At 66.7% G+C, this 52747-nt stretch carries 55 protein-coding genes, 1 tRNA gene and 1 pseudogene (1 of these 57 only partly in view); 33 read left to right on the forward strand and 24 right to left on the reverse strand.

The genetic code is table 11. The annotated features are described in order from the left end of the window. The 4 genes from MKK49_RS15885 to MKK49_RS15900 form a co-directional block, all read left to right on the forward strand. A protein-coding gene (locus MKK49_RS15885; protein WP_244030088.1) for a thermonuclease family protein crosses the window boundary here: on the forward strand, positions 1-97 show its end. 725 nt of this gene lie to the left of the window's left edge; the window shows 97 of its 822 coding nt (coding positions 726-822); the start codon falls outside the window, past its left edge; its stop codon occupies positions 95-97. Positions 98-192: 95 nt separating this feature from the next. Next, complete coding sequence (locus tag MKK49_RS15890) at positions 193-1629, forward strand: M48 family metalloprotease (RefSeq protein ID WP_244030090.1); 1437 nt, start codon at positions 193-195, stop codon at positions 1627-1629. 175 nt (positions 1630-1804) lie between these two features. Further along, positions 1805-3085, forward strand: a complete 1281-nt coding sequence (locus MKK49_RS15895; protein WP_244030093.1) for a sensor histidine kinase — start codon at positions 1805-1807, stop codon at positions 3083-3085. Positions 3086-3103: 18 nt separating this feature from the next. Next, positions 3104-3478 (forward strand): response regulator, encoded by a 375-nt coding sequence (locus MKK49_RS15900; protein WP_244030095.1) that lies wholly within the window; start codon positions 3104-3106, stop codon positions 3476-3478. Positions 3479-3612: 134 nt separating this feature from the next. On the opposite strand, the gene MKK49_RS15905 is transcribed toward MKK49_RS15900, so the two are convergent. The 3 genes from MKK49_RS15905 to MKK49_RS24670 all read right to left on the reverse strand — a co-directional run bounded on the left by MKK49_RS15905 (position 3613) and on the right by MKK49_RS24670 (position 7381). Further along, complete coding sequence (locus MKK49_RS15905) at positions 3613-5376, reverse strand: ABC transporter ATP-binding protein (RefSeq protein WP_244030097.1); 1764 nt, start codon at positions 5374-5376, stop codon at positions 3613-3615. Positions 5377-5594: 218 nt separating this feature from the next. After that, on the reverse strand, positions 5595-6932 hold the full coding sequence (locus MKK49_RS15910) for an MFS transporter (RefSeq protein WP_244030099.1): 1338 nt from the start codon (positions 6930-6932) through the stop codon (positions 5595-5597). Beyond that, positions 6929-7381 carry a PRC-barrel domain-containing protein gene (locus MKK49_RS24670; RefSeq protein ID WP_313899172.1) on the reverse strand — a complete coding sequence of 151 codons (453 nt, stop codon included), beginning with the start codon at positions 7379-7381 and terminating at the stop codon, positions 6929-6931. Before MKK49_RS24670 ends, MKK49_RS15910 begins: the two co-directional genes overlap by 4 nt. A gap of 82 nt (positions 7382-7463) precedes the next feature. Here MKK49_RS24670 and MKK49_RS24675 point away from each other — a divergent pair, with 82 nt between their 5' ends. Further along, positions 7464-7796 carry a hypothetical protein gene (locus MKK49_RS24675; RefSeq protein ID WP_313899173.1) on the forward strand — a complete coding sequence of 111 codons (333 nt, stop codon included), beginning with the start codon at positions 7464-7466 and terminating at the stop codon, positions 7794-7796. A gap of 263 nt (positions 7797-8059) precedes the next feature. Next, positions 8060-8437: a hypothetical protein gene (locus MKK49_RS15920; RefSeq protein ID WP_244030101.1), complete on the forward strand. Its 378-nt coding sequence runs from the start codon at positions 8060-8062 to the stop codon at positions 8435-8437. 65 nt (positions 8438-8502) lie between these two features. Here MKK49_RS15920 and MKK49_RS15925 read toward each other — a convergent pair whose 3' ends face one another. Next, on the reverse strand, positions 8503-8940 hold the full coding sequence (locus MKK49_RS15925) for a PRC-barrel domain-containing protein (protein ID WP_244030103.1): 438 nt from the start codon (positions 8938-8940) through the stop codon (positions 8503-8505). Between the two features lie 87 nt (positions 8941-9027). Beyond that, the gene (locus MKK49_RS24535) at positions 9028-9153 is read right to left on the reverse strand and encodes a hypothetical protein (protein WP_279595546.1); all 126 of its coding nucleotides are present in this window, start codon (positions 9151-9153) and stop codon (positions 9028-9030) included. Positions 9154-9697: 544 nt separating this feature from the next. Between MKK49_RS24535 and MKK49_RS15930 the strand changes: the two genes are divergently transcribed. The 6 genes from MKK49_RS15930 to MKK49_RS15955 all read left to right on the forward strand — a co-directional run bounded on the left by MKK49_RS15930 (position 9698) and on the right by MKK49_RS15955 (position 17029). Beyond that, entirely contained in the window at positions 9698-10072 is a 375-nt protein-coding gene (locus MKK49_RS15930) for an SWIB/MDM2 domain-containing protein (RefSeq protein ID WP_244030105.1), read from the forward strand. A gap of 4 nt (positions 10073-10076) precedes the next feature. Next, positions 10077-10904: a DJ-1/PfpI family protein gene (locus tag MKK49_RS15935; RefSeq protein WP_244030107.1), complete on the forward strand. Its 828-nt coding sequence runs from the start codon at positions 10077-10079 to the stop codon at positions 10902-10904. A gap of 122 nt (positions 10905-11026) precedes the next feature. Next, entirely contained in the window at positions 11027-12499 is a 1473-nt protein-coding gene (locus tag MKK49_RS15940; protein WP_244030110.1) for an amino acid permease, read from the forward strand. 74 nt (positions 12500-12573) lie between these two features. Further along, positions 12574-13353 (forward strand): class I SAM-dependent methyltransferase, encoded by a 780-nt coding sequence (locus MKK49_RS15945; protein ID WP_244030113.1) that lies wholly within the window; start codon positions 12574-12576, stop codon positions 13351-13353. Between the two features lie 155 nt (positions 13354-13508). After that, positions 13509-13865: a hypothetical protein gene (locus MKK49_RS15950; RefSeq protein ID WP_244030115.1), complete on the forward strand. Its 357-nt coding sequence runs from the start codon at positions 13509-13511 to the stop codon at positions 13863-13865. Between the two features lie 623 nt (positions 13866-14488). Then, complete coding sequence (locus MKK49_RS15955; RefSeq protein WP_244030117.1) at positions 14489-17029, forward strand: TonB-dependent receptor; 2541 nt, start codon at positions 14489-14491, stop codon at positions 17027-17029. 245 nt (positions 17030-17274) lie between these two features. Here the strand turns inward: MKK49_RS15955 and MKK49_RS15960 are convergent, their stop codons facing one another. Next, positions 17275-18093, reverse strand: a complete 819-nt coding sequence (locus MKK49_RS15960; protein WP_244030119.1) for a transporter — start codon at positions 18091-18093, stop codon at positions 17275-17277. 534 nt (positions 18094-18627) lie between these two features. Here MKK49_RS15960 and MKK49_RS15965 point away from each other — a divergent pair. The 5 genes from MKK49_RS15965 to rmf all read left to right on the forward strand — a co-directional run bounded on the left by MKK49_RS15965 (position 18628) and on the right by rmf (position 22951). After that, the gene (locus MKK49_RS15965) at positions 18628-18879 is read left to right on the forward strand and encodes a hypothetical protein (RefSeq protein WP_244030121.1); all 252 of its coding nucleotides are present in this window, start codon (positions 18628-18630) and stop codon (positions 18877-18879) included. 530 nt (positions 18880-19409) lie between these two features. Then, positions 19410-21050: a methyl-accepting chemotaxis protein gene (locus tag MKK49_RS15970; RefSeq protein ID WP_244030123.1), complete on the forward strand. Its 1641-nt coding sequence runs from the start codon at positions 19410-19412 to the stop codon at positions 21048-21050. Between the two features lie 850 nt (positions 21051-21900). Continuing rightward, positions 21901-22353, forward strand: a complete 453-nt coding sequence (locus MKK49_RS15975) for a Tellurite resistance protein TerB (protein ID WP_244030125.1) — start codon at positions 21901-21903, stop codon at positions 22351-22353. 38 nt (positions 22354-22391) lie between these two features. Beyond that, the gene (locus MKK49_RS15980; protein WP_244030127.1) at positions 22392-22685 is read left to right on the forward strand and encodes a hypothetical protein; all 294 of its coding nucleotides are present in this window, start codon (positions 22392-22394) and stop codon (positions 22683-22685) included. Positions 22686-22774: 89 nt separating this feature from the next. Next, positions 22775-22951 carry a ribosome modulation factor gene (gene rmf / locus MKK49_RS24680; RefSeq protein ID WP_313899174.1) on the forward strand — a complete coding sequence of 59 codons (177 nt, stop codon included), beginning with the start codon at positions 22775-22777 and terminating at the stop codon, positions 22949-22951. A gap of 57 nt (positions 22952-23008) precedes the next feature. Here rmf and MKK49_RS15985 read toward each other — a convergent pair whose 3' ends face one another. Next, on the reverse strand, positions 23009-23296 hold the full coding sequence (locus tag MKK49_RS15985; RefSeq protein ID WP_244030129.1) for a hypothetical protein: 288 nt from the start codon (positions 23294-23296) through the stop codon (positions 23009-23011). Between the two features lie 629 nt (positions 23297-23925). Here MKK49_RS15985 and MKK49_RS15990 point away from each other — a divergent pair. Further along, a complete protein-coding gene (locus MKK49_RS15990) occupies positions 23926-24066 on the forward strand; it encodes a hypothetical protein (protein ID WP_244030130.1) in 141 nt (46 codons plus the stop codon). Between the two features lie 1411 nt (positions 24067-25477). Then, positions 25478-25693, forward strand: a complete 216-nt coding sequence (locus tag MKK49_RS15995; protein WP_244030132.1) for a hypothetical protein — start codon at positions 25478-25480, stop codon at positions 25691-25693. Positions 25694-25914: 221 nt separating this feature from the next. Here the strand turns inward: MKK49_RS15995 and MKK49_RS16000 are convergent, their stop codons facing one another. Further along, positions 25915-26343 (reverse strand): hypothetical protein, encoded by a 429-nt coding sequence (locus tag MKK49_RS16000; RefSeq protein ID WP_244030134.1) that lies wholly within the window; start codon positions 26341-26343, stop codon positions 25915-25917. Between the two features lie 579 nt (positions 26344-26922). On the opposite strand from MKK49_RS16000, the gene MKK49_RS16005 reads away from it, so the two are divergent. Together MKK49_RS16005 and MKK49_RS16010 are read left to right on the forward strand one after the other, a co-directional pair. Continuing rightward, entirely contained in the window at positions 26923-27228 is a 306-nt protein-coding gene (locus MKK49_RS16005; RefSeq protein WP_244030135.1) for a hypothetical protein, read from the forward strand. 296 nt (positions 27229-27524) lie between these two features. Next, positions 27525-27860: a hypothetical protein gene (locus tag MKK49_RS16010; RefSeq protein WP_244030137.1), complete on the forward strand. Its 336-nt coding sequence runs from the start codon at positions 27525-27527 to the stop codon at positions 27858-27860. Here the strand turns inward: MKK49_RS16010 and MKK49_RS16015 are convergent. The 6 genes from MKK49_RS16015 to MKK49_RS16040 all read right to left on the reverse strand — a co-directional run bounded on the left by MKK49_RS16015 (position 27857) and on the right by MKK49_RS16040 (position 33384). After that, positions 27857-30622, reverse strand: coding sequence for a hypothetical protein (locus MKK49_RS16015; protein ID WP_244030138.1), 2766 nt, complete (start codon positions 30620-30622; stop codon positions 27857-27859). The two genes, MKK49_RS16010 and MKK49_RS16015, sit on opposite strands and share 4 nt — an antisense overlap. Before the next feature lie 53 nt (positions 30623-30675). Then, positions 30676-30885: a hypothetical protein gene (locus MKK49_RS16020; RefSeq protein ID WP_244030139.1), complete on the reverse strand. Its 210-nt coding sequence runs from the start codon at positions 30883-30885 to the stop codon at positions 30676-30678. A gap of 235 nt (positions 30886-31120) precedes the next feature. Further along, complete coding sequence (locus MKK49_RS16025) at positions 31121-31432, reverse strand: hypothetical protein (RefSeq protein WP_244030141.1); 312 nt, start codon at positions 31430-31432, stop codon at positions 31121-31123. Between the two features lie 14 nt (positions 31433-31446). After that, positions 31447-32214, reverse strand: a complete 768-nt coding sequence (locus MKK49_RS16030) for a hypothetical protein (protein ID WP_244030143.1) — start codon at positions 32212-32214, stop codon at positions 31447-31449. A 104-nt stretch (positions 32215-32318) separates the two neighbouring features. Continuing rightward, positions 32319-32633: a hypothetical protein gene (locus tag MKK49_RS16035; RefSeq protein ID WP_244030145.1), complete on the reverse strand. Its 315-nt coding sequence runs from the start codon at positions 32631-32633 to the stop codon at positions 32319-32321. Positions 32634-32847: 214 nt separating this feature from the next. Next, positions 32848-33384: a terminase small subunit gene (locus MKK49_RS16040; RefSeq protein WP_244030147.1), complete on the reverse strand. Its 537-nt coding sequence runs from the start codon at positions 33382-33384 to the stop codon at positions 32848-32850. Positions 33385-33639: 255 nt separating this feature from the next. On the opposite strand from MKK49_RS16040, the gene MKK49_RS16045 reads away from it, so the two are divergent. Next, positions 33640-33846, forward strand: coding sequence for a hypothetical protein (locus MKK49_RS16045; protein WP_244030148.1), 207 nt, complete (start codon positions 33640-33642; stop codon positions 33844-33846). Positions 33847-33963: 117 nt separating this feature from the next. Next, positions 33964-34185, forward strand: coding sequence for a hypothetical protein (locus MKK49_RS16050; protein ID WP_244030150.1), 222 nt, complete (start codon positions 33964-33966; stop codon positions 34183-34185). A gap of 211 nt (positions 34186-34396) precedes the next feature. Here MKK49_RS16050 and MKK49_RS16055 read toward each other — a convergent pair whose 3' ends face one another. The 4 genes from MKK49_RS16055 to MKK49_RS16070 form a co-directional block, all read right to left on the reverse strand. After that, positions 34397-35683, reverse strand: coding sequence for an AAA family ATPase (locus tag MKK49_RS16055; protein WP_244030152.1), 1287 nt, complete (start codon positions 35681-35683; stop codon positions 34397-34399). Beyond that, positions 35680-35928, reverse strand: coding sequence for a hypothetical protein (locus MKK49_RS16060; protein ID WP_244030154.1), 249 nt, complete (start codon positions 35926-35928; stop codon positions 35680-35682). Before MKK49_RS16060 ends, MKK49_RS16055 begins: the two co-directional genes overlap by 4 nt. After that, the gene (locus tag MKK49_RS16065; protein ID WP_244030156.1) at positions 35925-36137 is read right to left on the reverse strand and encodes a hypothetical protein; all 213 of its coding nucleotides are present in this window, start codon (positions 36135-36137) and stop codon (positions 35925-35927) included. The genes MKK49_RS16060 and MKK49_RS16065 overlap by 4 nt, the downstream gene beginning before the upstream one ends. 200 nt (positions 36138-36337) lie before the next feature. After that, positions 36338-36550 (reverse strand): helix-turn-helix domain-containing protein, encoded by a 213-nt coding sequence (locus tag MKK49_RS16070; protein WP_244030158.1) that lies wholly within the window; start codon positions 36548-36550, stop codon positions 36338-36340. Between the two features lie 123 nt (positions 36551-36673). Between MKK49_RS16070 and MKK49_RS16075 the strand changes: the two genes are divergently transcribed. The 4 genes from MKK49_RS16075 to MKK49_RS24820 all read left to right on the forward strand — a co-directional run bounded on the left by MKK49_RS16075 (position 36674) and on the right by MKK49_RS24820 (position 38868). Continuing rightward, positions 36674-37216 (forward strand): hypothetical protein, encoded by a 543-nt coding sequence (locus MKK49_RS16075; protein ID WP_244030159.1) that lies wholly within the window; start codon positions 36674-36676, stop codon positions 37214-37216. Next, positions 37213-38370 (forward strand): tyrosine-type recombinase/integrase, encoded by a 1158-nt coding sequence (locus tag MKK49_RS16080; RefSeq protein WP_244030161.1) that lies wholly within the window; start codon positions 37213-37215, stop codon positions 38368-38370. The genes MKK49_RS16075 and MKK49_RS16080 overlap by 4 nt, the downstream gene beginning before the upstream one ends. A gap of 78 nt (positions 38371-38448) precedes the next feature. Next, positions 38449-38538 (forward strand) — tRNA-Ser (locus tag MKK49_RS16085). A 99-nt stretch (positions 38539-38637) separates the two neighbouring features. Further along, on the forward strand, positions 38638-38868 hold the full coding sequence (locus MKK49_RS24820) for a DUF6538 domain-containing protein (protein ID WP_409565089.1): 231 nt from the start codon (positions 38638-38640) through the stop codon (positions 38866-38868). 42 nt (positions 38869-38910) lie between these two features. Here the strand turns inward: MKK49_RS24820 and MKK49_RS16090 are convergent. Then, positions 38911-39551: pseudogene (locus MKK49_RS16090) on the reverse strand (IS630 family transposase); the annotation flags it as partial. Between the two features lie 163 nt (positions 39552-39714). On the opposite strand from MKK49_RS16090, the gene MKK49_RS16095 reads away from it, so the two are divergent. Beyond that, the gene (locus MKK49_RS16095; RefSeq protein ID WP_244030163.1) at positions 39715-40752 is read left to right on the forward strand and encodes a glycosyltransferase family 61 protein; all 1038 of its coding nucleotides are present in this window, start codon (positions 39715-39717) and stop codon (positions 40750-40752) included. 455 nt (positions 40753-41207) lie between these two features. Here MKK49_RS16095 and MKK49_RS16100 read toward each other — a convergent pair whose 3' ends face one another. The 4 genes from MKK49_RS16100 to MKK49_RS16115 form a co-directional block, all read right to left on the reverse strand. Then, complete coding sequence (locus MKK49_RS16100) at positions 41208-42338, reverse strand: hypothetical protein (protein ID WP_244030165.1); 1131 nt, start codon at positions 42336-42338, stop codon at positions 41208-41210. A gap of 168 nt (positions 42339-42506) precedes the next feature. Then, on the reverse strand, positions 42507-43235 hold the full coding sequence (locus MKK49_RS16105; RefSeq protein WP_056097442.1) for an amino acid ABC transporter ATP-binding protein: 729 nt from the start codon (positions 43233-43235) through the stop codon (positions 42507-42509). Positions 43236-43325: 90 nt separating this feature from the next. Then, on the reverse strand, positions 43326-44018 hold the full coding sequence (locus MKK49_RS16110; protein ID WP_244030167.1) for an amino acid ABC transporter permease: 693 nt from the start codon (positions 44016-44018) through the stop codon (positions 43326-43328). Between the two features lie 41 nt (positions 44019-44059). Then, a complete protein-coding gene (locus MKK49_RS16115) occupies positions 44060-44782 on the reverse strand; it encodes an amino acid ABC transporter permease (protein ID WP_244030169.1) in 723 nt (240 codons plus the stop codon). 708 nt (positions 44783-45490) lie between these two features. On the opposite strand from MKK49_RS16115, the gene MKK49_RS16120 reads away from it, so the two are divergent. Beyond that, the gene (locus MKK49_RS16120) at positions 45491-45859 is read left to right on the forward strand and encodes a hypothetical protein (RefSeq protein WP_244030171.1); all 369 of its coding nucleotides are present in this window, start codon (positions 45491-45493) and stop codon (positions 45857-45859) included. A 43-nt stretch (positions 45860-45902) separates the two neighbouring features. Here MKK49_RS16120 and chlG read toward each other — a convergent pair whose 3' ends face one another. Further along, positions 45903-46799 carry a chlorophyll synthase ChlG gene (gene chlG, locus MKK49_RS16125; RefSeq protein ID WP_244030173.1) on the reverse strand — a complete coding sequence of 299 codons (897 nt, stop codon included), beginning with the start codon at positions 46797-46799 and terminating at the stop codon, positions 45903-45905. A 294-nt stretch (positions 46800-47093) separates the two neighbouring features. On the opposite strand from chlG, the gene MKK49_RS16130 reads away from it, so the two are divergent. The 4 genes from MKK49_RS16130 (at position 47094) to MKK49_RS16145 (ending at position 51596) form a co-directional block, all read left to right on the forward strand. Then, positions 47094-48488, forward strand: coding sequence for an FAD/NAD(P)-binding protein (locus MKK49_RS16130; RefSeq protein ID WP_244030175.1), 1395 nt, complete (start codon positions 47094-47096; stop codon positions 48486-48488). A gap of 60 nt (positions 48489-48548) precedes the next feature. Next, positions 48549-48731 (forward strand): hypothetical protein, encoded by a 183-nt coding sequence (locus MKK49_RS16135; RefSeq protein WP_244030177.1) that lies wholly within the window; start codon positions 48549-48551, stop codon positions 48729-48731. Positions 48732-49151: 420 nt separating this feature from the next. Continuing rightward, complete coding sequence (locus MKK49_RS16140; RefSeq protein WP_244030179.1) at positions 49152-49532, forward strand: response regulator; 381 nt, start codon at positions 49152-49154, stop codon at positions 49530-49532. A gap of 93 nt (positions 49533-49625) precedes the next feature. After that, positions 49626-51596: an AI-2E family transporter gene (locus tag MKK49_RS16145; protein WP_244030182.1), complete on the forward strand. Its 1971-nt coding sequence runs from the start codon at positions 49626-49628 to the stop codon at positions 51594-51596. Positions 51597-52747: the final 1151 nt, after the last annotated feature.

Below are 52747 nucleotides of genomic sequence, written 5' to 3' on the forward strand. Positions count from 1 at the left end.
CCGGGTCCGGGGCGTCGTCGAGGTCTGGCGCGGTCCGACCCTTGATGTCGCGAGCGCGGACATGATCGAAATCCTGGACGCGGCGCAGGGGCGCTGATCGGTATGTTGGGGGCCATGACGCGGGGGTCGAGCACACGGAGCGGATCGGCGGCGAATCCCGGGGGTCGCGTCCGCACGGGTGATCGCGTCCGCATGGGCGCGGGCGTCCTGCTCCTGTCGGTCCTTGTCTCGGGCTGCATCGGCGATCTGACCGGGGCGACCCTCCAGCCGGCCGTCGTCAGGGCGCCGCCGGAGGCGCCGCGCGTCACCGGCCGCGAACGCAACGCGACCGACGCCGACCACGCCAAGCTGGTGGCCTCCTTCGGCGGCGAGTACCGCGCCCCCGCGGCCTTGAAGCTCCTCACCGAGGTCACCGATCGCCTCGTGCGCGCCACGGACCGGCCGGAGGAAACCTACGCCGTCACCCTGCTCGATTCGCCGGTGATCAACGCCTTCGCGCTGCCGAGCGGTCGCCTCTACGTGACCCGGGGCCTGCTGGCGCTCGCGAGCGACACTTCCGAGATCGCCGCCGTCCTGTCCCACGAGATCGCCCACGTCACCCTGCGCCATGCCACGGCCCGCACGGAACTGGCGCTCCGCTCGCAGCTCGTGAGCAAGGTGGTGGCCGACGTCCTCAACGATCCGGTGACGGGCGCGCAGCTCCAGAGCCAGTCGAAGTTCGCCCTGGCGCGGTTCTCCCGCGATCAGGAGCTCGAGGCCGACGGCGCCGGGGTGAAGACCCTGGCGCGGGCCGGCTACGACCCGTTCGGCGCCGGGCGCTTCCTGCGCTCCCTGAGCCGCACCACCGGCATGAAGACCGGGACGGGCCAGGCCGGCGAGCCCGACATGCTCGCGACCCATCCGGGCACGCAGGAGCGCATCACCCTCGTTACTCGGGCCGCGCGCCTCATCGGCGCGCCGGGCCTCGGGGTCGATGAGCGGGCGCGCTACCTCGCGGCGGTGGACGGCATCGCCTACGGCGACAATCCCGGCGACGGCCTCGTACGCGGCCGCCGCTTCCTCCATCCCGGCCTCGGCATCGCCTTCGAGGTACCCGACGGGTTCACCATCGAGAACACCCGCAACGCGGTCCTGGGCACCACGCCCGAGGGCAGCCGCCGCCTGCTGTTCGATCAGGTGGAGAACCCGGCCGGACAGGGCCTCGAAGAGGTCCTGAAGGCGACCTGGAACGACGCCGTCGAGCCGGGATCGACGGAGAACCGGACCATCGGCGGCAACCCGGCCGTCACCGCACTGTCGCGCGGCAAGGACTGGACCTTCCGTCTCGCCGCCATCCGCATGGGCGACACCACCTTCCGGATGATCATGGCCGCCAAGGGGGCGACGGACCCCGACGCCGCCTTCCGGCGCTGGACCGAGAGCCTCGCGGCCGTGGGCGCGGCCGAGACCCAATCCCTGCGCCCCCTGCGTCTGCAGGTGGTGACGGCCACCGCCGCCGACACGGTGGAGGGGCTCGCCCAGCGCATGCTCGTCCCCGACCGGGCCGCCGACCGCTTCCTCGTCCTCAACGGCCTCGACCGCGGTGCGGCCCTGCGGGCGGGCCAGGGGTACAAGGTCGTGGTCGAATAGAGGTCGGGGTCGCGTAGAGCTCGGGGTCGCCTGGACCCCCACCCCGCTCCGAGCCGCACGAAACCGCGGATCGAATGTCGATCCGGTTTCGCCGGCAACGAAAACGCGCCATCGTGCGCGCTTGATTCCTTTGATGTGCGCCGCGCTCCGTCCCGCCCGATCCTGAGACCGTGCCATGTTCGATGCCCTCGGGAGTTTCCTCGACCGAAGCAACCTCTCGCCCCACGGCATCTGCCTGCTGTGGCGGCCGGAGCTGATCTGGACGCACGTCGTCTCCGACTTCGTCATCGGGCTGGCCTACTTCACCATTCCGGTGGCGCTGGGGGTGTTCGTCACCAAGCGCAAGGACGTCGCCTTCGGCTGGATGGCCTGGGCTTTCGCGGGCTTCATCCTCGCCTGCGGCACCACGCATTTTCTCGCGATCTGGACCCTGTGGGTGCCGGACTACGCCGCCGAGGCCCTGGTCAAGGCGTTCACGGCGGTGATCTCCCTGGTCACCGGCATCCTGCTGTGGGTGCTGCTGCCGCGCGCCCTAGCCCTGCCCTCCCCCGAGACCTTGCGGCGCGCCAACGCCGAACTCGTCGCCCGCGTCAGGGAGCGCGATGCCGCCCTCGATGCCCTGCAGACGGCGATCGCCGAACGCGAGCGCGTCGAGGCGATGCTGCGCCAGACCCAGAAGATGGAGGCTATCGGCGCCCTGACGGGCGGGGTCGCCCACGACTTCAACAATCTGCTCGGGGTCGTCATCGCCAACCTCGACCGCCTCGGGCGCACGCCCCTCGAGGGCGCCGCCGAGCGGGCGCGCGGCAACGCCCTCAAGGGCGCGGAGCGGGCGGCGAGCCTCGTGCAGAAGATGCTCGCCTTCGCCCGGCGCCAGCCCCTGCAGCCGACCCGGTTCGACGTCAACGGCCTCATCGGCGACCTGTCCGAACTCCTGCGCGGCGCCCTGAACGCCGTCGAGCCGCCGGAGATGGACCTGGCCCCCGACCTCTGGCCCGTGCGCGTCGATGCCAACCAGCTCGAGAACGTCCTCCTCAACCTCGCGGTCAACGCCCGCGACGCCATGCCGGAGGGCGGACGGGCGACGATCCGCACCCGCAACGTCCCGGCGGCCGAAGCCGCGCACCATCCCGGACTGCCGGCCGTCGACCACGTCCGGATCAGCGTCGCGGACGGGGGCTGCGGCATGAGCCCGGAGGTCGCCGCGCGCGCCTTCGAGCCGTTCTTCACCACCAAGGCCGTGGGCGAGGGCACGGGCCTGGGGCTCAGCCAGGCCTTCGGCTTCGCCAAGCAGTCGGGCGGCCACATCGTTCTCGACAGCCGCCCCGGTGACGGGACCACCGTGACGGTCTACCTCCCGAGGGACCGCGACGCGGCGGTGGCCCAACCGGTCGCCCACACGGCCGAGGGCCGCCCGCGCCTGCCGTCGATCCTGACGCCCCCCCGCTTCGCCTGACCGGAGACGCGATACGCGATGACCGATACCGTCCCCCCCCGCGTCCTGATGGTCGAGGACGAGACCATGCTCCTCGAGGTGGTCGCGGCCGAACTCGAGGATGCGGGCTTCGACGTCGCCCAGGCGACGACGGCCGAGATCGCCCTCGATCTCATCAAGAGCGGTGCGGCGATCGACATCCTATTCACCGATATCCGCCTGCCCGGCGAGATGGATGGATGGCAGCTCGCCGAGGCCGCGCGCCGCCTGCGCCCGGGCCTGCCGATCATCTACGCCACTGGCTTCACCCAGACGCCGCCACGCCTGGCGGCGGGCAGCGTGTTCTTCACCAAACCCTACCGCGCCAACGCGATCATCAAGGCACTCCGAACCCTGGGCGGCACCGAGCCGTAGACCGTTAGCCGGCCCAGGCCACCGCCCTCGCACCGAATCCGGGTGATCCCTTCAGGACAGCGGATCTGTGCTTCGCCCAGACGCCGCGCGGGCGTGTCCGATCCAGCCATCGCTCCAATCGAGCGGAGGCCGTATCAGGCCGCCGCCAGCGACAGGGACATGGATTCCTTCTTCATCAGCTCACGGTAGAACCCGTCGAGATGGGTCAGCTTGTCCGGCGAGCCGTCCTGGATGATGCGGCCGCCCTCCAGCACCACGATCCGGTCGAAATCCTTCAGGGTCGAGAGCCGGTGGGCGATGGCGATGACCGTGCGGCCCTTCATGAGATTCGCGAGCGCATGGCGGATCGCCTCCTCGGACTCGGCGTCGAGGGCCGAGGTCGCCTCGTCGAGGAGCAGGATCGGCGAGTCTTTGAGGATGGCACGCGCGATGGCGATGCGCTGGCGCTGGCCGCCGGAGAGCTTCACGCCGCGGTCGCCCACGATGGTGTCGAACCCTTCCGGCAGCGCCTCGATGAAATCGGTGCAGTGCGCCGCGGCGGCGGCCTTCCACACATCCTCGTCGGACGCGTCGGGCCGGCCGTAGCGGATATTCTCCCGCAGGGTCCGGTGGAACATCGAGACATCCTGGGGAACGACGGTGATGGCCTCGCGCAGGGAATCCTGCGTCACCCGGTGGATGTCCTGCCCGTTGAGGAGGATGCGGCCCCCCTGGGCGTCGTAGAAGCGCTGAAGCAGGGAGAACAGGGTCGACTTGCCGCCGCCCGACTTGCCCACGAGCCCGACGCGCTGGCCCGGCTGGATGGCGAGGTCGAAATCCGTGAACACGGCACGACCGTCGGGGTACGAGAACGCGACGTGGTCGAAGGTGATCTCCGCGCCGGTGCCCGACAGCGGAACGGCCTCGGGATGGTCGGTGAGGTCGTGGGGCTGCAGCAGGGTGTGGAGCGCCTCCGACAGGCGGGCGGTGTGCTGGGTCGCGTCCACGAGGGCGACGGCGAGGTCGCGGGTGGCGGCCAGAATCCGGATACCCAGGGTGCAGACGAGGACCACCTGCCCGTTCGACGCCGCACCGGCCTCCCACAGGGTGATGGCCCAGTAGAGCAGGCCGAGGACGGCGAGCACGGTCAGGATGGCGTGAACGATGCGCAGCTTCTCGAGGTAGAGCAGGGACGAGCGGCGCGAGCGCATCTCGACGCCGATGGTGCCGTCGAAGCGGGTGTACTCGCGCTTGAACGCCGAGAAGGCGCGCACCAGAGGCATGTTGCCGACGAGATCGACCATCTCGCCGTCGACGCTCGCGGCCTTGGCGGCGAAGTCGTGGTGGAGCGGCTTTCCGGCGGCCGCCATCTTGAACATCAGGACGACGACGGCGGCGAAGATGCCGGCGAGCACGAGGGCCATCGTGAGGCTGACGGTGCCGATGTAGAGGATCGACAGGAAAGCGGCGACGCAGGGCGGCATCACGTTGAACACGAACATGTTCTCGACCGTGAAGATCGCGTTCGAGGTCGCGGTGATGCGCGACGCCAGGGTGCCCGGCTGACGGTCGGCGAAGAACGAGGGCGAGTGTCCGGTCATGTGCCGGAACAGGTCGCGGCGGATGTCGCCGGTCACGCCCACGAACGTGAACGAGCCGGTCAGGCTCGCCACGCGCCAGAGCATGTTGTCGGCGGCGATGAAGGCGACGAGGAGGGCGAGCGCGCCCCAGATCAGCCCGGCCTCGGGACCCTTGCTCAGGGCGTCGACCACGCCCTTGAGGGCGTAATCGGTGCTGACGGAGAAGCCGACGGCGCCGAGCACGGCGCACAGGATCACGAGATGCGGCAGTGCCCGGCGGCGCAGGTAGCGCGCGACGAAGGCGAACGGCCTGTCGGCATAGACGCACAGGTCTTCCATCGCGGTGACAATCCCGTTTCCCAGGAGACCTTGCGGACCCTGTCCTTCAAACGAAGCCCGTGCGCGGTCCGCACGAAACTTTGTGTCCCCAAGGTTCGCAACGCGAAGCTCGCGCAGGCGTTGCAGGCTAACGTACAGCTTCGTTCGTTCTAGCGAAGAAACCTGAACGTCGCTTGAGCGGCAAGCGAATTCGATGCCGCCGCCGTCTCCTCGAAGGGTTACGCGCCGGCAGAGCGCCGGGTCTCCGGCATGATCAGGGCGATCATCACGAAGCCCGCGAAGCCGACCACGGCAAGGCCGAGAAAGGCCGAATGGCTGCCGAGGCGATCGGCCATGATGCCGGCGAGCGACGTCGAGAGGGCCGCCCCGATGCCCATGGCGGTGCCGACGGCGCCGAGCGCGATGTTGAAGCGCCCGGTGCCACGGGTCACGTCGGAAACCACGAGGGGCACCATCACGCCGAACACCGCCGCCGAGATGCCGTCGAACACCTGGATCGCCACGAGGAGCTCGGGGCTGCTGGTATAGGCGAACAGCAGGCCCCGGATCGGCAGGGCGGCGAAGCCGATGAGCAGCAGGGGCCGGCGGCCCCAGCGCTCGGCGGCCCGCCCCACGGCCGGCCCCGAGACGGCGAGCACCACCTGGGGCACCACGATGCAGGCGGCGATGAGGGCGGTCGCGGTCTCGCTGGCGCGCAGGGTCAGCATGCTGCCCACCAGCGGCAGCATCGCCGCGTTGGCGAGGAAGAACAGCATCATGCAGGCGCCGAAGCACATGAGCGCGCGGTTGCCGAGCAGGGCGCGAACGGCATTCTCCCGCCGGGGCTCGACGGCGCCGGCAACCGCCGCCTTCGGCACCGTCACGGGACCGATCTCGTCGGCGCGGATGAAGGACAGGGCCGCGAGCGTGGGGATCATCAGGAAGGCGGTGAGATAGAACACCGCGTCGTTGGACAGGTAGTAGCCGCAGGCTCCCATGCCGGCGGCCGCCACGGCGTTGCCGAGGGCCGAGAAGCTGGCGTTGCGCCCGAGGCGCTCGCCGGCGCGGGCATGGCCGACGAGGCCGATGCTGATGGCCGCGATGGCGGGCGTCAGGATGCAGCTCGCCGCCGAATGGGCGGCCATGGCCAGGAGCACGATGAGGAAGTTCGGCCACATGGCCAGCGCGAAGGCGCTGAGCGCGATGGCCACCACGGAGAAGCCGGCGGCGAACCGCAGGGAGCGCATGGCGTCCACGAAGGCACCGCCCGGCACCTGGCCGAGCAGGCTGACGAGGCTGCCGATGGTGAGCGCGAAGCCGATATCGGACTGGGTCCACTTCGCCTGGGTGAAGTAGACCGCGAGGAACGGCCCGAATCCGGTCTGGAGGTTGGCGACGAAGAACGCGAAGCCGTCGAGGCCCCGGCTGCTGGTGCGCGAGATCGCCTTCATATCGGCGGAGCCCTCCACGGCATCGGCAGGGGCCTCGCGCCGGGGCATGGGACGCGGCCGGAATTCGGACCGGGCGACCTCCCTCGGCTTGAGGGGACGGCGGTCCTTCGGGAGGGGAACCGTCATTTCTCCGGCGTTCTCTCGGCCGGCTTTTCGGGGGGCTTCTCGGCGGGGGTGGCGGGAGGGGTGGCGGCCGGGGGCGCCACGGGCGGCGCGGCGGCCTGCTGGTCGCCTTCGGGCGCGGCGGGACTGGCCGGACCGAGGACAACGATGGGCTCGCCCGGCTTGTATTCCGGCGAGACCCGGACCTGATTGCGGGACAATTGCAGGACGAGACGCGTCGGCTTGCCGTCGGAGGTGAAGCGCATGGAGCGCCAATCCACGGCGATCTTGCGCGAGCCGACGCCGAGGAAGCCGCCGAAATCGATGATGGCGGCGCGCGGACGCCCGTCCTTGTCGAGGACGATGTCGATGATCCGGCCCATATCCTCGCCGGTGGCGCTGCGCACGGCCTTGCCGAGGACACCCTCGTAATCCGCCGTGTCGAGGACGGTGGCGGGAGTCCCCGTGGGCACGACTGGACCTTGGGGCGGAACGGAGTTCGGCGCCGGCACAGAACTTGGGGGCGAAGCGGCATTCTGCGTCGGAGCGGGGGCCGTGGTGCCGCCCTGGGTGGGCGCGACGGCAGGGCCGGCAGGCGGCTGGACCGTGGAAGCGGGCGGCGGCGTCACGGTCGGCGGCGCCGACGCAGCGGGCGGGGCCGATGCGGCGGGCGCCTCGACGGGTCTGCCCCCGGGCGTGGCATCCTCGGCGAAAGCGGATGCGGCCCCCAGGCCGATCGTCGTCGCGGCGATCATCCGGATAAATCTGAACACGTGCGTTCCCCGAGCGATGATCACGCCGGCCCTTGCGCAGAACACGGACCCGTCCGGCAATTTCCCGCGAGGGCGGGCCCGGTGTCACTGCGCAACGACCAAGGCGAAGTTGTGAAGGCGAGACCCAAGGCGCGTCGCCCCGGAGCTCCGAAGGGCGAGAACCAGGGGCAAGAACCAGGCCGATGCCGTGCACCGATGGCCCTCACGCAACCGTCTGCCATCCCGCTTCCCGCTTCGCAATCGGCCGGCACGACGCCTTCCCCATCCCTGACGATCCATCCCTCGCAGTCTGGTTTTCGCCAAATCCGCGGCGTAGAGAGACGAAACCCTACGTATCCCCGCCGCGCGTGGGGCCTGATCGTTCGAGGACTTGTGCCGATGCCCCTCTTCCGGAAAGCCAGCGCCACGGTGCTTCTCGCCGCCGCCCTGGGGGGTTGCCAGGCGCTCGGCGGCGGCGGCGGCGTCATGCCGGCGAGCGATGTCGGACCGCCGCCGTCCATGCGCGGCTCCGTGCCGAATGCGGCGGGTCCGCGTTCGGCCCGGGTCGATCCCGATGACGCTCCGCTCCAGACGACGCCGACCCGGCGCCTCGACCTGCCGCGCTCGGCCGGCGGCGCCGCCCGCACGACGGCATCGGAGGAGCGGCGCATCCGCCGCGAGGACCTCGAGGGCACCGCGGAAAGCCGTTCGAGCTCCGGCGGCGGCATGACGCCGAGCCTCGGTTCGGGCGGCGTCGGCGTCGGCGGCAAGTTCTGAAGCCCGCCGAATTCCCGGACGTCACGGGCCGGCCCCGGAAAGGTGGCCGGCCTGATCGGATCGCTTCAGGCGGCCACGCGGCGGCGCCCGCCGTAGTAATCGTCGAGGCGGCCGCCGAAGGCCGGATCGGCGAAGGGGTCGTCCCCGGCCCCGTGGGTCGGCGCACGCGCCAGGGTATCCTTGTCGATATCCACGACGTAGCCGCCGAGCTCGACGCTGTAGCGCAGGGATCGCCACGGCAGCGGATGATAGCTCTCGCCGAGGCCGAGGAACCCGCCGAACGACAGCACGGCGTAGGCGACCTGCCCCGAGACCTTGTCCACCATGAAATTGTGCACCGTGCCGAGGTGCTCGCCCTCGGAATCGTAGACCGCCGTGCCCTCCACCCGATCGGAGGCGATGAGGCGCGGCGTCTCGTCGGTGGCGATGCCCTCCGCCCCGGGATCGAGTTCCAGGGATCCGGAGGGTCGGACGTGGCGCTCGTTGGGCAGGTCTGTCGGCATCGGCTCGCTCCGCGACGGGGTGTCTGAAGCGAAAAACGCGCGAGTGCCCCGGCCCGGTTCCCCGGCCCGGCCTTCCCATGATGTCCGTCAGACGTAGCCGGCGCTGCGCGGGACGTCCGGCTCGCGGCCCGGTTCGGCGGCGATCACGGCTCCGAGCCCCCCGATGAGGGTGATGGCCGCACCAATGGCGAGGGCGAAAACGGACAGGATCATGGGGTGACCCTCCCCCGTGATGGCTTAACGCATCGTTGCCGAGGGTGAATCGGAACGAAAAGCGCACGATGAGGAGAATATTTTTGTCGCGACCTTTCCTGTGCACAACGCGGGTGCCCGTCCCCGCGCCGCCACCGGGCGAACCCGAGCGGCGGGCCGGACAAGCCGACCGACGCTCCTGGCCGAGGCACCGTCCGCCCGAGCGTCGCCGACCCGGTGCCAACGGCGAAAGTCATTCCGGGTCAGCGATTTATCCGCCTTGTCCGCCCGTCCACCGGGGGCCGCCCCGGACGAAAGCCAGGGCCGCGCCGCCCAAGTACAGAGCGCGGACCGACCAAGTTCTCGGACGCAGCGGCATCGCACTGCATCGCCGAGCGGGCATCGAATCCTGTTCATAGGTCACGCTCCCTGTGGACGGTGTCCAAGCACAGGGCGGTTTTCCCTTGGAACGGTCGCGGCACCGCTTAGTTGTTGCAGCTATGCGCTCCGAGGCCTCGTGCCGTGGGCGTACCGGCGCTCGCAGCCGAACCTTCGGAGGATATCCATGGCAAAGACCACGACCAAGAGCCCGGCCAAGGACGCGGCCAAGAGCACCGACAAGAGCGCCGAGGCCGCGGCCGAGAAGCCCGTAAAGGGTAAGAAGGTCGCCGCCCCCAAGGCGGAAGGCGCCAAGCCCAACGCCCTCCAGCAGCCGCTGAAGCCCTCCCCGGAATTGGCCGCCGTCGTCGGCGACGCCTCCCTGCCGCGCGGCGAGGTGGTCAGTAAGGTCTGGGAATACATCAAGAAGCACGAGCTTCAGAACCCTGAGAACAAGCGCGAGATCCTCGCCGACGACAAGCTCAAGAAGGTCTTCGGCAAAGATAAGTGCACGATGTTCGAGATGAACAAGCATCTCGCCGCCCATCTCAAGTCCGCCTGACCCTATGGACCGTCGCGCCGGCCCCACGCTTGGGCCGGCGGACGAGGCCGGCCCGAACCGTCGCGATCTGGCGGGCCTGGCCGCCGGAGGCCTCGCCGCGGCGGGTCTGGCGGCGTCGGGCCGGGCGGCCGCGGGACGGGAAGGGTCACGGCCCCCGCCCTTGCGCGTGGCAATGCTGCTGTTCCCCGGCATGACCGCCCTCGACGTGGTCGGTCCGCAGAACCTCCTGTCCGGTCTTGCCGGGCCGCGCATCCACCTCGTGGCCGAGCATCGCGGCCCGGTCACCAGCGATACCGGCCTCGCCATCGTCGCGACGGCGGATTTCACGAGTTGCCCGCGCGACCTCCACGTCCTGTTCGTGCCCGGTGGCGACGGCACCCCCGGCCAGATGCGGAACGAGACCCTCCTCGCTTTCCTGCGCGACCGGGCCGAACGCGCGGCCTGGGTGACGAGCGTGTGCACCGGCTCGCTGATCCTGGGTGCGGCCGGCCTGCTCACGGGCTACCGGGCGACCTCGCACTGGTGCGTGCGCGACAGCGTCCTACCCCTCTTCGGCGCCATCCCCGTGGAGGCCCGCGTGGTGTTCGACCGCAACCGCTGCACGGCGGCGGGCGTCTCGGCCGGCCTCGACTTCGCCCTGGCCCTGGCCGCCCGCCTGCGCGATCCGGACCATGCCCGCACGAGCCAGCTCGTGGCGGAGTACGCGCCATCGCCGCCCTTCGATGCCGGCACGCCGCACGCTGCTGGCCCGGCCATCACCCGCGCGGCGAACGCGATCCTCGAGGACCTGGCCCGGGGATCGCTCGCCGCCGCCCGGGCGCGGCGGGACTGAGCGTCCCCGGGCGGCGATCTCAGGCGGGAAGGGCGGAACAAGCCCCCGCAACCCACTGGTGTGGCGGGGAATTTGCGTTAACGTCGCCACCATCTCACGAACATCCAGAAGCGAGACGATGCATGGCGGGCGGTTTGGCGGACGACCTCATCCGGACGAAGTCCCTGGAACGCCTGAATTCCGACGCGGAGGGCGGTGAGCACAAGCTCGCCCGCACCCTCGGTCCCTGGAGCCTCATCGCCCTCGGGATCGGCGCGGTGATCGGGGCGGGCCTGTTCTCGCTCACCGGCATCGCGGCGGCCGAGCATGCGGGCCCGGCCGTGGTGATCTCCTTCGCCATCGCCTCCATCGCCTGCGCGTTCGCCGGCATGTGCTACAGCGAGCTCGCCGGCATGATCCCGGTGGCCGGCTCGGCCTACACCTACGCCTACGCCACCATGGGCGAACTCGTGGCCTGGATCATCGGCTGGGACCTCGTCCTCGAATATGCCGTCGGCGCCGCCACCGTGTCGGTGAGCTGGTCGAGCTACGTCACCCGCTTCCTGCGCGACTCCCTCGGGATCAATCTCCCCCCAAGCCTCGTCCACTCGCCGTTCGAGACCTACACGGTCGATGGCGTGACGGCACACGGGCTCGTCAACCTGCCGGCGATCCTCATCATCGTGGCGGCCTCCGCCCTCCTCATGATCGGCATCCGGGAATCGGCCCGGGTCAACGCCGTCGTGGTGATGATCAAACTCGCGGTGGTGGCCGTCGTGGTCGGTGTCGGCCTGTTCTACATCAAGGCGCAGAACTATGTGCCGTTCATCCCCGAGAACACCGGCACCTTCGGTGAGTACGGCTGGAGCGGGATCATGCGCGGCGCCGGCGTGGTGTTCTTCGCCTATGTGGGCTTCGACGCCGTCTCGACGGCGGCGCAGGAGGCGAAGAACCCCCAGCGCAACATGATGATCGGCATCCTGGGCTCGCTCGCCATCTGCACGGTGATCTACATCGCCTTCGCGGGCGTGCTCACCGGCCTGGTCCACTACGACCAGATGAAGGGCGACGCGGCCCCCGTGAACACCGCCATCGCGCAGACGCCGTTCCCGTGGCTGCGCAGCCTCGTGACGCTGGGCGTCATCGCGGGCTTCTCCACGGTGATCCTGGTGCTGCTGCTCGGCCAGAGCCGGGTGTTCTATTCCATGAGCCAGGATCGGCTGCTGCCGGGCTTCTTCTCCAAGATCCACCCGACCTGGAAGACGCCCTACCGCTCGAACCTGTTCTTCATGGTGTTCACCGGCGCGCTCGGCGGTTTCCTGCCCATCTCTCAGCTCGGTCACATGACCAGCATCGGGACCCTGCTGGCCTTCATGCTGGTGTGCGCCGGCGTCATCATCCTGCGCCGGACCCAACCCGACGCGCGGCGCGACTACCGCACCCCCCTGGTGCCCCTGGTGCCGATCCTCGGCATCGTCAGCTGCTTTGCCATGATGGTGTCGCTGGATGGCGAGACCTGGCTGCGTCTCCTGGTCTGGCTCGCCCTCGGCTTCGTGATCTATTTCAGCTGGAGCCGCCGCCACAGCCGCATCGGCCGCGAGGAACCCGGCGCCTGAGGCCCACGAAGACCCGGGCGCGAGACGCCTGCACGGCGTGAGGCGCAGGCACAGGACGGTCGCTTGGACACCCGATGGCCAATCTGAACTACTACCACGAATCCGGTCTCAGCGCGGCCTTCTACGATGTCGTCTCCAACGCCTATCCGTTCCGGGGCGACATCGATTTCTACGCCGCCCTGGCGGGCCCCGCCGGGGCCTCGGTGCTGGAGCTCGGTTGCGGCACTGGCCGCATCGTGATCGCCCTGGCGGAGCGGGGCTACGGCGTCTTCGGTGTCGATCTGGCCCCGGCGATGATCCAGCGCGCGGCGATGAAGTGCGAGCGCCTGCCGCCGGAGGTGGGACGCCGGATCGCCCTGATGCAGGGCGACATGACCCGCGTGGCCCTGGACCGCCGGTTCGATGCCGTGATCATCCCGTTCTACGGTTACGCGCACCTCGCCGATCCCGCGGCACGGGCGCGAGCCCTCGCGGTGGTGGCCGAGCACCTGCGGCCCGGTGGACAGGCGGCGATCCACCTCCCCGCCCCCGCGATGCTGCGCCGGCCCCTCGGCGACGAGGAATTGTCCGGCCCCTACAACGCCGCCGGGGATCAGGTTCGAATCCGTGTCGTCGAGCGGACCTTCGACGAAGCGACCAGCCGCTTCCGTCAGGTGATGGACTACACCCTGATCGATGCCGCCGGGACCGTGACGCGCCAGTCGCGGGAGGACCTCGTCTATCATGCCGCCGGTCGCGACGAGATCGCCGGCAGCGCGGATCGCTGCGGCCTGACCCTGTCCCGGACGCTCGCGGATTTCGACGGCTCGGAGACCGGCCGCGAGATCATCCATGTGTTCACCCGACGGGACTGACATCGCGTTGTCGCGTGATGGCGCAACGGGATGTCTGCCGGGGTCGACGTCCGGGCCTTTGATCGAGCCCGCCGAAGACTATGCATTTGACGTTCACACTCGAACCGATATCGGTGTCGGACCGTTAATTCATTTGATGAGGGAGTAGACGCGCGATGAAGTCTCTTTTGGCAGTGGCGGCCGTCGGCCTGAGCCTGATCGGTGCGGTGGGCGTCGCCTCCGCCCAGCCGTATGGTGGGCGTGACTATGGCTATGGTGGGCGCGACTCCGGCTACGGCGGGCGTGAGTCCGGCTATGGCGACCGCGATTACGGGCGCCGGGGACGCGACGATGACGACGACCGGGGCCGGGGCTCCCGGGGGCGGGACTCGGGATACGGCGGCTTCGACGAGAGCGCCTATATCCGGTGCAACCCCGATGTTCGCCAAGCCCTTCGCAACGGGCAGCTGACCTCGGCCCTGGCGCACTATCAGAAGTTCGGCCGTCGTGAAGGACGGCGCCTCAGCTGCTGAGCCGCGATCTGGATCGATCGCCGACAAGCCCGCCACGGCGCGAGCCGGGCGGGCACGGGCGAGCTGCAAGAGCGGGCCTCCGCCAACCCAGTACCCAACGTGGCCGATCTGAATTGGCGCCGCCCTGGGGATTACCGGGTCAGGGCCGAAATCATCTCATACGGCGCTTCATGCGCTAAACGTGCATGATCGACCTTGGAATTTCTGATCTTACCTGGCTTTGCCTTATTAACCCAAGGCTATAGAATTGTCGATCCGACATTTCAAGACTTTGATTTCCCTCACCGCTCCACACGCTGATCCCGGCATATCTTTCGGTCGTCGACGGATTCGTGCCCGATCCTCTTCATGATACACATGTTGACTCAACCGCGCGAAACCGGGCGGAGCGATTGCCGAATTATCCCGACTTGTATTGCTACTTGTCCAGCGATCATCCTGCGGGATAAGGAAACAATGTGACATGAACATCACGCGCCTAGTCATTCAGCAGTTTAGAGGCTGCTGAAGCTGCCGGGTCGAGCGTGACGGTATTGCCCTGTCCGCGCCCCTTCGCCCATGAAAGCTGCACACGTTGCTCGAAGGCGGCGGCTACGAAAACGGTCTTGGGTCGGGGAAGAATCATGCGCTCGCTGCGGTACAGCCTGTTCGCTTCGGTAGCCTTGCTACCGTGTGTCGCTCAGGCACAGAGCTCGGTTTCCCTGAGCGAGATCAGCGTTGTGGCAACCACCCCGGTCGGCGTCGCGTCCGGAAGCGGGGCCCCCAGCGTCCCGGTGCTCCAGGCTCCGGGCGGGCCGGCCCTGCAGATTCCGGATACCTCGCGCCTGCGCGGCGGTGCGCTGCCCCTCAACAAGATTCCCAGCACCGTCGAGACGGTCACGGCCGCCGACCTGAACTTCGACCGGGCGACCTTCAACGCCGTCGAGACCCTGGCCCGGCGCGTGCCCGGCCTCAACCTCTCGGACAGCCAGGGCAACAACAACCGCGTCGACATCAACTATCGCGGCTTCCAGGCCTCGCCGGTCACGGGCGTGCCGCAGGGCCTCGCCGTCTACCAGAACGGCGTCCGCATCAACGAGGCCTTCGGCGACACGGTCAACCTCGACCTGATCCCGCAGGTCGCCATCAACCGCATCGACGTCGTGACCGGCAATCCGGTCTTCGGCCTCAACGCCCTCGGCGGCGCGATCAACATCCAGATGAAGAACGGCTTCAACTGGCAGGGCACCGAAGTCACCGCGCTCGGCGGCTCGGACGGGCGCATCGCTGGCTCCCTGCAGCACGGCAAGATGATCGGCCCCTGGAGCATCTACTTCGCGGGCGACGGCCTCAACGACCGGGGCTGGCGCTTCCAGAGCCCCAGCACCATCGGCCGCGTCTACGGCGATGTCGGCTACCGGACGCAGGATTCGGAGTTCCACCTCATCGGACAGATGGCGCGGACCTACTTCGGGGCCGCCGCCGCGACGCCGACGGACTTCACCCACGTGGAGCCGCGGGCGATCTTCACCTACCCGCAGACCACCACCACCGAAGTCGGCACCATCCAGCTCACCGGCCGCGTCGACCTCTCGCCGACCTGGGACATCTCCGGCAACGCCTACTTCCGGCGCTTCAGCCAGCGCTACATCGACGGCAACGACAGCGATTTCGAGAATTGCAGCACGCGGTCGAGCTTCCGCGGTCGCCTCTGCTTCGAGGATGACGGCTTCAGCCCCTCGGCCGGCCAGTCGCAGCTCGACTTCCGCAATCAGTTCCTGATGCTGGGCCGGGGTGCCCCGAACGGTATCCCGTTCACGGCGGGCGTGCCCTACGGCACCCTCGACGTCACCAAGACCGAGGCGACGGGCTACGGCGGCACGCTCCAGGCGGCCAACCGCGACCGGGTGTTCGGCTTCAACAACAGCTTCGTGGTCGGCGGCTCCATCGACGTCGCGGATTACGGCTTCAAGTCGTCGAGCACCCTGGGTGTGATCAACCCCGACCTGTCGGTGACGACGAACCCGCTCACCGCCGCCTACGGCACAGTCCCGGGTCTCGGCACCGATTTCCTGCGCACGGCCGCGGCGCTCGGCATCGCGCCGAGTTCGGTCACGGGCTCGAACCTCTACATGGGCCTCTACGCCACGGACACCATCGACATCACCGACGCCCTCTCGCTGACGGCGGGTGCGCGGCTCAACTTCGCCCGCATCTCGAGCCAGGATCAGACGGGCTTTTCGCCGGACGTGACGGGCACACACTACTTCAACAAGATCAACCCGGTGGCGGGCCTGACCTACCGCTTCGCCCCGGGCCTGAACCTCTACGGCGGCTACTCCGAGTCGAACCGCGCGCCGACGCCCCTCGAACTCGCCTGCGCCAACCCGCTCCGCCCCTGCCTGCTGCCGAACTCCCTCGTTGCCGATCCGCCGCTCAAGCAGGTCGAGGGCCAGACCTACGAGGTCGGCTTCCGCGGCGCCCTGCCGAACTTCTACGATGGCGGCTTGGTCAACTACAAGGTCGGGGCCTTCCGCACCGACCTGACCAACGACATCCTGTCGCTCGCCACCCCCGGCAACGCCGCGCGCGGCTACTTCGTCAACGTGCCGGCGACCCGTCGCCAGGGCGTCGAGGTCGGTCTCGAATACGTCGCCGACTGGCTGACCGTCTACGCGAACTACGCCCTGATCGATGCCACGTTCCGCTTCAACGGCACGCTTTCCTCGCCCAACAACCCCCTGTCGGTGGACGGCGCGATCGACGTGGTGCCGGGCAACAAGGTCCCGCTGATCCCCGACCACCAGTTCAAGGTCGGCTTCGATGTCGAGGTTCTGCCGCGCTGGCGCGTCGGCATGGCCATGCAGGCCTTCTCGTCCGCCTATTACCGCGGCGACGAATCCAACCTGAACCGCAAGCTGCCCGCCTACTACGTGCTCAACCTGAACACGAGCTACCGGGTCAACCGGAACCTCGAACTGTTCGGCTACGCCACCAACCTGACGAACAACCGCTACACCACGTTCGGCACGTTCTTCGAACCGGGCCTGGTGGCCAACCGGTACCCGGTCAGCGACGTGCGCACCACGACGCTTGCCCAGCCGCTCTCGATCTACGGCGGCATCCGCTACACCTTCGGCGAGGCCCCTGTGCCCATGCCGGAGCCCATCGTCCGCAAGTACTGATCGGACCGCACCTGATACGGCCTCCGCTTGATCGGAGCGGCGGCTGGATCAGACGAGCCCGTGCGCGACGCCCGAGCGAAACCCAAATCCGCCATCCCGAAGGGATCCATCGGATTTGGCATGAGCCTGTCCCCCGCCGCGAACCGGTGAAGGGTCAGGTCGGAATCAAGAAGGCCGGCCTCGAACGGGGCCGGCCTTCTCGTCGTGTCGAGGGGATCGGATGCGCAAGCCGCGATCGTCGGGGCTCAGCGCGAAAAGATCGGCCGAAGCGGCTCCGCGCCGCCGTCCTTGTAGACCGGTACGATCGCACGCAGCCATCCGCGCGTGTCGACGCCGCCATAGTTGCTCTGTGCCACGTCGCGGGTGACGTAGGCCTGGAGATTCACCGGTCCGAAATCATAGCCGATCAATCCACCGACAGCGACCTGACCCTGGCGCTGGGTGCCGGGTCGGCGCGTCGTCGGCAGGTCCGTGGATGCGAAGGCGACGGGCCCGACTTCCCATTTGCCGAACTTCCTGGTGGCCGTGAGGTCGAGGTTGAGGAAGTCCGGATAGTAGGTCCCGAGCGGCGACACCGTGTCCAGCAGGATGCCGTGCAGCACGTGGGCCGTGAGGTTGAGGCCGTCGCCGTTGTAGGTGGCGGCGAAGCGCTGGTGCAGCACGGCGTTCTGGATCACGATCCGCGTGTCGCTCGGCACGTAGGCGCCGAGCAGGTAGCTGACATGGACGTGCTCGCTCAGGGTCCAGGCCACTTGGCCCGCGAGGAGGGTCTGGCCGATGCCGCTCTGATAGGGCGCACCCCGGCTGCTCGTTGCCGCGATCGGCTGGAGCACGACGAATTGCAGGCGCCCGCCCGCCAGGGTCCACGGCGTCGCCCAGATGAAGCTCGGCAGGTTGATGTTGAGTTCGGTGCCGCGCGGCTCGGTGCTGCGGATGCCGAAGCTCGATGTGTTGACGAAGTAGAGGCCCACCGCGAACGGCGCGCCGGCGGGCAGGCCGACGGTCTGGCCCGGCTGCGCGGCCGACCCCGCCTGAGCCGTCCCGCCCGCCAGGGCAGCGACCATCGCAAGCGATCCCATCAAACCGCCCTTGAAGCCCGTCATCCGTCCCACCCTTGTCCCGACCCTAGGCCTCGTCTGCATGCCGCCGACGCGACGTCAGGTCGAGGCATCCCGCGCGCCGTCTTCGCTCGGGCAGGGACTCCCTCCGTCGTCGTGGCCGCGGCGCAACACGACCCCAGCCGGGATGACGTTCAGGGATACTTGGCCCAGAATCCGGGACATCTGGCTCAAAAGGAAAAGCCTCGACCGGGTTTCCGGGCGAGGCTCGAAGCACTCCAGACGTTTTATGAAATCGCGATGGAGCCAGCGATTTAAATGGTGGGTGCACAAGGGTTCGAACCTTGGACCCGCTGATTAAGAGATGGCTGGAAAATCAGCATTTTCAGAGGGTGTTTCGACAAATCGCATCATTTGCCTTCGTTGATCTAGAAGCCTTTTTCACCTCTGTCGAAATGCGCTTGGCTAGTTGCGACACCTGAGCCGTAGCCCCCGGCCCGGCGCCCGTCTATCCCGTCCGGCCACCAGACACCGGACCCCATGTCAGCCGCACCCAAGATCGTCCCCGCCGCCCCGCAGGCTTGGCGCCAGGGCTTCCTGAACCTTCGGCCGAGCGTCGTGCCGTGCCTGGGCCTGGGCCTGGGCTTGACCCAACAAGCTGGGCAGGTATTCATGAGAAGTGCGTCGACTTCCTGGACCGTTGGGCGGATCGCGTTCGTGAACACCGCCCACTACCGCGATACCCCGGGCCGGCCGACGGGCGCGGTCCCGATCTGGCTGTTCGGGCGGTGAAACAAGCCAGCGCGCAACCATTGGCTGACTACAGACTTTAGCTCGCTCGCGGGCAGATGATCTGCCCGTCAGCGAACGTGCAAGGCAGCCCCTAACGGTCCTATGATCAGGGTCATGCAGCAGATCTGGGTTCCCCGATCTGGGCGGCTACGGTTTTCGCCCTTCCTCTGCGGAATCGCTGCTGCCCTTGCTGAGCTATGTCCGCTGCCTCTCACCGATCCGCTGCCGGATCGTATTGTGGTGGCGCTACAGGCCCTGTCATAGATGTAACGCGGCCCGTCGCTTTTCACCCATGCGGGCTCGCCTTCAAGAACAGCAGATCAACGTAACTGGCCGGCCGGGCTGCGCGCGAGAACCGCGCTCCGGACTCGTACTGCACCTTCTCGATCCCGTTCCGTGCTACGTTGATCAGGATGAAGGCTTCTCCTCTGGGACAACAGCTACTGCCGCGTTATGAAGGCGTGGCAGGCCAAGAGCGCATTTGGCTGTGCAGGTAGAATCTGTAGTCTCTGTGCAAGGTCCAGTCGAAAATGCCGAACACGTTTGGCCTCAACCGCACCCTCGGTGGGGCCGTCGGCGCCATCGCTTTGGTCGCAACTTTAAGTAGCGGCCTCGTCCTGACAGCCTTCAACCAGGTGCATGATGCAACCGAGGCTCGACGCCAAGTCACGTTGGTTTTGCGCGATCTCGATGCCTTCCGAGCTGCAATGCTTAACCAAGAGACCGGGCTGCGAGGCTACCTGCTCACCGGACGAGAAACGAGTCTTGAGCCTTATCGCGCAGGCCGTCCTGCCCTGGACCAGACGATCGACCGTCTCGCTGCCCGGATTGGCGCAAGCGCTGTGCCCTCGCCCCTGCTGAACGACGCCGTGACAGCCGCGCGCACTTGGCAGGTGGACATAGGAGAGGCTGCTATTCGTATGGCCGCCGATCCCACTACGAGAGCGACCGCTGTAAAAATTGAGGCCGACGGCTCCGGCAAGCGGCTATTCGATACCCTTCGCGATAAGCTCGCGGCCATTGAGGCTTTGGAGGAGAAGGAACGCGTCCGGCAGAACATGCTCCTAGCCGCGGCAGAACGAAACGCATGGCTCGTGCTCTGGGGCAGTGCCCTGTTCACACTCCTGATCTGCCTCGGCATCGGCGTTGCCATCCATCGCCTGATCGTCCGCCCGCTCGGTGCTGTGACGCGTTTTGCCGAACGGGTTGGATCCGGGGATCTGACCGATCGAGTCGCCATGCAGCGACACGACGAACTTGGGCGTCTGGGTCGTACTCTGAACGGCATGGTCGCTGGGCTGGCCGACCTGGCGCAGACCAACCGTACTGCGACTTCCGATTTGAACGCCGCAGCGGCCGAGATCAGCGCCTCAGCGCAGGAGCAGGCGGCCTCCGTCGAGGAACAATTCGCCGCCGTGCAGGAAACGGCTGCGACCATGGACGAGATCACTCAGACGGGCACGCAAATCAGCAAGCGGGCTGGCGATGTCATCGCCACTGCGCAAAACACAGCTCAGACCTCGCGTCAGGGCCTGCGGGCGGTGGCCGACACCGCCAGGGCCATGGAGGCGATTCGCGAGCAGGCGGAGGCGGTTGCCGGTAACATCGTGGCGGTTTCCGAGAAGACCCAGGCCATCGGCGACATCATCACCACCGTCAACGACATCGCGGAGCGCACCCACCTGCTGGCGCTCAACGCCGCCATCGAGGCGGCCGCCGCCGGCGAGAGCGGCCGGAGCTTCGCCGTCGTGGCCTCGGAGATGAAGCTGCTGGCCGATCAGGCCAAGGCGGCGACGGGGCAGGTCCGCACGATCCTCGGCGAGATCCAGCGCGGCATCAACACGTCGGTGATGCTCACAGAAGAGGCGGTCAAGCGCGCCGCCGCCGGCAAGGCCCGCTCGGACACCACCCAGCGGACCATTGAGGAGATCACCGCCAAGGTCGAGGAGAGCGTCCAGACCTTCCAGCAGATCGTCGCCTCGACGAACCAGCAGCAGCTCGGCATTGAGCAGGTGATGGGGGCTCTCCAAAACATCCGGCAGGCGAGCCAGCAAACGGCGGCTGGCACCCGCGAGGTCGAGGCCGCATCCACCAATCTGACAGAGCTCGCCCAGGCTTTGATGAAACTCACCGAGCGATACCAACTGGTGGGGGAAGCAATACCGGCATGAGCACGACGATCGCCGGGCGGTTCGGCGAGGTGCCGGAGGTCGCCGCGTACAGCCTGTAAGGTGGGTAGGCACTTCCTGATAACGGCAGGCCGGCCATGCCCTATCGAACCGACTATGACCCGCTGCCCCAATCGCAATGTCGAGCCAAGTTGCGAACCGGCTTAAGCGTGAGATAGGCGTCCCATCCTGCCAGACCTTGATCGTTTCGGGCGGCGGGGGCGTTACGCATGCGCTGTCAGCACGTCGATCAGTTGAGTGATGTAGCGCGTCGCAAGCTTAATTAATTAATCGCCCTTTCGGGCAAGCCCGCTGCGCGATGGGATCAAAGCATTGAGGTGCCCCGCCGCTACGTTGCGGCGGGGCTTAGTCACTCAATCAGTTCCCCCACATCCGGCGATGCTGGAACTGACGACCGCTCATGCGGCGATTCATCCGACGCGAGGACATCCGCGGACGCATCATACGTCGGTCGATGCGGACCTGAGTGACGGGCTCTGTCAAAGTCGCAAGTGCTGGCATCGGGCCAACCACCGCAGCTGAAACCGAGCTTGCGAATGCGATGGCTCCCAATGCCATCAGGCTTGCAGTGGCGATCAGCGATCTGCGCATAATGGTACCTTTCGTGCTGCCATCACGCCGCAGAAATCTGCCGCCACATGGTTGAAGCAGACTTCAACGTTCTGAACGGTGTTTCGGCTCGCGATTAATTGAATTTGCAGGAAATGCCCACCGCCGTGCGAGCTGCGAGAAACCAGGGTTTCTATTGCGAATAAATCGAACCGCGACCTATAGCTGCCTTGAGCGTTGCCACCGCGCGGTCCCTCAAGTGATCCGTCCCTAGGAGTCCAAGATGGGCATTTTCCAGAACCTCATCCAGAGTGTCACGGCCTACGTCGGCGATAAGACGCTGATGCATGCTGCAGTGTCGGCCGCGGCGAACGTCATCGTCGCCGACAGCGAGGTCGATGAGGAGGAGGTAGAGGTCGCCTTGGCGGCCATGAAAGCCAATCCCATCATCGAGAAGGGCTACGATACCCTGATGCTGGAGGCCGAGCTGTTCGACGGCATCGCACGCGCGCGGACTCGCGTCGGCCGCGTTGACAATCTGAGCCGCGTGGCCGCCATCGCCGACCGGTCCATCGACCAGCGGAACAGCGTGTTCCTCATCGCGTCTGATGCCGCCGACTACGAGGGAATCAGTGAGGTCGAGCATAGAGCCTTGAACGAGATCGCGACCGCCTTGTCTGTCGACAAGGACGCCCTGCTCCGGCTCGCTCACGTCAAGCCGACCCTCGCCCCATAATCCGCAGGCAAGGCTATCGCGCCGGGAGGCGTATCGAGATGAGCGAAAGCCCGATAACGGTTGCAATCATCCCCGACCCAACCAGCCGCCTCGCTGAGGTCTCTCGGCTCGCGACGCTCCTCGCAGATCGAGTGCTGGACGCTCAGATCATGAAGCGCCCAGTTCGAGATGATGACATCCGCTCGCTGCTCGACGCCGGCCTGCTGCTGAAGGAGCACGGCAAGGAACTGCCGTCTCTCCTTGGGCAGATTATGCTGGCAGCCGAAGGGCCCGAGCCAGAGGCTGCTGCAGAGCCCGGACGGCTGGCTCGCGCGCTCCGGCCGTTCCAGTGAACGAAGGGCTGAGAATGCTTGATATGCCGCGGGATCACGTTTCATTTTGGTGCAGTTGATCCTGCACATTTGAATGCGGAGGCACCGCCATGGCCCAAACCCAGCATTCCCATCCGGACCCCATCGAGGAAGGTGCCCAGGCCCGAATCCATGGTCGGCCGAAAGATTCTTGCCCCTACCCTCGCGATAGTGAGAAACGCGCGTCATGGATGGAGGGGTACGATGGAACGCCCCGCAATGATGGCCCAGATCCCCGATTGGGGTGAGCGGAACGCGCCAGGAAATAGAAGCATCGCCGCTATCGCTATGAAGTTTAGCCTTCGTCAGTCCGGCTGATTATTCTTGCTATGATCGACTTTTATTTTTGTAATTGAACTGTTATCTCGATCGTTTTTCAAAAAAGCCGCACAAAATATGCTCATAAGCCAGCTAATTTCAAGAACGCCGGATAAGTAAATTGTTCTTAGCAATACATCTGTCGCATCAAGATGGTTGATGGCTCCAGAAATGCCAATAGCTAGAGCTATGGTCATCACAATAGGCAGCAGAAGCCACCATGACAGGAACGTGCCACTGACTGCGCCCAGCACCGCAACAACAAAATAGGACATCGGTCCGCAGCCTTTCACAATCCTGTGATTGGGTCGTGGGCTGTTTAGAGTAGGCTTTCGTTAAAATATATCTCCGAATAAATCACATAAGCATCAAATTGTCGCACCAATGGTCTTTCTCGAAATAATAGCTCACCACCGCGAGACGTTGGTTACTAGACCATAATGCCCACGGCAAAGTACGCTATCAGGCTGACTATGACAGCTAGTATTAATCCGACAAAGCATAAATAAAAAAAGTTTTTCATGGGTGCGATTTGATTATTGGGGTACTTCCGTTTTGTGTCGGCTCTGCCTTCCGGTTGCGTACAAAGCAAGCGACGAATGCGGTTCATGATTCGAGCGATTTCCGAATTTGCCAAAGGTGGCGGGCTCATATTTGATATCAGAGTTCGCCATGCTTATGACTTGTGGAAAGTACGCAGACCCCTCTCGATCCTCAGCTTCATCTCCTGGCCCAGGTTCGAATGCCCACGGAGGCGGTAGGTACGTTCACGGAACCAAATTGGTTTCCGGCGGCACTCGTTTTTCTGCCCCCCCTATCTGAAGGATCACCCATGCCCCCTGGCAAGATTGGAAGTCGGGACCGTGCTGAAACCAGGGCTGCCAAAGAGTCAGAGCGAGCGGATATGGCCGAGCAGGTTTGGAGCGAGGTCGAAGTTCAGAAGGCCATCACCGACGAGAAGACCGCGCGGTTGAAGACACAGCGGCTCGCACGAGATGTCGAGGAGGCTGCTGCCGCGAAGAATTCGAAGCCGACAACCGAGTGATAGCGGCCATGCGCTACACCCTCCATCAGCTCGCACCTGGCAGCTACGATCTCGCGCATGATGGAGAGATCATCGGCGGCGTCGTTCGCAACGTCACTCCCTCGGGCTGGCCTTAGAGCTGGATTGCCGAGCTGTTCGAAGAGATCCTGCCAGACCGAAGGCCCACGCCCTTCAGCGAGGTTGAGCACTCCTTCAAGTCGCTTGAGGCTGTGATAGCTTGGCTCGGTAACGCGGCGATCGCCGTTGAGACGAGCGAAATCTAACTGCCTGTTGCGCGTAGCCTCGCGTTCGCCAAGCAGCTGAGCGGGCGTCGCGTGCGTGTCTTACCCTTCTGGGCGAAATGGAGTGTCGTACCCACTCAGAGCCGACGCGCTGAGTTCCGAGCATCGTCATCCGCCGCTATGACGCCAGCCAGCACGCGCGCTGGCGTCGTATAGACGATCCGCATTCCTTTCGGGACCGGTCCGCATCCGATGCAAACGGCATAATCCCAGCGACGCCAGATCCGGGTGTTGCGCTCATCGACCGCTAGCTGCCTAGCCTGAGCGATCTCAATGAGTCTTTTGATTTCGGCTGCCTTCTCGTCACTTGTCAGATCCGATAGTCGAGAAGTGGGCAGTCGCGGCTGAGGTTTTCCCTGGCTTAAGGCTGGCGTTGCGAGACTGACCGATGCAGCGAAAACTAAACAAATGACGCGCATTTGAAATCCTCAAGGGACAATCTGTAGTTTCTCTGGATTAATACGCGATTATAATGAAAAAAGTTGCGCAGTGCAGCCGAAGATAGTCGATTAAAAATTTGTATTTCATGCCGACGCAACAAAAGACCCGCCTCGGATTGCTCCGGGCGGGTGAAGGTCGGGTCCTAGGAGGGACAAGAAGCGCAGATAGGGGGTCACCCCGTCGCTCGAAATAGATTCTACCCGCTTTTATTGCTAACATGTCGTCATATGACGGTATTATCTGATCATGCCCAAATTAAACAACCGGCCCCAAATAGCAGGAATGGAGCCAGTGCGAACGAGATGATTTCTACAACTGGCCAGTCAACACTCATTGGTAAAATCTTTGATTTCGGGAGACGCATCGCATGTCCTCCTCCCAATTAAGGGCTGCCGTAAGGGAATGCTCGGCTAGAAAAAATTAGGCCCTCGACTATCGAGACCTTTTGCATGAGTTCGATTTTTCAAAACCATCATATGATGGCCGCCGCATAAATTTATTGTCGACGTGACGTGGTCAAATATTAGGACTAAGCTGCTCCAGCGAAAAACTGAATGCCGGTTGCATCCAATGTTCCGCGGGCGAAAAATGATGTTCAGCTGCAACGGCATCGTCATGCTGAAAGCGTGCGTTAGAGACGAGCGGCGGCGTCGTATCGGCACGGGCTTTTAGCCATAACAGGATCCCCAATGGCCCAGGACAAGAGCGGCAGCCAGGATCGCGCTGACACCCGCGCTGCCAAGGCGGCCGAGAGGGCCGATACCGCAGGACAAGTCTGGGAAGAGGTAAGGGTGCGAGAGACGGCACGCGACGACCAAATCGTTCGCCTGAAGGCTGAGCGACTGGCGCGGGATGCCAACGATGTGGCGGCGAAGGATGTCGCCGCCCAGCCGGTGAAATCTTAGCCGGCCAAGGGCTGACGACAGCGCTTCCCAACCGGAAGTGGTCACTTCCCGCCGCGCTCAGTCGAATCGTCGATCAGGTCGGTGATGACGGCGGCGATGCCGAGGATGGGGCATCCGGCCCTGCTTGGCCGCTGAAGCCAGTTCATGGGCGAAAGAGCGAGGCTGGTTCTCTCTGCATTCATCAGAATGGCAAAGGGGCTGGGGTGCGGCCGTACAAGACGCTAGCGACCAGCGCCTTCGATCGCGTCGTTCGGTACATCCTTCGGCCAATACCCCTGGCCAGGTACGTTCAGGAATTCATCGCGGAAGCGCCACATGATCGTGCCAATATTCTTGGCCTTGTCGCTGCCAGCGAGTGGGATTCCTGCCGCATCAAACGCGTCGACTAATTCACCGCGGGTCATGGGTTTCCCTCGCGACACGATCTCATCGCGGGCAAGCTTGGCGAGGCGTGCTGGCGCGATGATGTTTCGCTCTCGACGCTTAGGCGTGCTCGGCGTTTCAACCGCGGTATCCTGAGGAGTGGCACCTCGATTAGCGCTGATTCTCATCAGGTTTTCGTATGCCCGGAGATACTCTTCCACGGCCTTGAGTTCGACAAGGAGCTCCCCCTTGCGCTTGAGCTGGTTCTTATAGGTCGCGTCGTCCATGGCGCGGCCTCCAACGTGGAAATTCACGACCCCGATGCCCCACTCTAGCGTGATGCCTGTGGAAGCGTAACACAAACCACTCGAAATGGTTAATGGAATCCACTCCTGGGGTTGCAATCCAGGTGGGACGACTCTAATTGATGCCCATGCGCAAACGCCCCGCCTGTGAAGGCAGGGCGCGCACGGTGAACCACAAGGTTCACTGCAACCGATCGGGGGCCGTCGCCGGCCCTCGGATGTTCGCTTGGGGAAGGGAATATCTAGGTCCGCGGCGGCTCTCGGTCAACCATGGAATGTAAGGATTTCACCATGGCTGATACCCCCAAGCCGCCCGCTGAGGGCCAGCAATTCATCTTCCGTCCGTTCATCACACTTCCTAACGGGACTGTGCTCTGGGCCCGGAACTATGGAAAGCGGGCCTTCCGGATCCCGGTCGGACCGGTTAGCGAGCGCTAAACGGAACTAGGAAAAGGTCGGTCCGAACCCGGCCTTCTTCCTATTGAGGCAATCTCGACAACCGCACCCCAGCATCTATCCTACCCCGCGGCAGAGGCATTCCAGCTTCGCCGAAGGGGCACCATGGCTGACGATCAGACCCACCTCGAGCATCTGGCTACCCTCCGCAGCGCGCTCGTTGCGAAGCGCAGAGAGGTGGCCATTGAGTGCACTCAGTTCCGCAAAAACTCGGCGGGGCAGCACTTCAAGCCATCCGATGGGTCAGGTTTCGGGGAGAGGCTCTTGGAGCTTCAGGAGCAGATCCACGCCGTCGATGATGCGATTGAGGATGAGATACGCCTAGCAGCGGAGGCTGAGCGGTCGCAGGCCGATGCGGCGCCTCCGTACACGCCTCCTTTAACGAGCCAGAGTGGGCGGAGCATCGCTTGAGGCCTTCGCAGCTAGCACGCTCGGGCACGCGGTGCTGGCTTCGACAAGCGTTCTTCGGCGCCTAGGAGCCTCGCTCCTCCTCCGCCACTGCCTCCACGGCCGCGATCGCATTCTCTAGGTCCGCGATCTGCCGAAGCATGCCGTCCGGTGGCAGTATGTTAGATTGCGCCGCCTGCATAATGAGGTCGCGCTGGCGCGCCTTCAGGCGGTCAAGCAGAGCGTTGAGGTTTGGCATATCAGCGATGTAGCGCTTGCCTCAATCTCGACAACCGCACCCCGGCGGCTATCTTGCCGGGATGCGCCCTGCCCTGATCGCCCTCGCCATTGTCGTCCTAGCCGCTCCGGTGGAGGCCGCTGAGCGTTTGCCGACCTTCCCCAAGCGGACGCCCTACGAGGACGCCCGGGCGAGCCTCAAGGGACTGGGCTGGGAGCCGATCCGCCTTGAAGGCGCCGCGACCTGCGAGCAGGAAGATGAGCGCTGCACCGGCCGTCCCGAGATGTTCTTCTGCTCAGGGACCGGCCTCGCGCGGTGCGTCTTCACATGGCGGCGTCGAGACCAGCTCGTAGAAGTCGGCACCTTTGGCGAGACCTCGCCGATGGTGGACTCGGTCCGCTGCCGCGCGGGCTGTTAGTTCTCCTTGCTCGCTTCAGCCATCGTAGCCCCGCGATTGAGCTTCACGTCGCGGAACAGGTTGCCGCTCGCCGAGGTGCTGACCTTCGTGTCGGGCCCGGGCTTGTTCACAATGACCGACACGTCGCCGCGAACGTTCGTCCCGCCGCCGTTGAGCATCGCCGATCGGGACGCCTTCGCCATCAGGCTCTTGCCGCCGTCGCCCTCGAAGTCGATGCGCTGCTTATCAGCGGCGGCCTGCCGGCGCTTGTATGCTTCCGCGAAGCTCTCGGCGCCCTGCACGGCCTCGCCTTGCTCGAATGACCGCATGGCACGCTGACGTGCGGCGAAGCCTTCGCCGTCAGCCCTCTCGCGCTGCGCCGGGGCAGGACGGTCCTGGGGTACGGTTGAGGCGCCGCGGGGCACGCGCTGCATCAGCTCGACGGCGCGCCGGTTCTTGTCTCCGACGAGCGAGGCCCATTCGTTCTTGAGGCCGGTCGGATCCGCGCCGCGCGCGCGCGCCAGCTCGGCGCCGATGCGATCCTGTAGCTTCTCGTCATACAGGTCGTCGCCGTTGAGGCCGAGCTTTCGACGCATCCGGCGAAGGGTAGTCCGGACAACCTGATACCGGCCGATGGCGCTGGAATTGAAGCCGTTCTGCGGATGGTTCAGCATGCCGGTCTGGAGCGTGTCGATCTCGTCCAGCGTCTTGCCGGTCAAGTTCTGCTCCTTGCCACCCGGCAGGAATTTCCCAAGCGCCAGGGATGTATCGTAGCCGCCGCCGGGCCGGTTGGCCGTACCCTCGGATCGCGCGATGTGGTCCAGCACGTCCTTGTAGTCGCCAGGGTTTGCGCCCTGCAAAGGCCCGATTTCTGCCGACGGCTCGCCGCGCAAGGCCCGGCCCACCCTATCCGCCGGCCCACCGCGGCTGATCCCGAGGGGCGGCATGCCGGACAGGACATTGAACTTGCCGCCGCCGAAATTGCGGTTCGGGAAGGGGCCGGATTGCACGACGCCTCGGGTATCGTCTGGGCGGCCTGAAAAACGGCGCGGTAGGTCGCCGGGCAGACCGCCTCCGCCCCACCGTTCTTGCCGCTCGCGCCCGACCTCACCAAGGGCCCGCCCGACACCGCGCATTGCTCTAGGCACATCGCTCTGGATGCCCCGGTTTTCACGGTAGGCCCGGAACCGATCCATGACTTGGGGGTCGCCCTGGGCATCCAAGCCTCGACCGCCACCCTGGATGGCTGCCATGCTGTTACCGACACGAGCCATGGCGCCCATGCCGCCAAAGGACGCCTTCTGGATCAGGCCGCCAAGCGGAGCGGCCGCATCGAACGACTGCTGCTGCACCGTGGCCTCGCCCGGCTTCTTGTCCGGCAGGGCCTCGCGCAGGCGCCGCATCTCGTCGATGAGCTTGCCCTGCTCCCGACGGTGGGCCTCCGCTTCGCGCTGAGCCTTGGCTGCATCCTCGGGTTTCCCTCCGGTGATGATGCCGAGCATCGTTTCGGTCTGCGCGTCCGTCGGCTTCGACGGCTGGGCGTTGCTGCGCTTGCCGACGCTGGCATCCGTGGCGCGGTCAATCTCGGCTAGTTTCTTGCCGGCCTCGGTGAAGTCGAGGTTCTTCAGATCCTTCAAAACACCGATGGAGAGAGCCACCGCACGGATCGCTCGTGCCGTGTCGTTGGCCGCGGCGCCGATCTCCTTGAATACGCTTGAGACCGCATCGCCGTTGCCCTTCGCGCCGAACTCGGCCATGAGGTCGCGGATCTGCTTGAAGGCCCCGCCGAGCTCGGTTTTGACCTCGCCGAAGCCCTCACGAAGATGGGCGAACGCGCCGTTCCAGTCGATGGATTCGATGTAGGCAACGGCATCACGGATGGTCTGGACAATGGCAGGGGTGGTGCCCTTACGCTCGTCGTCTAAGAAGCTCTTCATGGTGACCGCGACCTTCGCCAGCGGGCCCTCAAGCTCCATTGCGATCGCGGTGCCGATCTTCCTCATTGTGGCGGCGAGACCGCTCATCGCCTTGTCGTAATTTTCTGCGCTCTGGACCATCTCCGGGGTGAGCGGACCGGCTTCTTTGCCGGCCTTGGCCAGCTGCTCGTCAATGGTGCCGCGGTGCTTCTCAGCGAGGCGCGCGGCGTCGCCCATGCGCAGCACCTGCTCGGCGTAGACGCGCCGGCCGGCCGGGTCCTCGATCCCTTCCAGGCCCTTCAGGGCTTTGGACAGGGCCTCGCCGTTGTCCTTCGACCGCATCAGGTCATCGGCCAACCGATTGAAGTAGGCGCGCCCCTCGGTGGTCTTCCCCTGCGTGCGCAGGAATTCCATGATCGGACCGATGCCGGCCCGGGCCTGCCGCATGCTCTCGGCAAACGCCTGGATACCCGAGGCCGACGATCCGGCGTCCACCCCGACCTTGCCGAGGATCGACTGCACGTCGCGCAGCTGCTGGGCGGCGATGCCGGTATCCCGGCCGAGCTGGCCGAGGCCGGAGGCGTTCGTGGTGAAGTTGCGAACGGCGGCCTGAATGCCGGCCAGGGCAGCCGTCACGCCAAGCCCGGTCACGCCGATGGTGGCGAGCGCCGGGTTGAGCACCGTGGTGGCCGTCTGGGCGGCCGACTTCGCCGCGCCCTCGACCTTGTTCAGGCCGTCGGACAGCACCTTGGTATGGGCGCCGCCGTCCTTCGACATGCCCTGAAGCATGTTGCGGAGGTTGCGAAGTGGAGACGAAAATTTGTCTACAACTTCGGCCACCATTCTGAGGGAATCGGCTTCAGACATTTACGTCACCCCTCTCCAGTTCGGTATCCCGCATCGCGCGCTCGAGGCGTGGGCTACGGCCGCCCAGCTAGGCGCACCGCTTCCTCGAAGGCCGTCACGTCATCGATAGCCTCGTGCAGGGTGTCCGGCGCAATCTTGCGCTCGCCCCCATTGCCGACGCCGCCGGCATCGCCCGGGTCGATTGGGGGCTTCCAGACCGCCTTGTCGATCTCGGTAGGCGTCGGGTCGGGCGCGGGCTCGGTCTTCTTTGGTTCGGTCGCCATGATAATTTTTCCTCAGCGGTGAGACGAGCCGCAGCGGCTTGATCCACCACTGCGGCTCTCTGTGTTCCCGCCGGCTTGGGAAGCGGGATCGGTCTTGCTGGCCTTTGGGTCGTCCGCCCCCCATGGCGATGGATCGAGCTTCAGACAGGCCGGCTTGTCGCTATTGGGCTGACCGGTTCGCCCTCAACGGCGCGGTGGAGGCCCTTTCGGGTTAGCCGCGCAATTCCATGTCGCCTCAGGTGACCCGACGCTCCCAGGCGCGCACGTCGCGTTCGACCTCGGCACGGATTGCTGCGCGTCGTTCGTGCTCCGCCGTCGCGTCCTCAGCGATCAGGCGCTCCTGTTCGGCGATGTGCGCACGGGCCTTCGCCTGTCGGGTGTCACGCAACGCAATGGCGCGGCCCGCCTCGGCCTCCCGGCGCGCCGCACCCTCGGCCAGCGTGGCGTCCATCTCCGCATCAATCTCGGCCCGGATACGGGTGCGCTCCCGTTCCGCGGTGATCGGCGCGAGATCCTGAAACGCTCGCAGGGACTTGTTCGAAATCATGGTCCATCTCGCTTCTAGGTACGGGGGCGACCCCAAAACGGCGCCGCATAGATGTAGCCGTCGGGCGTGAGGCCGGGCAGGTTGAGGTAATCGACCACCGACTTGTGCGGCTCGGCCGGGACTGCGGGAGCGTCCCGCGGAACGACCTCCGTGCGCCGTTCCCACCGTCCCTGGTTGGCGTGCATCTCGGGAGCATCGAAACGACCAGCGCGCTCGCCTGTCGCTTTATTCACGAAGTAGACGCGCTCTTCAGTGAGATCTGGGCTGCCGGCATAGTGCCGCCCGTTGAACGCCGGCTCAGCCATGAGGCTGATCGGCTCGACGCCCTCTGGAAGCTCATCGTTCGCCTTCGCTGCCTTGTCGCGAAGATCTACCGCCGCTCTCACGATCTCAGCGAGGGCACGCGCGGCCGGCAGGTATTCCGTGGCGATCATGGTACGGGCCTGCGCCATGGCGCTCGTGCCGGCGTCATAGATCGCCTGGCGCCGGGCCTGCTCCGTTGCCCACTCGGCGGCCTGAACTGCCAAGGTCAGCCGGGCGTGCGCACTCTCAGCCACGTCGATCCGGCGCTTCGCGTTCTCGATGGCGCGATCATGCTCTTCGAGGGTATTCACATCGCCGCCGTCCACCACTTCGGAACGCCGCTCCTCGAGATCATGGCGCACGCGAACAGCATCTGCTCGCTCGCTCTCGGCTTTCGCCAGATCGCGGCGAAGTTCCTCGACCGCCTCACCGGCATCGGTAGCCTTTACCTTCTGGTGCTTGGGTGTCCTAAGCAGCATCGCAGTATGTGCCCCTATTTCTAAAGGCTATTCGAGCGATTTAAAACCGCACGTGCAAGCACGCATTTCCCGCAAAAACCGCATTGCGCAAGTTTACTGCGGAATTATCCGATTTTTGCCGCAAGCCTTCGAATGCATACGCGCCAACGTGAGCCGTATTGCTTGCCGATTCCATCGGCGACACACCAACGACGAATGGTGTCATCGTCTCGGCCCGCGCGTTCCGCCGCTTCTCGAACCGACATGAGACTTGGGTGCCCGGGATTTTCCGGCCATGCCATGTCGTCGCCGCGCGCTCCATCGGGAAGCCGCTCGCAACTCGCGAGATATAGGCGCAGGCGCTCATGCGCGTCGGCAAGATCTGCCATGAGGGCAACGAGCGTTGGGTCGGATAAGCGCGAAGCGCTGAGGTCGCTCATGAGCCTGACCTGAGTCGTTGAACAGAATCGGCGGGGCGCCTGACCCATCCTTCTTCCCCACCCGGCTCACAGTAGATCTTCCCGTCATTGGGGCTGTGAAACCCTGGCTCATGACCGTGAACACGTTCTTCGGCGTAGGCTTTCGGGCGGGTGAGCCCCTGGTGCTCCTCCCGCAAGTTGATGGGCTCAATGGGTTCGGGGGGCTGGTTGCGGCTCATGCCTGCCCCCGGGTGTGGGCGTGAAGGTAGGCCTCGCAGGCGTCTTCATCGAAGGACTTGCCGTGCGCTGCGGCGAGTGCCCCGAAATCGACCTCCATGCCAGCGGCACAGAACGTCTCGACCAGGTCGACGGGCTGGATCTTGGCGCTAGCCAGATGGGCCTCAGCTGCGTCGCCGAGGCGAGTGGTGACGGTTTGCTCCAGGACGTAGGCCGTCTCGATAGATGCCCCTGCCTCCATCGCGGCATCGACGGCGATGGTGCCGACCTGCGCGATGAGGTGGCCCACCGCCCGGATCACCGCGGCCTGCTCGGCAGTGTCGAGCTCCATCACGGTGCCGTGGGCGACGACTTCCCTTGGCTTGGCGCAGTAGCGGTCACGCCAAGCTGTTACCGCCCCAAGGTCGAATTTCCATTCTTTTCCTTTACTTCCGCGCCGGACGAAGGGGCACCCCCTCTGGATCCACACGTCGAAGGTAGGAAGGCTTACACCACAATAACTTGCGGCCTGTTTGCGATTGACGATCTGAGCCATCTTTGAGCTCCGGGCATAAACATAAAAAGGGAATTTCAAAGTTGGTAGCTGGTGACCTACTGCACTCGCGCTGACCCTCAGGGTCGGCGGGGCCTACCAAGGACCCTGGGACTGCAGGGGAGGTAGCTATCCGCTGTATCGGGGCTCTATCCACTGAGTGGCATGCCGCCCCGCGATCGTGTCGCGCCCTTGTGTTCGATCGCATTGGCTCGTGGTGCGTTGCACATCCCCACCAGGCACGACCCAACAGGATCCATGACCCTTCGCCCGTTTACCAATGCCAGCCGACCGACAACCCGGCTCCGCGATACCGATACCGATCGCACTGGATCCGACAGGCCAGAGGCAGAGCTGGAGCACGACGCCGAGGGCAAAGGCGTTCAGTTCATCACGACGATGCTGCTCGGCCTGACGGTCATCGGAGCCGTGGGGATGCTCGCCTTCAACTGGACGATGACCTGACGGCAACTCTCCTTCAGCCATAGGTGGATGGTGTGGGACCGCGATCGAGTCGCACCCCACGCCCCGATATCTGCCGCGCGCCGGACGTTGCCCCTGCTGATCACACAGGAGATATCCGTGACCGTCAGCACCTACCCCGCCGCCGATGCAGGCCGGCCGACGAACAATGTCGTCAACGCCAGCGCCAATCGCGCAGGCGCCGAGAGCACCTCGATGAAATCCGAGCACCGGGTCGGGAACACCGTCGACAAGGTCGATCAGGTCAGCAGCGTCACGCTGCTCGGCATCGCCATCGTCGGTGCGGTGGCAATGCTCGCCCTCCATTGGCTGGTGGGCTGAGCTGGCCGCCTCGCCGAAGCGCCTCAGTTTTTCGAGCGCGTACCCTTCCCGATCAGGGTGGGGGCCCTCCAGGCCCCCTTCCCTGTAAGGGAAGGGGTGTAGGTGTGAAGGCGTCTGAAGGGCGTTTGAAGCCGGTATGAAGACCGTCTGAAAGGCGTCTGAAGCCCAAAATTGTAGGACTAAAGACCGTCTGAAGGGCGTCTGAAGGTTATTAATCATCATCACCTCCTTCTGAAGGCGTCTGAACGATCCGCTTTAGACGGCGTGACAACGGCCCGAATTCCTCGACCGTGATCCTGTTGAGCGTGAAAAGCCGGTTCATCGCGGCGGCCAGGACCGCCTTACTCAGCCCCCGCGAGGCCGGGTCTTTGGCGAAGACGCTGGGCGCGAAGTTCGCCGAGGGCGTCGCGCTCACATGCCGGCCCTGCTGCGTGTAATCCGCCAGCAGGCTCATGAACGTGTAGTCGGCTTGCAGAGCGCTGGACGCCTTGTCGAAGGCCGTGCTCGGCCCGGCATCCTCTGGCCAGAACATCCCCTCCCGCCAGCGCACCCGGAACTGCCCACCGACGTTCGCGTAGTTCGCCTTCTTCGTCGACAGGATGCGGAGGTCTGGATCGGCCTCGATGGCCATACGGCCGCGTTCGTCGGCGAGCAGCGCCCGCTCCAGGTAGAGCCGGCTCCGGACGGAGTTATTCCAGCTGGTCGAGCCCGACGTCCCCGAGCCGCTGGCCATGCCCGATTGGCTAGGGTGGGCGAGCAGGACGATGGTGGTGTCCTGCTTGATGGCCAGTCCGCGCAGCAGGCCGATGAACTGCCTCGCCTGGATCCGTTCGTTCTCCTGACCGCCGAATAGGTCGGCCAGCGTGTCGAGCACAACGAGTCGGGGCCGGAAGTCGGCCACCATCGTCTCCAGGGCCTGCCAGAGGGGCGTCGCTGTCAGGATGTTGGTTCGGCCGGCCGGCGCCGCCAGGACCGCATCCTCGCCGGCCAGGGGCGCGATGCGCAGGTCCGACAGGTCACGCAGTTCGCAGCCGTAGCCCCTAACGATGTCGGCCAGCCGGCGATGCACCTCGTCGAGGTCGTCCTCAGCGCTGAGGTAGAGAGCTCGGCCCGGCTCGACTTGGTGCCCGATCCATTCACATCCCAGCGCCGTCGAGCATGCCAGTTGCTTGGCGAGCAGGCTTTTGCCGACGCCGCCGTCCCCGCCGATCATCGTCACGGTCCTGGCTGGGATGAGACCCGGCACGTGGAACTCGCGAACCGGGATGGGCCGGGCGTGAAGCTCGGCACCGCAGACTGTGTTGAGCTCGACGGGTTTCCCGTCGGGGGCTCGGCCAAGCGCCTTCAGCGCACGCCGGCTCAGGAAGGCCGACAGGATCGTTTTGGTGATGCCGAGCCCCGGGAACTCGACCTCGACGTTGTGCCCCGTCGACGAGCGCACGACACCGTCGCCGAAACGGTCGTGATAGACGGGCTCGTCGAGGGTGAAGGGCGTCATGCGGCACCTCCGGCGCCACGGGGCGCCCATTCTCCGCACCACTCGTCACCCGGGACCGTCGGCCAGACGCCGGTGGTAATGGTCGAGTAGCCATCGGCATCGATGCTCGGCGGGCGGGCTCGACATTCACCCTTCAGCTTTTCCAGGATGACCCGAGATCCGTTCGTCTTCTCCTGAACTTCCTTGTACGTGCCGGCCGGGCAGAAGCTTCGGCAGGTCACGCAGATCCGTGCGGAGGTGCTCATCGCTGCCCCTCCAGCATCTTCATGACGGAGAGGGCCTGTCGCATGGCCGCCGCGGCGCAGCGGGTGGAATAGCGCAGGCCGGCATCATCACCGGCCGCCGCATAGTCCACGCCCATGCCGGCATAGAACGCCGTCATGTGCAGGCATTCCTGCACGAACTCGCGCAGGGCCTCGGGTGTGCCGTGGGCGATTGAGGGGGAGGCGCTCATGCGCGGCTCCCCCAAGTATCGGAGACCGCGAAGGCCAGCTCGGCAACCTGGGCGGCAACGGCCGGGCTCAAACCGAAGCGGCGAGCAAGTTTTTCAGCTTGAAGGGTCGAGGGCTCTGAGGCATATCTCTCAACGCTGACTTGCCGGAAAGCATTCGAGAGACCCGCCGTCGCCCCGCGATGCGCGGGTTTCTTCATGGCTCAAGCATCCCCCTGCGGAATGCTCGCGGACGGATCGATAAGGCGTTCGAGCGCCACGATGGGGACAAGCAGTCGCCGTCCAATCTTGATCGTCGGGATCTCTCCCCTCCCCGCTGCCTGATAGGCAGAGTTTCGGCTGAGGCCGAGCTGTCGTCCTGCTTCCTCGACACTCATGGTCCTACGCTTGGTGCCGTCCGCCGGTCCCGATGCCATGTCGCGATCTCCTGAATTAAAAGCACGCGCATTTGCGTGCTTAATAGATGGACGGGCTTGGTACGCCTTGTCAAGAGAGTGCACGCGATATAACGTGCACTTATTGAGCGAGGATGAGATCTGATGGCAGAGGGTGAAGCGAAACGCCGTGGACGGCCTTCGATACCGGAGGAGGAGCGGAAGTCCGGGAACCTCACGTTCCGCACCCGTGGCAGCCTACGGGCGCAGCTCGAGACCGCTGCGCAGGAGTCTGGGCGCTCGGTGAGCGAAGAAATTGAGCACCGGATGCAGCTCAGTTTCGATAGGAAGGCTGTGGCGCTTCAGATCTACGGCGACTCAAACACCGCTCTTATGAAGGCGCTCTATTCGATCCTTGGTGCCACCACTTCTGATCTGAAGCACTCGAACTCGGCAGTTCATTTGGCTGCAATCACGACCATACTGGCCGCGGCCGGCTCGCGATTCGAGGACCTGATCGAAAAGAACCCTGATCCGTCGGTCTGGGCATTTCTGAGCCGTACTGGAGTGATGCAGGCCCTCGGGTTGAATGCGGAAGAAGCGACCAAGGAAGCTGAACGGGTTGTCCCCGAGATGGCTGCCCAGATGGCCGAGTATCGAGCTGGAGCCGAGATGGCGCGGCGCCTGAAACAAGAGAAGCCAAAATGAAAGGCCACATCCGCGAGCGCTCGCCCGGCAAATGGGCCATCATCCTGGACCTTCGGGACCCGGACACCGGCAAGCGCCGCCGCAAGTGGCACTCGTTCACCGGTACGAAGCGGACGGCGCAGAAGGAGTGCGCCCGCCTCATCACCGAGATGCAGGGCGGGGACTACGTCGAGCCCGGCAAGGAGACCCTGGCGGCCTTCATCGACCGATGGCTCGACCACATTCGCTCGCAGGTCTCGCCCCGCACCCACGAGCGCTACACCGAGCTCGCCAGGAAGAACGTCGTGCCCCTCTTGGGCAGTGCCGTCCTGACGAAGCTGCGGCCGGAGCAGATCTCCGCGGCCTACACCAAGGCCCTCGTGAGCGGGCGTCGTGACGGCAAGGGAGGTCTGGCCCCGCGCACCGTCCACCACATGCACCGCATCCTGCGCCAAGCGCTGGGCCAGGCTGTGAAGTGGCGCATTCTTGCGCATAACCCGGCCGACGTCGTCGATCCGCCGAAGGTCGAGCGCGCGAAGATGCGGGCGTTCGATGCCCACGAGACGGTCATCCTGCTCGCCCACTTCCGGCCGACTCGGATGTTCGTGCCCGTCCTGCTCGGCGCGCTCTGCGGCTTGCGCCGAGGGGAGGTAACGGCCATGCGCTGGCGAGCTGTGGACTTCGCTGCCGGGCAGCTCGCCATCGTCGAGAGCACCGAGCAGACCCGCGCCGGCACGCGCTCGAAAGAGACCAAGAGCGGCCGGTCGCGTCGGGTCGCCCTCCCCTCGTACGCCCTTGAGGAGCTGCGCCTGCATCGCCTTCGGCAGGCCGAGGAGCTTCTGAGGATCGGGGTGCGCTTGACGGACGACACCTACGTGTTCGCCCAGGCTGACGGCGCGCCAGTCCAGCCCAACAGCCTCACCCACGAGTTCACGCGGATCCTGGCGCTTTCGACCGCCCTGCCCCGCGTCCGCTTCCACGATCTTCGGCACAGCCACGCGACACAGCTGCTGGCGAGTGGTATCCATCCGAAGATCGCGCAGGAGCGCCTCGGGCATTCGAGCGTCGGCATCACGTTGGATCTCTACTCCCACGTGCTGCCGGGGATGCAGGAGGACGCTGCTGCGAAGGTTGACGCTGCCCTGCGCGCGGCCATAGAGAAGGCCGCCGGTTGATTGGGTAGCAAAGCGGTAGCAGAAGGCGATTTCCCCGCCTAAGTCTGAGGGGAAAATCTCCAATTCCTGCAAGGGTTTGGAAGGGTGGCCGAGTGGTTTAAGGCAGCGGTCTTGAAAACCGCCGTGGGGGCAACTCCACCGTGGGTTCGAATCCCACCCCTTCCGCCAGATACCTATAAACCACTGTCAGAAGACGGTTTTTAGTCTTCGCTCCCAGCCTCCTCGGTGACACCATGTCACCGAGGCCGTTCAGGGGCGAGGTCAGCAGTGCACCAGGCGGAATACCCGCAACGTCGTCGGGGACGCTGGTACGTGCGGGTGCGGGTGCCCGCCCATCTCGTTGCGGCGGTCGGCCAGAAGCATCTCATCAGGGCTCTCGACACGGATAGTGAGACCGTTGCGCGCGGGCGACGGTGGATTGCGCTGGCTGTGCTCTGGATTGGATCGGCGCGCAGATCGTCTCAGACGGTTGGAGACTGGCCTGGGCGGCTGGACTGACCGGCTTGCAACGGTGCTCCGATTATCGAAGCCAGGATCACGCCTTGGGGCCGACGGGCGGCTGCCACGGCGTGCCCATCGGCGCGGCAGGGTGTTCTTCCGGCCGGTCCGGGCCTCATCCTGCCACCACATCTCGATGGCTGTTCCAGGCGGTCCGGCCCGCGCGGATCGCGTTTACGGCCGTGGGCAGGCCTTTTTGAACGCCGCCAAAACGGCCGGATCCTGCTCGTGATGCGCGGGCGCGCCGACAGCTTGGCAAAGCCGAGCGCCTCGACCGTGCGGCCCACCGTGCTCTCGTCGAGGCTCACCCCGAAGCTGGCGTAGACCCAGGCGGCCGGATCCTTCGGCCGCCAGCGCACGACGCCGTGCCGGTCCGGATCCGGCCCTTCCTCGATCACCTGTGCCAGCGCCTGTCGCCGGGCCGCATCCAGCTTCGGCCTCTGGCCGGGCGCCTTGCGGTCGATCAGACCGTCCGGTCCAGCGGCGTCGAACGCCAGAACTCGATCGCGCACCGTCTGTAGGCTCACGGCCCCGCTCCGCGCCGCGTGCATGCGGCTGGTGCCCTCGTCGATCGTCGCCAGCGCCAACAGCCGACGGCTCCGGCCGGCATCCCGGCTCGCCCGGGCCCGCCGACGCAGGTCGTCGGCGCTGAAGTCATTACGCAGCGGCACGCAAGCCGACACGGCAAACCCTCCGGTCCGCCCCATCGAATCACGACGGCCGCACCGAATAACCCGTGCGTCCCCATCATCGCCGATTGGCATGAGGTAGCCCGGTTTCTGGTTGTGTGCTCTGTTTCCCAATGGCATCTCTTGGTCGCCGCGGGTCAGCGGCTCGGAGTATCAAATGCAGATTGTTACCGTCCAAGACGAGACGACCCCACTTCTGATTGAAAACCCAAAGATTGAGGTTTATAAGGACTGCGTTTTCGCACCCATGCGCCTCTCCTCTGAGCATGGGGGTAGTTTTTGGGCCAATCACCATTGGGGCGTCTATGACCAGGATGGTAATTTGGTCCCCGGCGCCGCGTTTAGTTATTTGCCTAATTTTGAGATAAGCGGGCAGAACGAAATATGTTTGCATGAAATAAGTAATATTTCCTACGCACCGACTCAGCAATACTTCTACGTCGGCAATCTAATCAACCATTATGGGCACTTTCTCTGTTCAAGCATGGCCCGTGCGTGGGCTCTTTCCGAAATCAATTTGAACCGCGTACCGCTTCTCGGCCATTCCGAGGGGCCTCCGTTTCACTGGTTTAAGCACTATTCGTTCTTCCGGCCGTTATTCGGCGCGGTCGGCGTCTCGCAAGAGGATTTCGCCCATTTTGAAAAGCCGGTTCGCATCCGTGAGTTGATAGTCGCCCACCCGGCCATGGTCGAGCGCAACCTCATCCACAAAGTCTATGCGCAGACTATGAACACCGTCGGCGATCGGCTGACGAAGGGTCTGGAGCAACCGAGACCGCGTAACATCGTCTATCTATCAAAGGCGCAACATTTTCATAGCAGTCAAGGACTGCTCAACGAGACTGAGATCACGGACTACATGGAGGCAGAGGGCGTTTCCGTGGTCTCACCAGAACAGTTGCCCATAGCTGAGCAGATTGCGCTTTTCCGTTCGACGCGCTGCATCATCGGTCAGTGCGGTTCGGCGATGCATACGTCCGTATTTGTTCGGCCTCGCTCCGATCAGGTGATGATAAGCCTCATCGACAAGCCGCAGTGCTATTCTTCAAATGCCGGTATGATCGACGCTGCCAATGGCTCACGCACAATTTTCGTCTACTGTGAAGGAGAGACGATCGGCGGCGGGCCAGCGCGTCGGCTCCTTAATCCGCAGCAAGCCGCTCGCGACATGCTGGCACTTGCGCGTTCACAGTAGTCTCAGCGTCGGTCTGCCGGCCGCCAATCTCCGCCGAACGCCCGCAAGCGTGTTGCGGCCTTAGAGGGCTATGGCGTAGCCGTAGTGCTCATCATCGTTGGGCGCGGCCCGCGAGGTTTCCGAACCGCGGACATGCGCGGTTTTCCCAGCGTTGTCGAACCCTTTGGGGGAGCAGCCCATTCTCCGGCGACGCGGTTGCGTGGGCGGATGTCGGGTCCGCCAGGCACACGCGTCGGACTCGGGCAAGGTCACTTCCGTTCCGAGCGGCCATCGTTCCAAGCGTTCCTGCGAGCGGTCATGAACGAGGTCCTCGCGCGCATCGCAGGACCGCGAAGGGACTCGGGAGAAGCAGTCGGACGCGTGCCCCCGGTGTCGGGCCGGCCTCGACACGCAGGCCGCCATCCCGTGCCCAGCCCCCTTGCGTCTCCCGCAGAATCGGGATCGTCTTCGTCCGATCAGGCGCCCGCGGCCGTGGCGAGGGGGGATGGCGCCCGGTGCCCGATCCCTGCGCCGCACGGCGTTCGGGCCCGGCGCGGCTCGGCCCAGATCAGGCGGCCGATCGCGAGGCCCAGGCGGCGGCAGAACAGGGTGACGCCCCAGCACCAGCCGAGCGCCAGCCCGACCGTTCGCACCAGCTCCATCAGCACGGCGCCGATCACCAGGGCGGCGCGATCGAGCAGCTTGAGGACCGCCCGCGTCGCGGGCCCCATGCCCTCCGCCAGGCGAACCGCGCGGCTGACCTCGGCCGGGGACCGCGCCAGCGACAGGACCTGCAGGACGCCGCGCGTCCCCATCCGCCCCTGCAGGGCGTAGGCTTGGCCGCCGAGCGCCGTCAGTTCGGCGACGGCGCCCGTGCGCAGGCCGGCCCGCGCGGCGGTGCGGGCCCCGGCGAGGTCGAGGCGGCCGGCGGCGAGCGCCAGGGCGCGCACGGCGCCCGGATCGACGCTCTCCCGCGCCAGCCGGGCGAGATGGGTGGCGAGGGGACGCGAGAGGCGCCCCGATCGGTGGGCCGTCTTGAGCAGGGTCGCGCCGCCCCGCGCCACGGCGCCGAGGCCGCCCGCGTAGGTCGCCGCCGTCGCCGCCAGCCCGACGCCCGCCAGTCCGAGCACGATCGGATCGTGGGGCTCGTCGCGCAGGAGATGCCCGCCCTCCCGCGCGAGGGCGCGCAGGTCGCCGAGGCCGGTCAGGTCCGCCGCGAAGGCGCCGGCGAGGCCGACCCCGCTGTCGGCCTGCCCCGTGAGGGCGCCGTCGGCGAAGGCCCGCGCCGCGCGGAGGGGGGCGCCCTCCCCCAGGGCGGCGACCCGGGCGCGCCGGGCGGCGTCCACGGGGATGCCGCGCCCGTCCGCGAGCTCGAGGAAGCTTTGCGCCAGGGTGTCGTCCTGCGCCGCCACCGCCGCGTCGATCGCGTCGGCCACGCGGTCGGGCGTCGCCACGGCCTCGAGGCGCAGGCGCGCCAGGGCGGGCGGATCGTCGGCTGCGCCGAGGAGCCGCCAGGCGAGATGCGCCCGCGGCAGGAGCTCGGCGCCGGTGCCCGCGAGGAGGCCCGCCGCGAGGGCGAGACCGCCCCACGCCAGCAGCGATCTCATGCGGGAAGCGGTTCGTCCGCCCATGCGCCCCACCCGAAAGGCGCCGGCCCGGCGCCGGCGCGTCCGTCGAGCCGGCCCCAGAACGCCGCGCCGGTCAAGGGCACCGGGGCTGGCGGCCCATTCCCGCGCATCGGGCGCCGCCGGCGCCCGGCCGCCGGGGCCGGGCCCTCAATGCTGCAGGATCTTCGAGAGGAAGTTCTGGGCGCGCTCCGAACGGGCGTTGCCGAAGAAATCGTCCTTGGTGGCGTCCTCGACGATCTCGCCCTTGTCCATGAAGATCACCCGGTTGGCGACTTTGCGGGCGAAACCCATCTCGTGGGTCACGCACATCATGGTCATGCCCTCGCGGGCGAGCTGGACCATGACGTCGAGGACTTCGCCGACCATCTCGGGGTCCAGCGCCGAGGTCGGCTCGTCGAACAGCATCACGATGGGGTTCATGGCGAGCGCCCGGGCGATGGCGACGCGCTGCTGCTGGCCGCCGGAGAGCTGGCCGGGGAACTTCTTGGCATGGGCCGAGAGCCCGACGCGGTCCAGCAGCGTCATGCCGCTGTCGAGGGCGGCCCCGCGGTCGCGTCCCAGCACCATGACCTGGGCGAGCGTGAGGTTCTCGGCGATGGAGAGGTGCGGGAACAGCTCGAAATGCTGGAACACCATCCCGACCCGGGCGCGGAGCTTCGGCAGGTTGGTGCGCTTGTCGCGCACGGGGGTCCCGTCCACCACCACCTGACCCTCCTGGAACGGCTCCAGGGCGTTGACGCACTTGATGAGGGTCGATTTGCCCGAGCCCGACGGCCCGCAGACGACGACGACCTCACCCTTGTTCACGGCGGTGGTGCAATCGGTCAGGACCTTGAAGTCGCCGTACCATTTGCTGACGTTGGTCATGGTGATCATCGGGCCGGTGGTCACGGACGGGGCCGACGCTGTGTTCAGGGGGGCGCGCATGGGGCGATCCTCGATGGAAGATTGTGAAGGGACGGGCGGTCAGCGGATGATGGCGATCTTCTTCTGCAACTGACGCACCGCCAGCGAAGCCGCGAAGCACACCGCGAAGTAGACGACCGCCGCGAAGAGATACATTTCCACGAGACGTCCATCGCGCTGGGCGATCTTCGAGGCCGCGCCCAGGAAGTCGGTGATCGAGAGCACGTAGACGAGCGACGTATCCTGGAACAGCACGATGGTCTGGGTGAGCAGGATCGGGGTCATGTTGCGGAAGACCTGCGGCAGGATCACCGTCCGCATGGACGTCCAGTAGGTCATGCCGAGCGCCGAGGCCGCCGCCGCCTGCCCCTTGGGGATCGACTGGATGCCCGCGCGCATGATCTCGGAGAAGTAGGCCGCCTCGAACAGGGTGAAGGTCACGAGCGACGAGGTGAAGGCCCCCACGGTCATCGGGCGATCGGCGCCCGTCACCCATTGGCCGAGATACGGCACCAGGAAGTAGAACCAGAAGATCACCAGCACGAGGGGCAGGGACCGGAACAGGTTGACGTAGCCCTTGGCCACCAGGGGAATCACCGGGAGCCCCGAGAGCCGCATCATCGCGATGAACGTGCCGAGCACGATGCCGCCGACGGCCGCGAGGGCCGTCAGGGTCAGGGTGAAGCGCATGCCCTCGAAGAAGAGGTACGGCAGGGAGCTGGTGATGACGGAGAAATCGAAATTGGTGAGCATGGGAGGCTACCTCTGATGGGGCGAAGGCGAGGATGGCACCCTCAGCGGCTGCCCGGGACGGCGACGCGGCGCTCGATCCAGGACGAGATGAAGATCACTCCGACGTTGATGAGGACGTAGAGGATTGTGGCGGCGGTGAAGGCCTCGAACACCTGGAACGAGAATTCCTGCATGGCGCGGGCGCGGGCCGTGAGCTCGAGCAGGCCGATGGTCAGGGCCACGGAGGTGTTCTTGAGGTTGTTCAGGAATTCGGAGGTCAGGGGCGGCAGGATGATGCGGTAGGCGTTGGGCAGGAGCACGTGGCGGTAAGTCTGCCCCACCGTGAGGCCCAAGGCCGTGCCGGCCATCTTCTGGCCCCGCGGCAGCGACTGGATTCCGGCGCGGACCTGCTCGGCCACGCGGGAGGCCGTGAAGAAGCCGAGGCACAGCACGGCGGTGTAGAACGGCGCGTTGGGAAGCTGCTTGAGCCAGGAGCCCCACTCTTCCGGCAGCACCTCGGGCAGCACGAAGTACCAGAGGAACATCTGCACCAGCAGGGGGATGTTGCGGAACAGCTCGACATAGGCCGTGCCGACGGCGTTGGCGGTCCGGCTCGGCAGGGTCCGCATCACGCCGATGAGGGAGCCGAGGAGGAACGCGATGACCCAGGAGCACAGGGCCGTGACGATCGTCCAGGCCAGTCCCGACAGCAGCATGTCGGCGTAGGTGCCGGTGCCCTCGGGCGACGCCTCGAAGAAGATGCTCCAGTTCCAGTTGTAGTTCATCGCATCGTCTTCCTTGTGGGTGGGGCGGCGGCCCCATCAATCGCGTCGATCTTCATGCCGGCTCGCCCGGCCCGCCCGGTCCACCGGTGGCGCGCGACGCCGGGCGTCGCGCGGGGGGCGTCCGTGACGCGGGCAGGCATGTCCGGAGGGGCAGGGATGGCGGTGGGAGACGGTTCGGCGAGGCCCGGGCGTGCCCGGACGGACCCGCCTAGCATCAAACGGACCAAAGCGTGGCCGTCCGCGGGCGTCGTTCGCCCAAGACCGGCGCGCCCGGCGCTCCCTTGGCCCGCGCGCCCGGCGCTTGCTCGACCCGCGCGTTTGGCGCTTGCTTGGCTGGTGTCCCGCATTCCGTCCGCGTCGATCCCCGTCGGGTGCACGCATGGCTGCGTTGCCCCGGTTGCAACCTCGCTGACTTCCGCGGGGGCGACAAGGGTTCGTGCGACGCGCGAGGGCCTGCCGGTTGTGGACGGCGGCCCGATGTCGCCTCCCGACGCGGGCGGCGGACGATCCTCGGCCCGGGATGAGCCGGCCGGCCGGGGCCGGACGATGGTCAGGCAGGTGGGCGGCTCAAGCATCCGGCGCGCGAAGATTGCAAAAGACAGTTTTCGCGCAGGCAGTGAAAAAATCACGTTCCGATGAAACCTGGAGAAACTTCGGATCGTAGTCGTAACAAGATGCGAATACCCGCCGAAGGAGAAGGATCGTCCGATGCGCCTTGCTGCCTCGCCTCTCGCTATGCTGTCTCTCGCCGTCTCGTCTCTCGCTGTTCCGGTCCCGACCTCCGCTGCCGCGCAGGACGACACCCGGACGCATCCCGCACCCGCCTCCCGCCCGGTGGACCCGGCGAGCGACGAGAAGGCGGCCGAGACCCGGCGCCTGATCCGGTTGGGTCAGGCCCGGCAGCAGGCGGTGGACGCCCGCAACACCCGCATCTGGAAACGGTGGGACTACGCCGTCTGCATCGGCTGCGGACCGATGCCGAAGGTGCTCCGGATCGTCTACACGACGCCAGCGCGGGTTCTGGCCGGCTTCCTGGCGGCCGACGACGACGCGGCCCGCGGGTCCCGGCCCATCTGATACGGCCTCCGCTCGGTCAAGGCGGTGGCCGGGCCCCCGCCCGTCAGGCCAGCGCGCGCGCCGCGAAGGCGCTCGCCAGCATGCCGAACACGTAGAGGGGCACGCCGAAGCCGCTGTACCAGAGGGCCCGCTCCGTCGGGCGGGCGAGGAAGTGGCGCATCATCGCGGCCTGCCCGGCCAGGAGCGCCGCGACGATGCCCGCCTCGACGGTCCGGCCCCAGGCCAGGAGGAGGCCGATCACCGCCCCTTGCGGCACGGCCATGACCCAGCACGCCACCCGCGCGGCGCGCGCCGGCCCGAGGTGCGCCGGCAGGGAGCGGATGCCCATCTGGCGGTCGCCCGCCACGGACTTGAAGTCGTTGAGGGTCATGATGCCGTGGGCCCCGGCGCTGTAGAGGGCGGCGAGGATCAGGGAGGTGGCCGGCGGCAGGGCGCCGCCCAGCATCGCCGCCGCCCCCGTCACCCAGGCCAGGCCCTCGTAGCACAGGCCGCAGGCGGCATTGCCCCACCAGCCGTTCCGCTTCAGCCGCAGGGGCGGCGCGCTGTAGGCCCAGGCGAGCGCCAGGCCGAGGACGGCCGCGAGGAAGACCCAGAGCCCGAGGCTCGCCGCCACGGCCAGCGACAGGCCGGTCCAGGCCACCGCGATGACGAGGCCCCAGTGGCCGGGGATGCGGCCCGAGGGGATCGGCCGGTGCGGCTCGTTGATGGCATCGACCTCCCGGTCGAACCAGTCGTTGACCGCCTGGCTCGTGGCGCAGACCAGGGGACCGGCGAGCAGGATGCCCGTCAGGGCCACGCCCCAATGCCCCGCGAGGGGCACGCCCGAGGCGACGACGCCGCAGCCGAAGGCCCACATGGGTGGGAACCACGTCACCGGCTTGAGCAATTCCAGCACCGCCCCGAGGGCCGGGGTGCCGGGATGGAGCCGCGTCCCGTTCATGCATCCCCCGCCGTCGCGCCGCGTCCGAGGCTACCGGAAGGTTTCGGCGTTTGGTAGGGCGTCGGAAGGCGGCCCGACACGCTTGGTCCGGCCCGCCGGGACGTTCGTTTTAAGGGACATCCCGTACCCCATGCGCGTGAATCGGGACCCGTTCGGAGACGGATCGGACCCGTATCCCTCAATCCTCTGCCGCAGATCTTGATCCTCGGCTGCAGGTCTTGTTCGTTTTACAGGACGCTCCTAATCTGGCGGCGTGTCCAGGGAGCTAGGGATCGGATGACATCGAGGGAGCCCATGCGTCCCGTCGCCGTGATCGGCGCCGGCTTCAGCGGCACCATGAGCGCGATCCAGCTCCTGGCGCGCCTGGAGCCTGAGCGGCGCGTGCTCCTGTGCGAGCGGGCGGGCACGTTCGGACGGGGGCGTGCCTACGCCACCGGCAACCCGGACCACCTCCTCAACGTCCGGGCGGCGAACATGAGCGCCTATCCCGACCGGCCGGAGCACTTTTCGGAATGGCTCGCCGCGACGGCCTTCGACGGGGCCGAGGCCGCCGGCATCCGCGTCACGCCGGGCGGGACCTTCGCGGCGCGCGGCTTGTATGGCCGCTACCTCACGGAGCTGCTGACCCGCGCCGTGACGGGGGGCGACGGGCCGCCCCGCCTCGATCTCGTCAACGATGCCGTCACCGACCTCGAGCCGGTGCCCGGCGGCTACACCCTGCGCACGGAGGGCGGCGCGTCCTACCCCATCGCCGGCGCCGTCCTCGCCATGGGCAACCTCGGCTCCCCCGAGGCGCCGCGCAGCCGCCACCAGGCCGATCCGTGGTCGCCCGGGAGCTTCGGGCGCCTCCATCCCGATCGGACGGTCCTCATCGTCGGCACGGGGCTGACCATGGTGGATGCCGTGGCGGCCCTGCGGCGGCACGGCTTCTCCGGCCGCATCGTCGCCCTGTCCCGGCGCGGACTCCTGCCGAGCGCCCACGCCCCCGCCCGGCCGTGGCCGATGCCGGATCTCGCCGGGGTGACGACGCTGCCCGCCCTCGTCGCCCGCATCCGGGACGAGATCGTCCGGGCGGAGGCGGGGGGAAGCGGCTGGCGCGGGGTCATCGACGCCCTGCGTCCGGTCACCGACGCCCTGTGGCGCGACCTGCCGGCGCCCGAGCGCGCCCGCTTCCTGCGCCATCTGCGCCCGTTCTGGGACGTCCATCGCCACCGCACGGCGCCACCGGCGGCCGAGGCCATCGCCGACGAGATCGCCCGGGGCACCCTGGTGGTGCGGGCCGGGCGCATCCGTTCCGTCGCCGACACGGCGGACGCGGCGGTCGTGACCCTGCGCCCGCGCGGCTCGGCCGGGGACGAGCGCCTCCCCGTCCAGTGCATCCTCGACGCCACCGGCATCGGCCGGGTGGCGGAGACCGACGATCCCTTCATCCGCCGGCTCATGGGGCGCGGCCTCGTGCGCCCGGGGCCGTTCGGCATCGGCCTCGACGCCGCCCCGGATCTCAGGGCGCTGACTCCTGGCGCCCTCGGGCCGGCCGAGGCCGCGCCCCTCTGGGTGGTGGGGCCGCTCCTGCGCGGCGTCCTGTGGGAATGCACGGCCGTGCCCGACATCCGCAACCAGGCCGCCGGCCTCGCGGGTGCCGTGGCGCAGGCGCTCTCGGGGACCGATCGGGGGGCGATCCCGGACTGATAGCCCCCTGTGGCGGAATGGCGCTATGACCGTCCCACAACCCCACCCGAACGGCTCGACATGCTCACCCTCCTGCTTCTTCTCGCGCTCCTGGTCGTCCTCGTCGTCATGATCGTGCGGCAGCGCCATCTCGGCCGCCTCGCCTCCCTGGCGACCCTGCTGGCGGCGATGCTCGGCCTCATCGTGATGCAGGATAGCGGCCTCCTGCCGGGGCCCGCCTCCACCCCGTCCACCCGGCACTGAGGGTCCCTCACGAAACTCCCGCCGGGCCGTGGCGCTCGAGGCGGGAGCCGGCGGTGGTCGGGCGTTTCGTGAGGCGCCCCGACGTCTCCGCCCCGTCCCGATGAACCCCCCTGTCCGTCCCGATGAACCCCTGCGCGATCGGCCCGGTCGGTTGGGACCGTTCGCACGACTTGTGCGTTCACAGCACGGTGAAGAGTCCGGCGGCACCGGTCAGGTGCGGTCGGCCTCGGCCGTGGATGGGCGTTCAGGGCGGCACAGGCGTGCGGGGCGCCGGCATCGGGCCGGGGCTCCTCCCCGCGCGCCGGCCCGGACCGTGGGAATCGACCCCCGGCCTCAACGGGCACGGGACATGCGGGGCGGTTGGCGTGGATCGGTCCGCGCGGTCGATCCCGCGCACGAAGGCATTCAGGGGAGCGGATGATGGCCAAGATCTTGTTGGTGGAAGACCATGAGGAAATCTGGGATTTTCTGTCCCGCCGGCTGAAGCGGCGCGGCTACGAGGTCATCCTCGCCCATGACGGCGAGGCCGGCGTGCAGCAGGCGCGCACGGCCCGGCCCGACGTGATCCTCCTCGACATGAACCTGCCGATCCTCGACGGCTGGTCCGCCGCCCGCGTGCTGAAATCGGGCAGCGACACGCAGGGCATCCCGATCATCGCGCTCACCGCGCATGCCATGTCGGGCGACCGCGACAAGGCGATCCAGGCGGGGTGCAACGATTACCACCCCAAGCCCGTCGATTTCTCCAAGCTGCTGACCCAGATCAACGCCGCCGTCGGTTCGCCGGCGCCGGCGGCTTGAACGCCGTCGCCCGCGGCCCGAATCCTCTCGCCCGCGGTTCGAGCCTTCCCGACACTTGCGTCGCTCTCCCCCTGACGAGACCGTAGCGTACCCATGAGCGACGATCCCATCACCGCCCGCCTGCTCCGGCAGGCGATGCCGGTCTTCACGACCCTGGCGTCCTGCCTCCTCGTCATCACCATCGCGGCGGCGCTCTATCTCGGCCGCGACATCTTCGTGCCGGTGACCCTGGCCATCCTGCTCAGCTTCGTCCTGGTTCCGGCCGTGCGCCTCCTGAGGCGCATCCGCGTGCCCCGCGCCCTGGCGGTGATGCTGGTGGTGATCGCCGCCTTCGGGGCGCTGCTCGGCGTCGCGCTGCTCATCGCCAACGAGGCGGCGCAGCTCGCCGCCGACCTGCCGCGCTATCAGCTCACCATGCGCGACAAGATCGCCTCCCTGAAGGAGGCGACCGCCGGGAGCGGCACCCTCACGCGGGTGATCGACATGGCGCAGGATATCGGCGCGCAGCTTCAGCCGGAGGTGAAGGATGCCGCCGCGGAGGCGGCCAAGGCCGGCAGCCTCGACCGTCCGCTCCACGTGCAGATCGCGGCGGCCAAGGTCGGATTGCTCGGAACCCTGGGTGCCTTCGCGGCCCCCATCCTCCACCCGCTCGCCACCACCGGCCTGATCCTGATCTTCACGATCTTCATCCTCCTGCAGCGCGAGGACCTCAGAAACCGCGCCATCCGACTCGCCGGCTCGGGCGACCTGCGCCGGACCACGGCGGCCATCGACGACGCGGTCAGCCGCCTCAGCCGGTTCTTCCTGGCGCAGCTCTGCCTCAACATCGCCTTCGGGCTCGTCATCGGGGTGGGCCTGTGGTGGATCGGCGTGCCCAACCCGATCCTGTTCGGCGTGCTCGCCGCCATCATGCGCTTCGTGCCCTACGTGGGGGCCGCCATCAGTGCTCTCCTGCCCCTCGTGGTGGCGGCGGCCGTGGACCCGGGCTGGACCATGGTCATCGCCACGGCGGCCCTGTTCCTCGTGGTCGAGCCCATCGCCGGCCACGTCGTCGAGCCCCTGCTCTACGGCCATTCCACCGGGCTCTCGCCCATCGCGGTGATCCTGGCGGCGACCCTCTGGGCCTTCCTGTGGGGGCCCATCGGCCTCGTCCTCGCCACCCCCATCACCGTCTGCCTCGTGGTGCTGGGGCGCCACATCGAGCGCCTGTGGTTCCTCGACGTGATCCTGGGCGACCAGCCGGCCCTGTCGCCGCCGGAGATCTTCTACCAGCGCATGCTGGCGGGCGATCCGGCCGAGGCCATCGACCAGGGCGAGCTGTTCCTCAAGGCCCGGGCCCTGGTGACCTACTACGACGAGGTGGTGCTCGCCGGTCTCCTGATGGCGCAGGAGGATCTGGCGCGCGGGGCCCTCGACCGCGAGCGCCAGGGCGAGGTCGGCACCTCGCTGCGCACCGTCGTGACGCGTCTCGGCACCCGGCCGGTCCGGCGGGCCAAGAGCGGGCGGTCCAAGACCGGCAACAGCGAGACCTCGGCGGCGGTGGCCGCCGTCGGCCCCGACCGTCAGGTGGCCGCCATCGTCCGGGCCCAGGCCGACCTCGCGCCGGGCTGGCGCGGCCCCCGCCCCGTCCTGTGCGTATCGAGCCGCGGCCCGTTCGACGAGGCCGCGACCCTGATGCTGAGCCAGATCCTGGGCCAGCACGGCTTGGCCGCGCAGGTCATGTCCATGGCGGCCCTGCGCCAGGGCGAGCAGCCGCCGGTGGTGGAGGGCATCGCGATGGTGTGCTTCTCCTATCTCGAACCCGTGAGCCTCTCGCAGATCCGCCTCAATGTCCGCCAGGCGCGGCGGGCGATTCCGGGCGTGAGGGTCCTCGTCGGGTTCTGGCGCGAGCGCGACCCGTCCACCCTGGAGCGCCTCCGGCGCACGGTCTCGGCCGACGTGCTAGTGACGTCCCTGAACGGCGCCCTCGACGCGGCCCTGCGGTTCTCCGAGCGCCGCCCCGATTCCCTCGCGGCGCCCGCTCCGGCGATCCCGCATCTGGCCGGTCCGCCCGTCCCGGCTTGAACCGCACGGAGGATGTGGTGGCCTATCGGTCGGTTCGATCTCTCCCTCGTGCGGACCGCTGAAGGTCGAGGTGACGCGCGGGTCCCCTCTCCTGGAAGGAGAGGGACAGGGTGAGGTGTGCGAACTTTCCGAATAGGTCCCACACCTCACCCCAACCCTCTCCTTCCAGGAGAGGGAGTTCCGTCGCGACCGTTCGATCCGAAGTGATCAACCGGAAGAGGTATCACGCCGACCCGTCGCGGCCTGCGAAGACCGTTGACGAGCGGAGGTGTGAATCTCGGTCGCCTCTGCGGGAGAGGGTGCCTGCGGAGCAGGCGGGCCGGGACGAAGTCCCGCAAGAGGGGCGACCTCTCTGGACAACGCGCTCCCCTCATCCGACTTGGCTCGCGGGCCACCTTCTCCCGCAGAGGGGAGAAGGATTTTTCGACGCGACGTCAGCGTCCGACACCGAAAATCCTTGACAATATTCCTATTTCGTGGTTCAGTCTGGCCACTCGCCGCCCACACGGGAGGCCCGCCGGCGGACCGGGTCGGGGGGCTCGGGGGGAGGAGACGGTGCCCCGCGTCGATGGCCCGGTTTCGCCATCGCCCCGGGCCGCATCGGCGACGCAAGGTGCCCTGGACGGGGGGGCCGTGTTGTGGCTGGCTCCGGGACCCGGGGGCGCACCGCGAGAGTGGACGGTCCGCCCACTACGAGGCGGGCTCGGGGCGCCGTGCCCTGACTAGTCGGCCGCCGCAGCGGCGGTTCCGCACGCGGCGCCGGGGACACCGGGCCAGCGAACGGGGCGACCGTATCCGGCGCCCGGGCCCCCGGAGCCGGTCCGCCGGCGGGCCTCCCGTGTGGGCGGCGGGTGGCCAGACTGAACCACGAAATAGGAATATTGTCAAGGATTTTCGGTGTCGGACGCTGACGTCGCGTCGACAAATCCGTCTGCCCTCTGCGGGAGAAGGTGGCCCGCGAGCCAAGTCGGATGAGGGGAGCGCGTTGTCCAGAGAGGTCGCCCCTCTTGCGGGACTTCGTCCCGGCCCGCCTGCGGTGAAACTCAAGATCATGCCCGAGGGCATCGAGACCGGGTGGGCGCCGCTCGGGTCGATCGCGATCGGCAACGGGTTCGGCGTCGCCGTCGGTGCGAAGGCGGGCGACATGGTCA

The organism is Methylobacterium sp. J-090, assembly GCF_022829345.1.
Taxonomy (GTDB): Bacteria; Pseudomonadota; Alphaproteobacteria; order Rhizobiales; family Beijerinckiaceae; genus Methylobacterium.

Excerpts from the sequence above, each read along its gene's own strand:
- MKK49_RS16035 (WP_244030145.1), bottom strand. The coding sequence starts at position 32,633 with ATGAGCGACCTCAGCGCTTCGCGCTTATCCGACCCAACGCTCGTTGCC.
- MKK49_RS15995 (WP_244030132.1), top strand. The coding sequence starts at position 25,478 with ATGGCCCAGGACAAGAGCGGCAGCCAGGATCGCGCTGACACCCGCGCT.
- MKK49_RS15935 (WP_244030107.1), top strand. The coding sequence starts at position 10,077 with ATGGACCGTCGCGCCGGCCCCACGCTTGGGCCGGCGGACGAGGCCGGC.
- MKK49_RS16060 (WP_244030154.1), bottom strand. The coding sequence starts at position 35,928 with ATGAGCACCTCCGCACGGATCTGCGTGACCTGCCGAAGCTTCTGCCCG.
- MKK49_RS15990 (WP_244030130.1), top strand. The coding sequence starts at position 23,926 with ATGGCCGAGCAGGTTTGGAGCGAGGTCGAAGTTCAGAAGGCCATCACC.
- MKK49_RS15890 (WP_244030090.1), top strand. The coding sequence starts at position 193 with ATGGGCGCGGGCGTCCTGCTCCTGTCGGTCCTTGTCTCGGGCTGCATC.
- MKK49_RS16110 (WP_244030167.1), bottom strand. The coding sequence starts at position 44,018 with ATGCTCACCAATTTCGATTTCTCCGTCATCACCAGCTCCCTGCCGTAC.
- MKK49_RS16010 (WP_244030137.1), top strand. The coding sequence starts at position 27,525 with ATGCGCCCTGCCCTGATCGCCCTCGCCATTGTCGTCCTAGCCGCTCCG.
- MKK49_RS16105 (WP_056097442.1), bottom strand. The coding sequence starts at position 43,235 with ATGATCACCATGACCAACGTCAGCAAATGGTACGGCGACTTCAAGGTC.
- MKK49_RS15945 (WP_244030113.1), top strand. The coding sequence starts at position 12,574 with ATGGCCAATCTGAACTACTACCACGAATCCGGTCTCAGCGCGGCCTTC.
- MKK49_RS15980 (WP_244030127.1), top strand. The coding sequence starts at position 22,392 with ATGAGCGAAAGCCCGATAACGGTTGCAATCATCCCCGACCCAACCAGC.
- MKK49_RS15955 (WP_244030117.1), top strand. The coding sequence starts at position 14,489 with ATGCGCTCGCTGCGGTACAGCCTGTTCGCTTCGGTAGCCTTGCTACCG.
- MKK49_RS16080 (WP_244030161.1), top strand. The coding sequence starts at position 37,213 with ATGAAAGGCCACATCCGCGAGCGCTCGCCCGGCAAATGGGCCATCATC.
- MKK49_RS16000 (WP_244030134.1), bottom strand. The coding sequence starts at position 26,343 with ATGGACGACGCGACCTATAAGAACCAGCTCAAGCGCAAGGGGGAGCTC.
- MKK49_RS16120 (WP_244030171.1), top strand. The coding sequence starts at position 45,491 with ATGCGCCTTGCTGCCTCGCCTCTCGCTATGCTGTCTCTCGCCGTCTCG.
- MKK49_RS16065 (WP_244030156.1), bottom strand. The coding sequence starts at position 36,137 with ATGAGCGCCTCCCCCTCAATCGCCCACGGCACACCCGAGGCCCTGCGC.
- MKK49_RS15985 (WP_244030129.1), bottom strand. The coding sequence starts at position 23,296 with ATGTCCTATTTTGTTGTTGCGGTGCTGGGCGCAGTCAGTGGCACGTTC.
- MKK49_RS16115 (WP_244030169.1), bottom strand. The coding sequence starts at position 44,782 with ATGAACTACAACTGGAACTGGAGCATCTTCTTCGAGGCGTCGCCCGAG.
- MKK49_RS16130 (WP_244030175.1), top strand. The coding sequence starts at position 47,094 with ATGCGTCCCGTCGCCGTGATCGGCGCCGGCTTCAGCGGCACCATGAGC.
- MKK49_RS15960 (WP_244030119.1), bottom strand. The coding sequence starts at position 18,093 with ATGGTCGCTGCCCTGGCGGGCGGGACGGCTCAGGCGGGGTCGGCCGCG.
- MKK49_RS15920 (WP_244030101.1), top strand. The coding sequence starts at position 8,060 with ATGCCCCTCTTCCGGAAAGCCAGCGCCACGGTGCTTCTCGCCGCCGCC.
- MKK49_RS16015 (WP_244030138.1), bottom strand. The coding sequence starts at position 30,622 with ATGTCTGAAGCCGATTCCCTCAGAATGGTGGCCGAAGTTGTAGACAAA.
- MKK49_RS15905 (WP_244030097.1), bottom strand. The coding sequence starts at position 5,376 with ATGGAAGACCTGTGCGTCTATGCCGACAGGCCGTTCGCCTTCGTCGCG.
- MKK49_RS16135 (WP_244030177.1), top strand. The coding sequence starts at position 48,549 with ATGCTCACCCTCCTGCTTCTTCTCGCGCTCCTGGTCGTCCTCGTCGTC.
- MKK49_RS16040 (WP_244030147.1), bottom strand. The coding sequence starts at position 33,384 with ATGGCTCAGATCGTCAATCGCAAACAGGCCGCAAGTTATTGTGGTGTA.
- MKK49_RS16070 (WP_244030158.1), bottom strand. The coding sequence starts at position 36,550 with ATGGCATCGGGACCGGCGGACGGCACCAAGCGTAGGACCATGAGTGTC.
- MKK49_RS15910 (WP_244030099.1), bottom strand. The coding sequence starts at position 6,932 with ATGACGGTTCCCCTCCCGAAGGACCGCCGTCCCCTCAAGCCGAGGGAG.
- MKK49_RS15975 (WP_244030125.1), top strand. The coding sequence starts at position 21,901 with ATGGGCATTTTCCAGAACCTCATCCAGAGTGTCACGGCCTACGTCGGC.
- MKK49_RS15900 (WP_244030095.1), top strand. The coding sequence starts at position 3,104 with ATGACCGATACCGTCCCCCCCCGCGTCCTGATGGTCGAGGACGAGACC.
- MKK49_RS16005 (WP_244030135.1), top strand. The coding sequence starts at position 26,923 with ATGGCTGACGATCAGACCCACCTCGAGCATCTGGCTACCCTCCGCAGC.
- rmf (WP_313899174.1), top strand. The coding sequence starts at position 22,775 with ATGGCCCAAACCCAGCATTCCCATCCGGACCCCATCGAGGAAGGTGCC.
- MKK49_RS16100 (WP_244030165.1), bottom strand. The coding sequence starts at position 42,338 with ATGAGATCGCTGCTGGCGTGGGGCGGTCTCGCCCTCGCGGCGGGCCTC.
- MKK49_RS16095 (WP_244030163.1), top strand. The coding sequence starts at position 39,715 with ATGCAGATTGTTACCGTCCAAGACGAGACGACCCCACTTCTGATTGAA.
- MKK49_RS15940 (WP_244030110.1), top strand. The coding sequence starts at position 11,027 with ATGGCGGGCGGTTTGGCGGACGACCTCATCCGGACGAAGTCCCTGGAA.
- MKK49_RS16045 (WP_244030148.1), top strand. The coding sequence starts at position 33,640 with ATGACCCTTCGCCCGTTTACCAATGCCAGCCGACCGACAACCCGGCTC.
- MKK49_RS16145 (WP_244030182.1), top strand. The coding sequence starts at position 49,626 with ATGAGCGACGATCCCATCACCGCCCGCCTGCTCCGGCAGGCGATGCCG.
- MKK49_RS15970 (WP_244030123.1), top strand. The coding sequence starts at position 19,410 with ATGCCGAACACGTTTGGCCTCAACCGCACCCTCGGTGGGGCCGTCGGC.
- MKK49_RS16025 (WP_244030141.1), bottom strand. The coding sequence starts at position 31,432 with ATGATTTCGAACAAGTCCCTGCGAGCGTTTCAGGATCTCGCGCCGATC.
- MKK49_RS16140 (WP_244030179.1), top strand. The coding sequence starts at position 49,152 with ATGGCCAAGATCTTGTTGGTGGAAGACCATGAGGAAATCTGGGATTTT.
- MKK49_RS15950 (WP_244030115.1), top strand. The coding sequence starts at position 13,509 with ATGAAGTCTCTTTTGGCAGTGGCGGCCGTCGGCCTGAGCCTGATCGGT.
- MKK49_RS15925 (WP_244030103.1), bottom strand. The coding sequence starts at position 8,940 with ATGCCGACAGACCTGCCCAACGAGCGCCACGTCCGACCCTCCGGATCC.
- MKK49_RS15965 (WP_244030121.1), top strand. The coding sequence starts at position 18,628 with ATGTCAGCCGCACCCAAGATCGTCCCCGCCGCCCCGCAGGCTTGGCGC.
- MKK49_RS15895 (WP_244030093.1), top strand. The coding sequence starts at position 1,805 with ATGTTCGATGCCCTCGGGAGTTTCCTCGACCGAAGCAACCTCTCGCCC.
- MKK49_RS16030 (WP_244030143.1), bottom strand. The coding sequence starts at position 32,214 with ATGCTGCTTAGGACACCCAAGCACCAGAAGGTAAAGGCTACCGATGCC.
- MKK49_RS16075 (WP_244030159.1), top strand. The coding sequence starts at position 36,674 with ATGGCAGAGGGTGAAGCGAAACGCCGTGGACGGCCTTCGATACCGGAG.
- MKK49_RS16055 (WP_244030152.1), bottom strand. The coding sequence starts at position 35,683 with ATGACGCCCTTCACCCTCGACGAGCCCGTCTATCACGACCGTTTCGGC.
- chlG (WP_244030173.1), bottom strand. The coding sequence starts at position 46,799 with ATGAACGGGACGCGGCTCCATCCCGGCACCCCGGCCCTCGGGGCGGTG.
- MKK49_RS24535 (WP_279595546.1), bottom strand. The coding sequence starts at position 9,153 with ATGATCCTGTCCGTTTTCGCCCTCGCCATTGGTGCGGCCATCACCCTC.
- MKK49_RS15930 (WP_244030105.1), top strand. The coding sequence starts at position 9,698 with ATGGCAAAGACCACGACCAAGAGCCCGGCCAAGGACGCGGCCAAGAGC.
- MKK49_RS16020 (WP_244030139.1), bottom strand. The coding sequence starts at position 30,885 with ATGGCGACCGAACCAAAGAAGACCGAGCCCGCGCCCGACCCGACGCCT.